The sequence below is a fragment of the Acidaminococcus sp. CAG:542 genome (assembly GCF_000437815.1).
Taxonomy (GTDB): Bacteria; Bacillota; Negativicutes; order Acidaminococcales; family Acidaminococcaceae; genus Acidaminococcus.
Window position 1 is genome coordinate 102,347 of sequence record NZ_FR902088.1, and the last position, 47,529, is coordinate 149,875.

Below are 47,529 nucleotides of genomic sequence, written 5' to 3' on the forward strand. Positions count from 1 at the left end.
ATGGCGGCAGGTGCGAGCCATCAGGGGAACCTGGAGGAAACTGGTCCCGGAGGAGACAGGCTGAAGCAGGGCAGTAGGCCTGGACGGTGTTCCCCGTTACCGGAAGCGCGTATGACTGTACGTGGCAAAGTGTCCCGGACCAGCAATGGACCGGGGAAACAGGGTGGTACCGCGGATTTTTCCGTCCCTTTGGAGGGACGGATTTTTTTATTTCTGCGGCCACCGTCAAATCGACTTTCCCCACCAGGGTTCCGATACCAGAACCCATTGAAAAGGATCAGGGCCACGATACCAGGGCCCAGTTGAAAAGGAAACAGCGTTGAAGGAGGACCTCTTATGGAAATGACCGGCGCAGAAGCCATCCTTGCATGTCTCAAAGCAGAACAGGTCCCGGTGGTTTTCGGCTACCCGGGAGGGGCCGTACTGGGCCTGTATGATGCCATTTACAAAACCAACTTTCCCCATATCCTCACCGGCCACGAACAGGGGGCCATCCACGCGGCGGACGGGTACGCCCGGGCCACCGGAAAGGTGGGGGTGTGCATTGCCACCAGCGGCCCCGGGGTCTGCAATATGGTGACGGGGATTGCCACCGCCAACATGGATTCCATTCCCCTGGTGATCATCAGCGGTCAGGTGGCCACCTCCCTGATCGGTCAGGACGCCTTCCAGGAGGCGGACACCGCAGGGATCACCACTCCCATCACCAAATACAACTATCTGGTCCGGAAGGTGGAGAACCTGCCCCAGGTGCTGAAAGAAGCCTTTTACATTGCCCGGACCGGCCGGCCGGGACCGGTGCTCATCGACATCGTCACCGACGTGTTCGATGCCAGACTGGATTTCCAGTATCCCCAGGAGGTCCATCTCCTGGGCTACCAGGGGAGTCTCCATCCCCGGCAGTCCGATGTCCGGCGGGCGGCGGAAGCCCTCTGCCGGGCCCACCGTCCGGTGATCATGGCCGGAGGCGGGGTGATCCTGTCTGGCACCGGAGGAGTGCTTACGGAACTGGCCCGAAAAACCGGGATCCCGGTGGTCACCACCCTGATGGGGAAAGGGGCCGTGCCCGATTCCCTCCCCCAGAACCTGGGGATGCTGGGGATGCACGGCAGCTACGCCGCCAATATGGCAGTATCCGGCTGTGACCTGCTGCTGGCTTTCGGGGTCCGGTTCGACGAACGGTCCACCGCCAAGGCCAGCCTGTTTGCCCCGGCGGCCCGGATCGTCCATTTCAATGTGGAACCGGGGGAAATCAACAAGATCATCCCGGTCCAGGTGGCGGTGCCCGGCGATCTCCAGGAATCCCTGCCCCTTTTTGCCAGTCTGGTGGAACCTCTGGCAGAAGCCGTTAAAGAGCAGACGGCTCCCTGGCGGGAACAGGGAGAAGAAATGAAACGGGAGGTCCCCTGCAGCGCCCATGGGTGCACCGGGGGGATTTCTCCGGAAACCGCCCTGAAACAGGCGGCGGCCCGGGCTCCCCAGGACACCCTTGTGGTCACCGACGTGGGCCAGCACCAGATGTGGGCGGCCCAGTTCTTCCCTACGGAACAGCCCCGGCATTTCCTTACGTCCGGAGGGCTGGGCACCATGGGGTTCGGCCTTCCTGCCGCCCTGGGAGCCAAAGTGGGGGAACCGGACAAAACCGTCCTCCTGATTACCGGGGACGGGAGCATTTTGATGAACTGTCAGGAATTCACCACCCTGCCCACCTACGGCATCCAGGTGAAGATCATCGTCCTGCGGAACGGCCAGCTGGGCATGGTGCGCCAGCTCCAGGGCCTGTTCCGGGGAGGCCGGTATTCCCAGACCAAACTGATCCGGAAGCCCTCCATGGCCAAAATCGCGGAAGCCATGGGGATCCCTTCCCGGAGCATTTCCCGGCCGGAAGAGCTGGCAGCAGGTCTGGAGTTCCTGTTTGGGTCGGAGGGATCCGCCCTGCTGGAAATCACCATTCCCGAGGATGAACGGGTCTATCCCATGGTCCCGGGCAGCAAAGGGCTGGATCAGATGATCCTGGGCCCGGAAGAGAAATAAGGAGGAAAACCCATGAAATGGCAGCATATCGCCCTTCTGGTCAACAACCGGCCGGGAGTCCTGTCCCATGTGGCCGGACTCATCGCCCGCCGGAACATCAATATCGAATGCCTGAACGTAGGCTACACGGAAATCCCGGAAATCAGCCGGATCAACCTGGTGGTGGGAGTGGAAAGCCGGTTCCAGCTGGACCAGGCCATCCACCAGCTGAGCCATCTCATCGATGTAATCAAGGTGGTGAACCTGGATGATGCCCCCCTGGTGAGCTATGAACTGACCCTGATCAAGGTCAGCGCCCCTACCCCCCAGATCCGGGAAGAACTGACCAACATTGCCGGGCTGTTCCATGCCAAGATCGTGGATGTGTATCCGGATTCCCTGATTTTCCGGCTTACGGGACGACAGGATCATATTGAGGCCTTAAAGCAGATGCTCCGGAGCTACACCGTCCTGGAAATCGCCACCACCGGACAGATTGCCCTGGGACGGGGGCCCCAGACGGTGAAGGACAGCCTGCTGGCCGCACCCCGGCCGGAAGAAACGGAACCGGCTGAAAGGAAAGGAGAACAGCCATGAGCCAGAACCAGACCGCGGATTTCCGCCTGTTTGCCCGTTTGTCCGTCCTCCGGAACCTCCGCCGGGATCCGGTGATCCACAGCCTGGCCAAAGCCCAGGCCCATCCGGAACGGGAGAAACACCTGGCCAGGGCCCGGGAAGCTGTCCTGGCCGCCGCTGAAGAGCTGGGCCTTGCCGGGAACCTGTGGCAGGGATACTTTTTCCATCTCCTGGCAGAAGGGGACAACCTGGCCGCCCAGGTGGCGGAAAACCAGGGCACCGCCGGCAGCGGCCTTCTGGCGGCTCTCACCCGGGATCTGGAGGCCCTCCGTCCCTTTTTGGACCTGTCCGGGCAGGCGGTGTTCCAGGACGGGTTCTATGACCATTATGAACCCAGCCGGCCGGCCCGGGAGAACCTGGAAAGCCAGCTGGCCCGGCAATTGAAAGAAACCCCTGAAGCAGCCGGACAGGCCCGGCTGCTGCTCCACCATTACCAGCGGTACGGCCGGGGAAAAATGGCCCGGTATGAAGCCTTCTGCCTGGATGCCAAAGGACGGTTCCAGGGGATTGCAGACTTTCCCCATTACGCCTGGGACGATATCCTGGGTTATGAGGACCAGAAGGAGAAGCTCCTGGCCAATACCCGGCAGTTCATGGCCGGCCGGGGCTGCAACAATGTGCTTTCCACCGGCAGCCGGGGAACCGGGAAGTCCACCTCCATCAAGGCCCTGATCCCCCTGTTCAGTGCCCAGGGCCTGCGTCTGGTCCAGATCAAGCGGGATCAGCTCCAGCTCCTGGCGGAAGCCATGGAACGGGCCGGGAAGATCCGCAGCCACCGGTTCCTGTTCTTCTTCGACGACCTGTCCTTTGATGAGAACGAAAAGGAATACAAGTACCTGAAATCCGCCATTGACGGAGGGGCCGCTCCCCAGCCGGACAATGTGATGCTGTGCGCCACCAGCAACCGGCGGCACCTGCTGAAGGAAACCTGGACGGACCGGAGCGACGACCTGGAGGCGGAAGTGTACCGGGAAGACGCCACCAATGAATCCATTTCCCTGTCCGACCGGTTCGGGCTGATCCTCCATTTCGGGGCTCCCACCCAGCAGGAATACCTGGCCATCATCGACCATGAACTCCGGAAAGAAGGCATCCAGCTGTCTCCGGAAGAACTCCGGGTGGAAGGGGTCCGGTGGGAAATGGAACACTCCGGCCGGAACGGAAGGATCGCCAAACAGTTCGTCCAGTGGTATCTGGGGAATCATTGAGAGGGTTGCTGCGTCTGCAGCAGCCCCTTTTTCATGTCCGATAACCGCCGGTTTTTTCTTTTTTTCTGGTACAATATAGGCAGAACAGGAGGGGAAACCATGAAAAAGACGGTGTTGTATATGGATAAGGTGGAAAGTCCCTTGGGGACCATCCTCTTGAGCAGCCATGGAGAAAAGCTGAACGGGCTGTGGTTCCAGGGGGAGAAGTATGAAGAAATCCGGATGAAAAACGAAGACGGTGTGGAAGAACGGCCGGATCTCCCTGTATTCCAGGAAACCCGGCGTTGGCTGGACCTGTATTTCCAGGGGAAAGATCCAGGCTTCACGCCTCCCCTTGAACTGTCCGGCAGTGATTTCCGGCAGCAGGTAGGGCGGATCATGCTGACCATTCCTTACGGAAAGACCATGACCTATGGCGCCATTGCCCGGGAAATGGCCCGGAGGGAGGGAAAGGAGCGGATGTCGGCACAGGCCGTGGGAGGAGCGGTGGGCCACAATCCCATCAGCTTGATCATTCCCTGCCATCGGGTGGTGGGGACCAGCGGAAGCCTGACCGGATACGGCGGCGGTATGCCCCGGAAAGTGTGGCTGCTGGAACATGAAGGAATCGATCTGAAAGCCTCCGGTTTCACCATACCGAAAAAAGGGACTGCCCTGTAACAGGGACAGTCCTTTTTGCTTCCAGGAGATTCAGTTTCTTCCCCACACGGTCCAGCGTCCTCCTTCTCCCAGTTTTTCCCAGTTTCCCGGGACGGTCTGGAGGAAGTCCTTCTGGCTGCTCTGGTCTACTAGGACGATGATTCTTCCCGTATCTGGCAGGTCTTCCAGGGCTTCGAAGGGCATCATGTTCTTGGCGTTCCAGCTGATCCCTTCCGGCCGCATCTGCTGCAGCCGCTGCCGGGTTACCAGCCGGGGAGCGGGGATCTTGCTGTAATAGGTGAAGGAAACCGGATACCGGCCCCCGTACACGTACACCGGCACCCCGGGCACATGATGGGCAGAAACCAGCTGGGCCACATCCCAGGCGGAAGCCTGGCGGCACAGGGGAGCAGCCAGCACAAAAGACAGCACCGTGAACAGCAGGCCCATGGTCACGGCTGCCCGTTTCACCCAGTACTGGAGATCCAGCCGGCTGGCGGCACAGGCCAGGCCTATGGCCAGCGGGGGCAGACAGGGGAAGGTGTAGGTGGGATATTTGGTGGCCATGCATTCAAAGAAGAACCAGGTGACCAGCACCCACAGGAACAGGAATCGCTGCCGGTCGTCCAGGCTCTTCCAGAAGGTCCGGGTTTTGATCCGTTCCTTCAGGGTCTTCCCGTATTTCTTCCACAGCCAGGGCAGGCTCAGGCTCCAGGGGAAGCAGCCAATGAGGAAAATCAGGAAGTAATACCACCAGGTGTTGTTCCGGGGATGTTCGGACACCGTGGCCCGGAGCACATTGTGGACCCCGATGAACCCGTCCAGGAAGGCGGAACCGTGGAGAAGTGTCATGGGGACGTACCAAAGGGCGGCAATGGCCAGAGCCAGCAGGATTCCCCGGAACAGCTTCATGTGGGCCAGGGTCTTGAAATCCCGGTTCCCGGCCAGGTAGGCCAGGATGATCAGGCCGGGGAGCACCAGACCCAGAGGCCCTTTGGTCAGGATGGCCAGACCGGCCAGGGCATAGGCTCCGTAATACAGACGGGGCCGTTTTTCTGTCTTGGCCAGGTAGAACAGCATCAGGGCTCCGTCCAGCGTGACGAACAGGGTCATATCGGTGATCACCGCTTTGGCCAGGTAGAAATATTCCGCGCTGGTGGCCATAATGAGACCGCTGAGGAATCCCACATTCCGGCTGTACAGCTTCTGGGCGAACCAGTAGGTCTGGAGCACCCCGATGGTGCCGAAAACCGCCGGGAAGAACCGGGCGGCAAAGGAAGTCTCTCCAAACAGTTGGAAGGCCGCCAGCAGTTCTCCGTAGAACATCCAGGGTTTGTCATACCAGTAGTTTCCGTAGATCCGGGGGGAAAGCCAGTCCCCGGAAGCCAGCATCTCCTTGGCGGTAAGGGCATAGTTGGATTCCACCGGATCGGTGATCAACAGCTGTCCGTTGCCGGCAAAGAACAGCACCAGGCTCAGCAGCAGAAGCAGAAAAGCAGGCCAGTGCCGATGATAAAAGCCCAGCAGCGGATTGTCGTCATGTTCCCAATATTCCATATCCGGATCCTCCCATATCTTGATGGTTCCAGTATAGAAGGGAATCTTAAAGGAAAATTAAACACAATCGAAGGATTGATTAAAGAAAAGGGGGCTGTTGCAAGGGCAACAGCCCTCTTTTCAGGTCTCGGGTCTCGAGCCGTGAGTCTCGGGTCGTTGGATAGAACCTGTCCTTCGGCCAGGTTCTTCTTATTGTGTATAACCGTAGGGGGCGCAGGCTCGGCGCCCCGTCAAAAGTCAGTTGGAGATGGGGGGAACAAGGGGGTCCCAACGGTCACTGACCGTTGACCGCTGACAAAAAGAAAAGGTGCTGCACGTTCTGTGCAGCACCTTTTCTTTTTACGCATCCCGGTTTTCCAGGTAATTCAGCACATTGTCTTCGCTGCGCCGGAGATGTTTTTCCATGGCATTTTTTGCGGCAACCGGGTTGTGGTTTTGGATGTTTTCCAGGATCTGGATATGCTCTTCCGTGGAGAGCCGGTAGTGCTGCTGTTCTTCCGGAATGGCATGGCCGGTGCTGGGACCGTTCCACAGTTCCATGAGATAACTGGTCAGCTTCTGGTTGTCGGCAGCTTCCCAGATGGCCATATGGATGGTCTGGTTCAGTTCCTCATAGCTTTTGCTGTCAATGGGGCCTTTAGTGTCGGCCAGGGCTCTGAGCTTTGCCATCAGCTCTTCTCCATTTTTCAGACCGTTCTGTGCGGCCTTGTAGGCAGCGGTGGATTCCAGGAGGATGCGCATTTCAAAAGTATCCTGGATGAATTTCCTATCGATTTTATTGACGATGGCACCTTTGCTCATGCGCAGGGTGATCAGGCCTTCGGCCGCCAGAGTCTGAAAGGCCTCCCGGACAGGGGTCCGGCTGATGCCCAGCTTTTCTGCAATGGCAGTCAGGCTCAGCTCCTGACCGGATTTGTATTCCCCGCTGTAGATGGCACGTTTGAGTATGGAAGTGACCCGCACCCGGGTGGGGACCATTTTCAGGGTTTGCATGATTATCACGATCTCCTATGGATGAATAGATACCTTTATTGTAAGGAGTTTTTGACGGGAATTCAATATCTTTTATGTTGTATATGGAAAATTGAATATCATATACGATATTCAATTTGTAGCCAAATATCAGAAAACTCTTTTGAAGGATTGTTTTTCCAGGAGAAATATGGTAAAAATATCTCATACGAAATATCGTATACGATATACGATATTCTACTATGCAGACGAGAGGATTATGAGGGAGGAATACAACTATGCATGCCATCGAGAAAATTTTTGCGAAAAATGCCGGAAAGGCAAGCGTGGAAACTGGCGAAATCGTCATGGCCAAAGTGGATTTTGCAGAAATCAACGATCTGTATCTCCAGACGGTCTATTCTTTTTATGAAATGGGCGGAGAAAAGGTCTGGGACAATACCCGCTGCGCTTTTGTCTTTGACCATTATGCACCCTGCCCCACCATTAAAAGTGCACAGAACCATAAGGAAATGCGGGAATTCGCTCAAAAGAACAACCTGAAATACCATTTTGACACCAACTGCGGTGTCTGCCATCAGGTTATGCCGGAAGCCGGGGTCATTTATCCGGGGATGATCGTGGTGGCAACGGACAGCCATACCACCACCCATGGAGCCTTCGGTGCGGTGGGTACCGGCTGCGGAGCCACGGACATGGCTACCATCCTGATGACCGGGGAACTGTGGTTCCGGATCCCTGAAATCATCGAAGTCCGTCTGGAAGGGGAAGCCCCCAAGGGAGTGTTCCCCAAGGATGTGATCCTGGCCGTACTGGGGAAAATCCGGGCAGACGGAGCGGTTTACAAAGCCATCGATTTTACCGGAAGCTATGTGGAAAATCTGAATGTGGCCGGGCGGATGACCATCTGCAACATGGCCGTGGAAATGGGAGCCAAAACCGCTTACATGCAGCCCAACCAGGATGTGCTGGACTATGTGAAAGCCCGGGCTGTCCGTCCTTTTGAAGTCCAGTACACGGATCCCGGGTACCAATACTCTGAAAGCTACACCTTCGACGTTTCCCAACTGGAACCGGAACTGTCCTGTCCCAGCAGTGTGGAAAATGTCCATACCCTTTCCAGTGTAGTGGCTGAAGGCCCGGTAAAACTGAACCAGGGATACATCGGTTCCTGCACCGGAGGCCGGGAAGAAGATATTGCCATCGCTGCCAAAATCCTGAAGGGGAGACACATTCCGGAATATACCCGGCTGGTGGTAATCCCGGCTTCGGCGGAAGTGATGCAGAAATGCCTGGAAAAAGGGTATATCCAGGATCTGATCCAGGCAGGTGCCACCATTTCCACTCCGGGATGCGGCGCTTGTCTGGGGGCCCATGAAGGGGTGCTGACAGCTGGGGAAGTCTGCATTACCAGCACCAACCGGAACTTCCCGGGACGTATGGGTTCCAAGGATGCGCTGATGTATCTGGCCAGCCCTGCAACGGTAGCCGCCAGCATGATCACCGGGTACATTACCGACCCGCGGAAATATCTGTAAGAGGAGGAACAGGCAATGGAAACCAAAGTAACTGGAAAAATCATTGTGGTGGGAGACAATATTGATACGGATCAGATCTATCCGGGGCGCTATCTGGATATTGTGGATCCCAAGGAAATCGGCAGTCACTGTCTGTGCGGCGTGGATGAATCCATTGCTGCCAATTTCCCCCAGGGAGGGATGGTGGTGGCCGGAAGGAATTTCGGCTGTGGCTCTTCCCGGGAACATGCTCCCATTGCCCTGCTGAATATGGGAGCAAAAGCCGTCCTGGCTGATTCCTTTGCCCGGATCTTTTTCCGGAATGCCATCAATCTGGGGCTGCTGCCCATTATCTGCAAAGGGATCCGGGAAAAGGTGAAGGATGGGATGACCCTGACCCTGGATCTGGAAAAATATCAGGTGACGGTCCAGGAAACCGGCGAAACCTATCCCTGTGAAAAGCTGGGAGACCAGGCTCTGAAAATCCTGGAAGCCGGGGGCATCAAACCTTTGATGCGGCAACGGTTCGCTAAAATCAAGGCAGAAGCGGGAGACAAGTAAATGACACAGGAACAGATCCTTCTTCTGGGGGCATTGGTCCTGATCGGAATGAGCTTTGTCTGGAAAGTGCGGGATTTCCACAAAAAAACACGGAAATCAGAGAAAGGGGAAAGAAAAAAATGCCAATTGAACTGGTCTTTGTCATAGGGATTGCCGTCCTGCTGTTTTTGTGCCTGAAAGTCAAGGCCAATGCATTCATCGCCCTGCTGGCCACGGCCCTGATCATGGGGATCCTGTCCGGATTGGGCGGACCGGGTACGGTGAAAGCCATTACCGGCGGGTTTGCGGGTACGGTAAAAAGCATCGGGATCGTGATTATTTTTGGGATCCTGTTGGGCAACTATCTGGATGCCGCCAAAGGGACCAACCGGATGGCCATTGATGCCGTCCGCCTGGTAGGGCAGAAACGGGCCAGCCTGGCCATGGCCCTTACCGGCTATTTGGTCTCCATCCCGGTATTTTCCGATGCTGCCTGTGTAATCCTGGCCCCCCTGGTCAAGGCCATCCACAGAAAAACCGGGATCCCGCTGGCAGTGCTGGCTGTCAGCCTTTCCGGGGGCCTGCTGGCCACCCATGTGTATGTGCCGCCCACGCCCGGCCCTCTGGCAGCTGCCGGGCTGCTGGGCATCGATATCGGCCAGGCCATTATGTGGGGTGCCTTTGCGGCCGTGTTCATGACGGCTGCAGGGTGGCTCTTTGCGGAAACCTATCTGCGGACACGGCCGGCTGGTTATTATCAGTTCCAGCCCGATGCCCTGAAGGAAGAACAGGAAGTGTTCGATGACAATACGGACGATCTTCCCGGGACTCTGGCCAGCTTGGTTCCCCTGGTCATTCCTCTGCTGCTGATCGTGGGGAATACTACGGCTTCCATGCTGCTGCCCAAGAAACATCCGCTGCTGGCGGTAACCTCCTTTGTGGGGGATGCCAACATCGCTCTGGCCATTGGGGCCGTCCTTGCCATCATTACCCTGGGCAAACGGATCGGGGGAGAAAATGTCCTGAAAATCATGGATACCACCCTGAAAGATGCAGGGCCCATTGTGTTCATCACTTCCGCCGGCGGTGCCCTGGGTGCTGTGCTGAAAGCATCGGGAGCCGGTGCCAGCCTGGCACAGATGGTCATCGACACCGGGCTGCCGTTCATCCTGATTCCCTTTGTGATCTCCGGACTGCTGAAGGTGGTCCAGGGAAGCGGCACTGTGGCAGTGACCACTGCAGCCACTTTGTGTGCGCCCATTGCCAGCAGCCTGGGGCTCAACCCCATCCTGATCTTCCTGGCATCCGGTGCCGGTGCCCGGGTATGCTGCCATGTGAACGATTCCTTCTTCTGGGTGTATACCAACTGCATGGGATTTGATATGAAAACCGGCCTGAAGACTCTGTCCCTGGGCAATGTGTTCATGAGCCTGGGGGGCCTGCTGGCCACGTATGTTGCCAGCCTGTGGCTGTAAACAATGAAAAAACGGGGCTGTGAAAAAATGAAAAATCATTTTTTCACAACCCCGTTTTCACGCATCTTCCCAGACTTTTTCCGCAATGGACCGGATCAGACGGAGCTTGGCCCACTGTTCTTTTTCCGTCAGCAGGTTCCCTTCTTCGGTGGAGGAGAAACCGCACTGGGGACTCAGGCACAGCTGGTCCAGGGGTACGTATTTTTCCGCTTCCCGGATCCGGGCGATGATGTCTTCTTCCTTTTCCAGTTCCGGGGTCTTGGAGGTCACCAGGCCCAGGACCACCTGCTGGTCTTTGATGAACCGGAGAGGTTCGAAGCCTCCGGCCCGGTCGCTGTCGTATTCCAGGAAGAATCCGTCCACATGGCAGCGGCCGAAGAGGGTTTCCGCCACCGGTTCGTAGCCGCCGCTGGAGAACCAGGTGGAACGGAAGTTCCCCCGGCAGATGTGCATGGTGATGGTCATGTCCTCCGGTTTGGCTTCCAGGGCCCGGTTGATCATATCCACATAGTGGTTGGCCAGTTCATCCAGGTCAAAGCCCCGTTCTGCATAGGCTTTCCGCTTGTCTGCGTCGCAGAATTCTCCCCAGCTGGTGTCATCCAGCTGCAGGTACCGGCAGCCGGCAGCGTAGAAGGACCGGATGGCCTGCTGGTAGGCCAGGGCAATGTCCGTGAACAGCCGGTTCTGGTCCTGGTATTGGGGAATGGGTTCATAGTGTTTTTCCCGGACGCAGCAGATCAGATGCAGCATGCTGGGAGAGGGGATGGTCATTTTGGCCAGGGTGTCCCCGGCCGCTTCCTTCAGAAACCGAAAATGGTCCAGGAAGGGGTGGCTGCCGAAGCTGATGGGACCGGTGATCTTGGCGGTCCGGGCTTTGGGCTGGGCCCCTTTGAAATGGACGGACCAGTTTTCTGCGGAAATCTCCGTAACTCCTTCCAGTTCCGTCAGGAAATCCAGGTGCCAGTACCGGCGGCGGAATTCCCCGTCGGTAACGGCCCGGAGTCCCACTTCTTTTTCCTTGGCCACCAGGTCCCGGATGGCTTCGTCTTCCGCAGCCTTCAGGTCAGCGGCAGTGATGGTCCCGGCGGCCAGAGCCTCCCGTTTTTCCTTCAAAGCAGCCGGCCGCAGAAAGCTCCCTACAATATCATACCGAAAAGGCGGTTTGTTCTTTACAGTCATGAATATATCCTCCCACATCATTCACATTTTGTTCATGGGAAAAGTATAGCATACGCATAGGGATTTGGATAATACAGAAAAACAACCAGCTGCCATAGGTTTTAGGAATAACAAAAAAGGCCTGCTGCGCCGGCAGCAGGCCTTTTCTTTAAATCATGATCTCCCTCTTCGCCAGATTCTCGTCGAAGAAGCCTTTTTTCTTTTCTGCTTTGGGAGCGGGAGCCGGGGCGGCGCTGGTGCGGATGTTCTCCACAAACAGCAGCAGCCGGTTGGTCACGTTCACGTCGCTGACCCCGCTGTCGAAGTCCAGGCTCAGCAGGTTCATGTGGGGATAAAGGGATTTGATCTTCTTTTCGATCCCCTTGGAGATGATGTGGTTGGCGATGCAGCCGAAAGGCTGGAGGCTGATCACATTCTCGATGCCGTGCTTGGCGAAGTTCACCACTTCCGCCGGCAGCAGCCACCCTTCCCCGAACTGGGCGGCCATGTTGATGATGTTCTTCCCGTCGTTGGCCAGTTCGAAAATGTCCTCGATGGGAGTGAAGTATCGGAATTCTTCCCCGATCTCGTTGAACTTCTTCACCTGCTTGTTCACCCACATGTACAGCACATCGGCGATCACATTGGGCATATGGTGCCGTTCCAGGCCGAATTTCCGGTTGGTGATCCGGTTCACGAAGGCCTGCATGAAGAAGGGTGTCAGGAGAGGCGGCATCACTTCGATGGAATGCTCCATGAGCCAGCCAGTGATGTTCTTATGGGCGAAGGCGTTGAACTTCAGGTAAATCTCCCCTACGATCCCCACCTGGGGCAGCCGCACATCCGGTTTGGCCAGGTCGTTGAATTCCGCTGCCGCTTCCTTCAGCAGCTTCAGAAGGCCGCTGGAGCTGTTGGCTTCGATTTCCTTCTTGGCCAGATCCAGGTACTTGTCCTTCAGTTCTTCTGCCTTGCCCTTTACGGTTTCCCGGACTACGGAGGCATTGAAGAACTTGGCCAGGCAGTCGGAGAACAATACGGTGGAAACGGTGATCTTGGCAATCTTCAGCCAGTTCAGTTCAAACCCCGGCTGGTCGTTCTGGATGTTCTTGCTGGTGGCCAGGGACAGCACCGGGGTGTCCTTGAACCCGGCGGCAATCAGAGCGTGCTTGATGAGCCCGAAATAGTTGGAGGCTCGGCACAGGCCGCCGGTCTGGGTAATGGCCACAGCCGTGTGGGAGGGGTCGTATTTCCCGGACTGGAGCGCCCGGATAAAGTCCCCCACCACCAGGGTGGCCGGGTAGCACACTTCGTTGTTGGCGAATTTCAGCCCCAGATCCGCACTTTGGACAGTGCTTTCCGGCAGGGTTTCCACATGGAAGCCTGCATTCTTCATCACCGAAGGGATCAGCGGGGAGATGAAGGGAGTGAAATAGGGAGCCAGGATGGTGTAGTCCCGCATGCTCTTTTCGAAGCGGGGAGGCTGTTCGAAGGGGGTGGAAGTGAATTTGGCATCCCGGTTGTACCGGATGCTTTCCACCACGGACCGGACCCGCAGTTTCAGGGAGCCGATATTGGACACATCGTCGATCTTCAGCAGGGTCAGGGCCTTCCCGTGACGCTGGAGGATGCCCCGGACTTCGTCCTGGAGGAAGGCATCCGGGCCGCAGCCGAAGGAGGTCATTTCCATAAAGTGGACGCTGTTGTCCTGACGGGCCACCCAGTCGGCAGCCTTGGAAATCCGGTTGATATAGGCCCACTGGCGGACCAGATAGGAATCATCGATGGTGATGGTGCTGTCATCCCGGACCAGGTCCTCGTTGATCACATTGATGCCCATGGCTGCAATGGATTCGCTGAGTTTGTGCTGGATCAGGGGGTCCGTATGGTAGGGACGTCCTGCCAGCAGGATGGTCAGCTGTTTATTGTCCCGGCTTTTCCGGAGAATTTCCTCATTCTTTGCCTTGATGGCCCGGCCGTATTCTTCCTGGGCCTTCAGGGCCGCCTTCAGGGCCTTGTCCGCGGTGAACCGGTCAAAGCCGATGTAGCTCAGGTATTTCCGGATCTGCTTCTTCAGCAGGGATTCATCCTGGAAGTTGATGGGCGGGGAATCAATGGGGATCTCCGTGTTCACCACGCTTTTGATCACGTCGGAATAGCCGGAGACCACCGGGCAGTTGTAGCTGTTCAGCTGCCGTTTGTCATCCTGCCGTTCGTAGATCACATAGGGCATGAAGATCCGGTTCACCCGCTTCCGGATCAGGTTGTTGATGTGGCCGTGGACCAGTTTGGCCGGGAAGCAGATGTTGTCGCTCATCACATCGTGGATCCCGCCTTCGTAGTTCTTGAAGGTGGAGGGATCGGACAGCTGGACCTTCAGGCCGCAGGTGGTGAACAGGGCATGCCAGAAGGGATAATCCTCGTAGATGTTCAGGCACCGGGGGATCCCGATGACCCGCTGGGCATCCTCGTTTACCGGACGGTCGAAGAGCAGCTTGTATTTGTAGTCGTAGATGTTTTCTCCGGGCTTGTGGTCTTCCCCGTTGTTGGTGAAGAATTTCTCACATTTGTTCCCGGAATAATAGATGCTGCCGTTGCTGAAGTTGTACTTCTTGATCAGGCAGTTGTTTTCGCAGCCGTGGCACTGGAGCTGGCTGTCAGTGTAGTTGGCCACATGGATCATGTCGTCCAGGGTGGCTTCCCCTTCCGCCCGGCTCCGGGCAAACAGGGCACAGCCGTAGGCTCCCATGATTTCCGGGATGTTGCTCCGGTGGACAGTGGTGCCGGTCAGCAGTTCGAAGGCCCGGACCACCGCATCATTCTTCATGGTGCCTCCCTGGAGGACGATGTCGTTCCCCAGGTCATGGGTGTTCTGGAGCTTCAGCACCTTGTACAGGCAGTTTTTGATCACGGAATAGGCCAGACCGGCGGAAATGTCCCCGATGGTGACCCCTTCCCGGAGGCTCTGTTTTACCTTGGAGTTCATGAACACCGTGCACCGGGTACCCAGGTCGCAGGGTTCCTTGGCTTCACAGGCCAGTTTGGCAAAGTCGCTGACGGAATAGTTCAGCCCCTTGGCGAAGGTTTCCAGGAAGGTGCCGCAGCCGGAGGAGCAGGATTCGTTCAGTTCCATCCGGTTCAGGACCCCGTGGTCCACGAAAATGGCCTTCATGTCCTGGCCCCCGATGTCCAGGATAAAGGAAACGTCCTGGTGGATTTTCCGGGCAGCCAGATAATGGGCGATGGTCTCGATGATGCCGGTCTTCAGGTCGAAGGCGGCTTTGATCAGGTCTTCCCCGTAGCCGGTGGAACAGCTGCCCAGGATCCGGGGGTTGGCTCCCACCTTCAGGCATTCTGCATAGAACGCTTCGAAGGCTTCCTGGACGGCGCCGATGGGATTCCCGTTGTTGGGCCCGTAATGGGTGTACAGGATCCGGTCTTCCGGGTCCGTAACCACCAGTTTGGTGGTGGTGGAGCCGGAGTCGATGCCCACATAGACTGCGTCAGTTTCCGGGGTGAGAGGGGTCAGCTGGATGGCGTCCGCTTCCTTGGCCTTTTTCCAGGCGGCATAGTCTTCCGGGGATTTGAAAATGGGAGGCAGCACATCATCGGACCGGACCTTTACCTTGGGGGCGCTTTCCAGTTTCTCCACCAGCTGGTCAAAGGTGATGGAAGGAGCGTCCGCCGCACTGAGGGCAGTGCCGTAGGCCGGGATCAGGTTGGCGTTGTCCGGCACCACGAAATTCACATAGGGAATCTGGAGACAGTCCATGAGAGCCTTCCGCAGAGCGGGCATAAAGGTCAAAGGACCGCCGCAGAGCAGGATCTTGGGCTCGATGGTGCAGCCGTGGCTCAGGGTGGAAATTACCTGGACCGCCACTGCATGGAAAATGGAAATGGCAATGTCTTCCCGGCTCACGTTCTTGGCCAGCAGGTTCTGGATATCCGTTTTGGCAAAAACTCCGCAGCGGGAAGCAATGTAGTGGACGTGCTGGGCCTTTTCCGCCAGCCCGTTCAGCTGTTCGATGGGAATCCCCAACAGCACAGCCATCTGATCCAGGAAGGCCCCGGTGCCGCCGGCACAGTTCCCGTTCATCCGCAGATCACAGCTGCCATCTTTTTTAATATACACGATTTTGGCGTCTTCGCCGCCGATGTCGATCAGGGTGGCCACGTCCGGATATTTGGCTTTGACGAATTTGGTGGCGGCGATGACTTCCTGTTCAAAAGGAATGTTGAATTTTTCCGCCACCCCCATGCCCACGGAACCAGTGATCTTCAGCTTCAGGCTGGCGGCTCCGATCTGGGAACGCAAAGTCTGCAGTTCTTCCCGCAAAACGCCAGCCACATTGGCCTGGTGCCGCTTGTAGCGGGAAAACACCACATGGGAATGATTGTCCAGCACGACGATTTTGCACGTGGTGGACCCGATGTCTAAACCTACACGATACGTACTCATAATGCACCTCATCTTAAAGTGTATTTAATTATAGCACAAATCCCGGAGAACTCCAGTGGTTAATCCAACATAGGGTATGTGGCAGCAGGTCCTGAATGAAACCCTTATCGCAGTGCAGAGTGAAGGGGGCAGAGGATTCCCTCCAAGCCCGGTGTTGGGGGCATAAGGCACTGAAAGGATAATTGTGATACAATGACAGAAAACAAAGAAAGGGAAGGAATCCATCATGGGAATTTCAGTAAGGAAACTTCTCCCAGTCTGCCTGGCCGCCTGGTTGCCGGCGGCTGCCGCCTGGGGATGTACCCTGTTCGGAGCTCAGGGGAGCCGGGTCTTGGGAGGGGGAAGTCTGCTTGTAAAGAATCGGGACTGGCGGCCGGAATATCAGGAAATGCGGCTGGTCCAGGGACCTTTATACCGGTATTATGGAATCTATGGGGGAGCGGAAAACCATATGGCTCTCAAAGGCGGGGTTAATGAAGCCGGCCTGGCGGTGTTCTCAGCATCTGCCAGCAGCATCCCGCGAAAGGAACGGCTGGCCATGGGGCCTTGGGGAAAGGGGGCGCTGAAAGAACTTCTGGGCAGCTGTGCCACAGTAGAAGAGGCGCTGGCCAGGGGTACGGATTTGGGAGGTCCCAAATTCCTGCTGCTGGCAGATGCTTCTGAACTGGCCTGGGTGGAAGTGGGGGATCATGACCAGGTGGCTGTGCGCCGGGTCAGCAACGGTACCCTTTCCCATACCAATTTTTATCTGAGCCCGGAGTTCCAGCGTCTGAATCTGAAAGAGGGCGTTTCGGCTCGGCACCGGTACCGCCGGATCGAAGAACTGCTGGCAAGCCAGCAGACCCCGTATGTGTTGGAAGATTTGATCCGCTTCAGCCAAGACAAGGCGGAAGGACCGGACAACAGCATCTGGCGGCTGGGCAGCCGGCCGGACGGACCTCAGACCCTTGCTGCTTTTGGGGTGTGGCTGCATCCGGGAGCCCGGCCGCATGTGTTTGTCAAGATCCGCTACAGCCCCGGAGACCAGGGAAGGGAGGATGAGTATCAGCTGGATGGAGAACATTTATTTCCCTGATCCATGGGAGAAATGCCCACAACCTGCCAAAATATGATAAAATAATACAATTACAGTGCAAATCCCAGGAGCCCGGCGGACCCGTCGGGGTTCCTGCAGAAACCGATAAAGGAAGGGCAGTATGGAACAGCAAGGACAAACTTCCGGCAACAGCAAGACGAAAAAATTTTTGAAGGGTACTTTGATTCTCACCATTTCCAGCATCGTGGTGAAGGTGATCGGGGCCCTGAACTGGGTGATCCTCTCCCGGGTCATGGGGGGCGAAGGCATTGGTCTGTACCAGATGGGCTTCCCCATTTATCTCATGGCCATCACCGTTTCTTCCGCCGGGATCCCGGTGGCCATTTCCATCATCACCGCGGAAAAAGTGGCCAAGGAGGACTATACCGGGGCCCAGCGGGTGTTCCGGGTATCCCTGCGGATGCTGTTCTGCACCGGGCTGTTCTTCTCCCTGTGCCTGCTGGTGATGGCCAGATGGCTGGTGTCTTCCGGGATCATCCCGGATCCCCGGGCCTACTATTCCATCATCGCCCTGGCACCGGCGGTGTTCTTCGTCACCTTCCTTTCCAGCTTCCGGGGGTACTTCCAGGGCTGGCAGATCATGACTCCCACCGCCTGTTCGGAAATCACCGAGCAGCTGGTCCGGGTGGTCACCATGATCGCCTTTTCCTATCTGCTGATGCCCTACGGTCTCACCTATGCGGCAGCCGGGGCCAGCATGGGGGCTGGGGCCGGGGCCCTGTGCGGCCTCCTGCTCCTCCAGGTGTTCTACCTCCGGCTGAAGCACAAATTCTTCCCCAAAGGGGAACAGAAGGTGCCGGAAGCGGAACAGGAACCGGCCGGGAAAATCATCCGCCGGCTCATCGCCCTGGCCCTGCCCGTATCCATGTCCAGCCTGATGCTGCCCATTGTGTCCAACCTGGACATGATGATCGTGCCCCGGCGGCTCATGGTGGGAGGCTGGTCCATGTCCGAAGCCACCACTCTGTTCGGGTATCTCACCGGCATGGCGGTGCCTCTCATCAACATGTCCACCATCCTGACGGCGGCTCTGTCCATCAGTCTGGTGCCTGCCATCAGTGAATCCCGGGTGCTGGAAGACAGGGAAGGGATCCGGGAAAAAGTGGCGGCGGCCTTCTCCGTGGCGGCGGTAATCACCATTCCCTGCAGCATCGGCCTTCATGTACTGGGAGGACGGGTGGCGGCCCTGATTTATAACGCCCCCAAGGCCGGGCCCTCCATTGAGACCATGAGCTGGGCCATTTTCCTCCTGGGGCTCCATCAGGTGAGCACCGGGATCCTCCAGGGGTTGGGGAAGACCAAGATCCCGGTGATCAATATGATCATTGCGGCGGCTTCCAAAGTGCTCCTGAACTGGAACCTGACCCCCACCCTGGGAATCGTGGGGTCCTCCTGGGCCACTGTGGCGGATATCGGGATCGCCGCCATCCTGAACCTTTTCTTCATTAAAAAGTACACCGGCTTCTCCCTGGAACTGAAGCAGCTGGGAAAAACCGCCCTGGCTGCCCTGGTCATGGGAGCGGCGGTGAAAGGCTTCCTGGCCCTGGTGCCCAACTGGGGTGCCTGGAGCATCTTGGGCGGCATGGCCGTAGCCATTCCCGTCTACGGCCTCCTGCTCCTGGTGCTGAAGACCATGCCCGAAGAAGAAATGAACCAGATCCCCTTCCTGGGAAGGAGAATGGTGATGGTGGGGAAGAAATTGAAGTTGTTATAAAAAAAGCTGTGAAGAAATGAGGATTCATTTCTTCACAGCTCCTTTTTTATCCCACCGGCCTTGCAAAATTCAGCGGATTCACCGGGCTTCCGTTCTGGCGCACTTCGAAATGCACGTGAGGGCCGGTGCTGTAGCCGCTGCTGCCGGCGTAGCCGATGATGTCTCCCCGGCGTACGGTCTGGCCCGGCTGGACGGCGATGGCGCTCATGTGGCCGTAGCAGGTGGTGAGCCCGTTGCCGTGATTGATGCTGACGAACCGGCCGTAGCCCCCGTTCCACTGGGCATCTTCCACCGTTCCGGCAGCGGATGCCTTGATGGGGGTGCCGTAATCCACGGCGATGTCCACCCCGGGATGGTAATCACTGCCGTTCCCGAAAGGATCTGCCCGGAGCCCGAAGAAGGAACTGATTTCTCCGCCGCTCACCGGCCAGCCGTAGGTGCCGTCCCCGGTATCCGACAGGGCCAGCAGCATGTTGGTGAGGTTTTCCTTCTTGTAGGCCAGCTTTTTCCAGTTGATTTCATCCTGGACTTCCAGTACGGAAAGCTGGTCAGCGGTGGTGGAGCCTCCCTGGCCCCCTTTGTCCAGTTCCTTGGACTTTTTGTCCACGGCATCTTCTCCGATTTTTACTCCGTCCTTGGCCAGCTTCTGACGGACGGCGTTTTCCACCTGGACCACCTGGGCCAGTTCCCGCTGGAGCTTTTCGTTGTCATCCATAAGCTTGGCCAGCCGTTCCGTATAGACCCCATAGTCCGCCCGGTAGTTGGCCAGTTCCGTCTGTTCGTCCCAGGCCTTGAACAGCAGCCCGGCACACACCGCCAGCCCCATCAGGCTGGCCAGGAAGGCACCGCAGAAGCCCACCAGCAGCTTGGGCCCTGCATGGAATTCCTGGATTTGCCCGTCTGCATCTTTCCACTGGAAAGAAAAACCGGCTCCCACCAGGTGCCCGGAAGGGAGGATCCCCTTGATTCCTTTCAATTTATCCGTCAGTTCCTTTTTCTCCATACCTGCTCCTTACAAAAAGGACGTGCCGGCGGCACGTCCTGTACAACTCTTCGATTGTTCTGCACATCTTGACTACCGGGTCAATATTTTATCGCGAAAATCCGGTGCCTTCAACCGTTTCCCCAAAAAATTTACAAATTGTTAAATCTCCGCCAACTGCTTCTTTTCCCACTCCAGCTTCCGGGTTTCCCGCTGGATGGCTTCCTGGAGGATCAGGGCGTGGCCGTATTCTTTTTCCCGGTCTTCCTGGGTGGGGAACAGCAGCTGCCAGCGGAGCCGGAGGTGGGCCAGCCGTTCTTCGTGGCGTTGGATGTCTTCCAGGAACAGCTGACGGAGCTGGGGATCTTTCCGGCTGCGGATCAGGTACAGTTTCATGGTGAATTCGTCCCGGGTGGGCATGATGCTGCCCAAAGGCTGGGCCAGCCAGTCCCGAAGCCGCTGGCGGCCGGAAGGGGCCAGGCGGTAGTATTTTTTCTGGAGCTTGGTGCCCACGGTGCCGGTATAGCTGGTGATCTGTCCACTTTCTTCCAGCTTCCGGAGTTCCGGATAGACCTGGCTGTGCCGGGCGCTCCAGAAGTCTCCCACTTCCTGGGCAAAGATCTTCCTGATGTCGTAGCCGGTGAGATCCTGCTTGGCCAAAAGGCCCAGCAGAACATACTGGAGGGTGTTTTCTTTCGTCATGGGAGGGCTCCTTTCTTCCGTTGTATTATATCATAGAAAAAAGGACATCCAGGCATATTGACAGCCTGTCTGCCAACATGCTACACTCGTGACAACCAAAATATGTAAATATTTACATGTTTTCCTTCAGCAGGAGGAAGACAGTCTGAGAGCGAGCAAGGGAGGCAGTTTTATGAAAATGAAAGGAAAAATGAGCCGGCTGGTGCTGTCCAGTCTGCTGCTGCTGGGCATGACGGGATTTTCCGGGGCAGAAGGGGCAGAGCATTATGCCAGCAAGACCCTGGAGGTGACTCCGGTGAAAACGGAAGTGAAGCAGATTTCCGGTGTGGTCTATGAACAGGTGCCCACCCGGGGCTATCCCAATGTGCCCATGGCCATGGATCTGCTCCAGCCCCAGAAAAAAGAGAAAATGCCCGCCATCGTCTTTGTAACCGGTGGGGGCTTCATCAACGCCAACCGGGACAACGGGGTCCAGCTGCGGAACTACCTGGCGGAAAAAGGCTATGTGGTAGCCAGCATTACCTACCGGGTGGCGCCCACCGCCCGGTTCCCGGAACCTCTGGAAGATGTGAAGGCATCCATCCGGTATCTTCGGGCCCATGCGGACAAATGGAACATCGACAAAAACCGGATCGGCATCGTGGGAGGCAGCGCCGGGGGTTATCTCTCCGCTTTTGCAGGGACCACCAGCGGCACCAGGACCTTTGACAAAGGAGAAAATCTCCAGGAATCCAGCCAGGTGAACTGTGCCGTGGATCTCTACGGGCTCTCCGACCTGAGTCGGGTGGGCATGGACTACAGCCCGGAAAACCAGAAGCTCCATCAGTCCGCCGGAGCCACGGAAGCCCTGTGGATCAATGGCAGCCCGGTGTTCGGCGGAAAAGACGGCGGGGTCAGCGCCGATCCCAAAGCCACGGAAGCAGCCAACCCCATTGCCTATATCGGGAAAAACAGCGCCCCCATGCTGCTGATGCACGGGACGGCGGACAAAGTGGTGTCCCCGGGCCAGACGGACCTGCTGTACCAGGCCCTGAAAGCCAAGGGAGTTCCGGCAGAACGGTATGAGATTCCGGGAGCCGCCCATGGAGGCGTGTACTGGGTTCAGGACAATGTGCTCCAGGTGATTGGAGATTTCTTTGACAAGTATCTGAAATAAAAGGAGAGAAACCATGGAAGATCAGAAAATCATGCCGGTGGTGTTTTCCGGCCATGGCAGCCCCATGATTGCCCTGGCACACAATGCAATCACGGAAGGGATGGACCGGATCGGCCGGGCCGTGGAAAAGCAGTTCGGCAAACCCAAGGCCATCCTCATGGTGTCCGCCCACTGGTACACCCACGGGACCTTCGTCCAGAGCGCCCCGGAACCCCGGCAGATCTATGATATGTACGGCTTCCCCAAGGAATTGTATGAAGTGAAGTATCCTGCCAAAGGGGATCGGGAACTGACCGGGAAGGTGCAGGAACTGCTGGGTTCCGCCGTGGCCGTCAATGACGACTGGGGCATCGATCACGGGGCCTGGACGGTGCTGGTGCATATGTTCCCCAAGGCGGATATTCCCGTGGTCCAGCTGTCCGTGGACGGGGATATTTCCCATGAGGAAGAATTTCAGCTGGGCCGGAAGCTGGCAGATCTCCGGAAACAGGGATATCTGATCCTGGGCAGCGGCAACGTGGTCCACAACCTCCGGGAAGTGGAATGGGACAACAAGGGCGGTTCTGCCGCCACTCTCCGGTTCAATGACTATATTACCGAAGCGGTGCTCCAGGGAGACACGGACAAGGTGATCGGGTTCGGATCCCATCCGGATGCGGCGTATGCCGTACCCACTCCGGACCACTACCTGCCCCTTCTGGTGTGCCTGGGAGCCGCCGGAAGCGACCGGGCCCAGGTGTTCAACAAAGTTTGCAACCTGGGATCCATGGCTATGACCGGGTATGCCTGGGGGATGGAGAAATAAAGAGAATACAGGGCTGCTGCAGGAACTGTTGCATATGCAACAGTTCCTTTTTAATTAATAAAAATTCTTAAAAATACTTGCGCTTCTGGAAGCTATATCGTATAATATGGCTAACTGTAAACGGCATAAATACAATTGAAAAAATAAAGGAGGAACAAAGATGGCTTATCAGACGATTTACCCCTATACCAATGAAGTGCTCCAGTCCTATGAAAATCTGTCCGATGCTGGGGTGGAAAAAGCCCTGGAACGGGCCTATGGACAATATCAGGCCTGGCAGCAAGACAATGATGTGGAAGGCCGGAAAGCTGTCCTGCGTCAGGTAGCCGCACTGCTCCGGAGGGATTTGGACCGGTATGCGGAAACCATGACCAAAGACATGGGCAAACTGTTTGTGGAAGCCCAGGGAGAAGTGGCCCTCTGCGCCGCCATTGCCGAATATTATGCGGACCAGGCGGATGGATTCCTGGCTCGGGAACCGGTGGAAACCCCTGCCGGCAAAGCCTATATCCTGAAACAGGCCCGAGGTGTGATCATGGCGGTGGAACCCTGGAATTTTCCCTTCTATCAGGTGATGCGGGTGTTTGCTCCCAACTTCATCATAGGGAATCCGCTGCTGCTGAAACATGCCTCCAACTGTCCTGGCTCTGCCCTGGCCTTTGAAGCCCTGGTCCGGGAAGCGGGGGCTCCGGAAGGAGCTTTCCAGAATCTGTTTGCCAGCTATGATCAGGTTTCCCGGATCATCGAGGATCCCCGGGTGGCCGGAGCCTGCCTGACAGGATCGGAACGGGGAGGTTCCTCTGTAGCAGAACATGCCGGAAAGGCCCTGAAGCCTTCCTCCCTGGAATTGGGGGGCAACGATGCCTTCATTGTCCTGGATGATGCGGATATGGACGAAGTGAAGTCCCAGCTGTTTGCCGCCCGTTTGTACAATGCAGGGCAGGTCTGTGTTTCTTCCAAACGGTTTATCGTGACGGAAAAGAACTATCACCGGTTCCTCCAGGATCTGACGGAAGTCTTTGCTTCCGCCCAATGGGGGGATCCCATGGATCCGGCTACCACGCTGGCACCTCTGTCCTCCGCCACGGCCAAGCGGGATGTGCTGGCCGCCATTGACCAGGCTGTCCAGGCCGGTGCCCGGGTGGTGTACGGGAACCAGCCTATCGAGAGCCCCGGTTATTTCGTGATGCCCACCATCCTGACCGATGTGACGAAAGACAATCCCCTCTACAACAAAGAAGTCTTCGGCCCGGTAGGTGTGGTATACAAAGTCCGGAACGAAGAGGAAGCCATTGCCTTGGCCAATGATTCCAGTTATGGACTGGGGAACACGGTGTTCAGCAGTGATATGGACCATGCAGGCCGGGTGGCGGCCCGGATCGAAACCGGTATGAGCTTCATCAATCATGGCTGGACCTCTCTGCCGGAACTGCCCTTCGGAGGCGTAAAGAATTCCGGTTACGGCCACGAACTGTCCCGGAGCGGATTCGATACCTTCGTGAATCAGCACCTGGTGTTCATTCCTCAGGCTGTATGGGAACGGCACGGGAAGTAAAAATTAAAAGGGGGTGTGATTTTTTCACACCCCCTTTTTTTACGCCCAATCCCCGTCCACGAACACGGGCACCCGGGTGCCGTCTTTCCGGATCCCGGTGATGGAAAGATCCGGGCTGCCCACCATGAAGTCCACGTGGATCATGGAATCGTTGAGGCCGGCTTTTTTCTGCTCTTCTTCGCTCATGTCCGCTCCCTTTTCCACACAGGTGGGGTAGGCATCTCCCAGGGCCAGGTGGCAGGAGGCGTTTTCGTCCAGGAGGGTTTCGTAGAAAACCCTGTCCATAAGGGAAATGGGGGAGTGGTAGGGGATGAGAGCCACTTCCCCCAGCCGGCAGGCTCCTTCGTCCATTTTCAGCAGGTCTTTCAGGATTTCTTCTCCTTTTTCTGCAGTGGCTTCCACCACTTTTCCGTTTTTAAAGGACAGCCGGAAATTTTCAATGAGATTGCCGCTGTACACCAGAGGCCGGGTGCTGCACACCACCCCGTCCACCCGGTCCGCCTGGGGAGCGGAATAGACTTCTTCCGTGGGGATGTTGGCGTTGAACAAAAAGCCCCGGCCGGTAGTTTCGGCTCCGCCCTGCCAGATGTGACGGTCTGGCAGGCCTACGGTGAGATGGGTGCCCAGGCTGTTTCTATATTCCAGGGCAGTGAACTGCTGGGCGGTCAGCCATTCCCGCCGCTGTTTCAGCTCTGCCAGATGCTTGTCCCAGTCCGCCAGCGGGTCTTCTCCCAGGCACCGGGCCGCATCCAGCAGCTGGATCCACAGCCGGTCCCTTCCTTCCTGTTCCGGCAGATCCGGATACAGCAGGCGGGCCCAAACGGTACTGGGGACGGCGGCCACCAGCCAGTTGGTCTTGGAAGCCATCATCCCGTCGGAATACTCCTTTACCGCCTGGTGGAACGCCTTCTGCCAGGCCATGATCTTGTTCCGGTCGATGCCCTTCATGGCATAGGGGTCTGCGGAGATTAGGCTCAGGAAGGCCGCTCCCTTCCGGTAGTAGTACAGGTTGAATTCGCTGCGCCAGCCCGGGACGGATTCAAACTTGTCCTGGGTTTCATATTCGTACCGGAGCCGGGTGGTGCCGTTGCAGTACCAGTTGAACACCACCTGGGAAGCACCGGCCCGGTAGGCCTCTTCCGTCAGCAGAGTGGAGAAGGAACTGGCCTCCACCGGGGCGTTGATCACCAGGATCTGGTCCTTCTGGAGGCAGATCCCTTTTTTCACCAGCACCCGGGCATACAAAGGCAGCTGCCGGGTCAGGGTTTCCTGTATATCCATGGAAAATCTCTCCTTTACTGTGTCAGTATGAATCTATTATAGCGGAAAAACAGGAATAGAGCCATGATTCCCTAAGGGAATGGAAAATAGCTCTTTTTATTCATTTTTCAGAATGATTTATCTTCCTTATAATGGAATCAGCAACGGATTCGGAATAATCTGAAAGAAAAGGACGCACGGAGCCTTTTCTGATCCAAAGGGGGAGTATCATGTCCATGTCATTTGTTGCACTGGTGTTTCTGTTCGGGGCCATTGCCCTGGGGTTCGTGAAAAAATCCAATGTGGGGCTGATCAGCCTGGGGGCTGTGCTGGTCCTGGGGAAACTGGGGAACCTGCCAGTGAAAAAACTCTACGGAGGATTTCCCGGTAAGTTGTTCCTGACCCTGCTGGGGACCATGTTCTTCTTTGCCCTGCTCCAGGAAAACGGGACCCTGGACAAGGCATCCAAGAAGCTGACCCGGCTCTGCGGCACCAAAGTGTTCCTAGTGCCCATTGTGATCTATCTGGTGAGCTTCATCCTGTCCGCCATCGGGCCTGGGGCCATCAGCGTCCAGACGGTGATGGTGCTGTTTGCAGTGCCCCTGGCCTTCCATCTGGATGCCAGTCCCATCCTGATGGGGTCCATGGCCATCCTGGGAGCGGTGGGAGGAACCGCCTCTCCCATTGCCCTCACCGGGATCATTGTGGGGGATCTGCTTGGCCAGATGAAGATCCCCATGCCGGGGATGGCTATCTTTGCCGGAGTCACTGCCGCCAATGCCCTGTGCGCCCTGGTGACCTATCTGGTGTTCAAAGGGTGGAAGCTCCGGGGGCAGCCGGTCCAGCGTGACCCGGAACCCATTGTCTTTGACGGACAGCAGAAACTGAGCCTGGGTCTGATCGTAGCCCTGTTCGTTTCCGTGGTGGGCTTTTCCCAGGATGTGGGGTTGGTATGCTTCCTGCTGGCCCTGGTCCTGCTGTTTACCGGGAAAGTGGATGAAAAGAAAGCGGTGAAAAGCCTGCCCTGGAACACCCTGATCCTGATCTGCGGCATCAGTGTTCTGATGAATGCCGTGAAGCTCCTAGGAGGCATCAATCTGCTGGCCAAGGGACTGGCTTCTTTCATGAGTCCGGCTACCGCCCCGGCTCTCATGGGGCTTACGGGAGGCATCATGTCCTGGTTCTCCAGCGCCAACGGGGTGGTGTTTCCTACCCTGATCCCCACCGTGCCCCAAGTGGCGGCCAATGTAGGAGGCGCCTCCCTGATCCAGATGGTGGCAGCCATTGTGTGTTCGGCTACGGTGGCGGGAATCAGTCCCATGTCCACCGGGGGCTCCCTGGTGATGGCCAGCTGCGCCCAGGAAAAAAGCGGGAAAGAAAATGATTCGTCTTTATTTGCCAAACTGTTCGGGGTGTCTGCCATGTGTGTGGCCATTATTTTCCTGTTCACCCTGGCCGGTGGTTTGTCCTTTTTACAATGATGGAGGAGGCATAGTATGTTTGCATATATCGGATCCAGAACTACCAAAGAAAGAAAAGCCCTGGGAGAAGGAATCACCGTGTACCGCCGGGAGAAGGCAGTCTGGGAAAAGATCCAGACCCTGTCCTGCGGCCCCAATCCGTCCTACCTGTGCCTGAATGAAAAACAGGACCGGCTTTATGCGGTCCATGGAGATTACAGTGAAGTCACTGCCTTCCAGGTGGGAAAAGAAGGGCACCTGACGGAGCTGAATTCTGTTTCTACCTATGGTACCAACCCGGTCCACCTGGTGGTAAGCCCCAACGGCCAAAGTCTGTATGTGGCCAACCTGGAAACGGGCAGCCTCACCCAACTGGCCTTGGAACAGGACGGGAGCCTGGGCCAGGTCCGGCAGGTGCTGTTCGTTTCCGGTGAGCCCGGCCATGGGTACATTTCCCATCCCCACCAGGTATGTCTCCATCCGGACGGAAAGTGGCTGCTGGTACCCTGCCAGGGCCGGGACCACGGGGTGGGAAAGGTGGAAGTCTATGCCATCGATCCTCAGGACAACCATCTGAAGGAAGCTTTTGTGTGGACGGCCCGGAAAGGAGCGGAACCCCGGCATGTGGCCATCCATCCCAACGGGAAATGGGTGTATCTGGTGAACGAAAAGGACAGCACTGCCATTTTCTTCCATTTCGATGAAACAACCGGGACCCTGGAACCCCGGCAGATGGTCACCACCCTGCCCGATGACTATTTCGGGCCTGGCTGGGCCAGCGGCATCGTTATGGGCACGGAAGGGAAGGCCGTGTATGTGTCCAACCGGACCCATGATTCGGTGACGGTGCTTGCCATCGATCCGGAAACAGGCCGGCTGTCCTTCCGGCAGAACCTGCCCACGGAAGGGAAACAGCCCCGGTTTCTGGACCTGGAACCGGGAGAAAAACGCCTGGTGGCTGCCAACGAACTGACCCACACCCTTACGGTTTTCCAGATCCAGGAAGACGGGACCCTGGAACGGGAAGAAAAACAGATCAACGCCGGGTCGCCGGTATGTGTAGTGTGGAAAGAATAGGAAAGGGGGCTGTTGCTCATGCAACAGCCCCTTTCAATCTCTCCAGAAAGATCTTCACCTGGGGCAGCTGGGCGTATTCTTCCCGGTACAGGGCGAAGGTGGAACGGGTGAAGGGGGTACCGTCCTGGAAGGTGAGGGGCTGGCACACCAGGTCTTCCCGGTCCTTCAGGCAGATTTTCGGCAGTACGGACCACCCGATGCCGTTGGTGATCATGGAAAGACAGGTGGAAATGTCGTTGACCTGGATGGAGGAGGCGGCTTCCGTAATGTGCTGTTCCAGTTTCCATCGCTGGATCCGGGACATGAAAGGCTTGTCGGACTGCCGGTGGATGTAGGGGAGCCGGGACAGGGCCATGCCCTCATTGGCCCGGCTGGTTACCGCATAGACCCGTTCCCGGGACAGCAGCAGGCTTTCTCCCGCCCAGGGAAAATTCCCCCGGAGCACCGCCATGGACAGCCGGTTTTCCTGGAGCTTGGTGAACAGGTCCAGGCTTTGGCCAGTGGTCACGTCGATGCGGACTTCCGGATAGTCGGTCATGTACTGCTTCAGGAGGGGGGGCAGGGTGTACCGGGCATAGTTTACGGAAACACCGAATTTCAGATGGCCGGCGATTCGGCCCTGGGCATACTGGGACAGGGTCTTCAGACGCTGGAGGGATTCCTGGAGCCGTCCCATTTCTTCCCCGATGGCATCGGCAGAAGGCGCCGGGATCAGTCCCTTGACGGAACGGAGGAAAAGAGGGGCCCCCAGTTCCTCTTCCAGTTTGTGGAGCCGCTTGGTAATGGCACTCTGGGTCATGTACAGGGCTTGGGCGGTTTTGGTCACGTTCCGGGTTTCCATAAGGCTCTGGAAAATCTGGATATCCCGTTCATCCATCTAAAAGACTCCCTTCTATATTCCAAATAGGAATGATATTTAAGCATATTCTATCATTTTTCATAATGGAAAGAAAGGGCTATACTGGAGACAACAAGAACAGAGAATGGCTCACAGGTCAGAAGGAGGAAATACCATGAATCAGAAACAGCGGAAGTTCCCTTGCGTATACATGCGGGGCGGCACCAGCAAGGCGGTCTTTTTCCACAAGGAGGATCTGCCGGCGGATGAAAAACAGTGGCCGGAAATCTTCCTGAAGGTGATGGGGACCCCGGATGTGAAGCAGATCGACGGTATGGGAGGCACGGTAAGCTCCACTTCCAAAGTGGCGGTGATCAGCAGGTCCGCCCGTCCCGGCATCGATGTGGACTACCACTTCTACCAGGTGGATATTGTGATCCCCCGGGTGGATGATTCCGCCAACTGCGGGAACATTTCCTCCGCGGTGGGGCCCTACGCCATTGATGAAGGGCTGGTGGAACCGGTGGAAGGGATCACCAGAGTCCGGGTCTACAATGTGAATACAAACAAGGTCATTGAAGAACACGTCCGGGTCCAGGACGGGAAAGCCTGTGTCAACGGGGATGCCCAAATCCAGGGGGTGCCGGGCACCGGGTCCCGGATCGACATGTATTTCGAAGATCCCGCCGGAGCCAAGACCGGGAAACTGTTCCCCACCGGACAGAAAAAGGAAACCATCGACGTGCCCGGATACGGACCGGCGGAAGTGACCATGATCGACTGCTCCAACCCGGTGGTCTTCATCAAGGCCAAAGACCTGGGCATCACCGGAACGGAACTGACGGAACTGAACCAGAACCGGGACGTGATGGAACACATCGAGCGGATCCGGGGCATCACCGCTCAGAAATTCGGGTTTGTGGATGACTTCATGAAGGCCCGGACGGAATCCACTTCCGCTCCCAAGGTGGCCATTGTCAGTCCGGCCCAGGATTACAAAAACATGGACGGAAATGTGGTAAAGGCCGGTGACATGGACCTGTGCGTCCGGGCTATTTCCGTGGGAGCCCTCCACAAGGCCTATCCCATGACCGTGGCTGTGGCCACCGGGGCGGCTGCCAAGATCCCCGGGACCATTGTCAGTGACATCCTGGGAGAGCATAACAGCGACTGTGTCCGGCTGGGCCACTCCAGCGGGGTCACCGATGTGCTGATGAAGATGGACGGAGAAAAAGTGCTCCAGGGCGGCGTGGTCCGTACAGCCCGCCGGATCATGGATGGATTTGTATATATCCGCTGAGGGAAAAAAGGAGAAGAATCATGATTCAGTGTGTAAATGAAGCCTATTATGCCCTGGACGGGGGCAAAACCTTTGTACCGGCCAAGGACCATCCGGAATGGGACCCGGAAGCCGGCCGGAAGAACACCATTGCGTACCAGATCATCGCCCGCCACAACACCAGCGGAGATCCGGCCAACCTGCAGCTGAAGTTCGACGCCATCGGGGTCTATGACAATACCTATGTGGGCATCATGCAGACCGCCTGCGCTTCCGGACTGAAAAAGTTTCCAGTTCCAACGGTGTTCACCAACTGTCACAACTGTCTGTGCGCCGTAGGGGGTACCATCAACTCCGACGTGCACAAATATGCGGAAACCATCTGCAAAAAATACGGGGGCATCTTCGTACCGCCCCATGAAGCGGTGATCCATTCCTACATGCGGGAAATGATCGTCAAAGGCGGCAGCATGGCCATCGTTTCCGACTCCCACACCCGGTACGGCAGCCAGGGCTGCCTGGCCATCGGGGAAGGGGGCCCGGAAGTGGCCAAAGCCATGCTGGACAAGACCTATGAACTGAAATATCCCCAGGTGGTGGGGGTGTATCTTACCGGGTCTCCCAAAGCCTGGGTGGGGCCCATGGATGTGGCCCTGACTCTCATCGGTGCCGTGTTCAAGAACGGCTTTGTGAAGAATAAAATCCTGGAATTCGTGGGCCCCGGGGTCCATTCCCTGTCCATGGATTTCCGGAACGGCATCGATACCATGACCACGGAATCCGCCTGCCTCACTTCCATCTGGGAAACCGATGATACGGTCCGGGAAGATTACCGGATCCATGACCGGGAAGGGGATTACAAGCATCTGGCTCCCAAAGACAAGGCCCTTTACGACAGCTTCATCCACATCGACCTGGATACGGTGGAGCCCATGATCGCCCTGCCCTACCATCCTTCCAACGCCTTTCCCCTGAAGGATGTGATTGCCAACCCGGAAAAATACATGAAATATGTGGAAGACAATGCCAGGACCGTCTTTGAAAACAACCCGGACATCCATCCGGATATGATGAGCAAGATCCAGAAGAACGGCCGGATCCTGGTGGATCAGGCAGCCATTGCCGGCTGTGCCGCCGGCTCCTTTGAAAACATTGCCTATGTGGACCAGGTGGCCAAAGCGGAAAACCGGGGCCTGGGCATGTTCCCTCTGAATATCTACCCGGCTTCCCAGCCGGTGCTCACGGAACTGAACCGGGACGGGATCACCAATGACCTGATGACCGAAGGAGTCCGGATCAAGACGGCTTTCTGCGGCCCCTGCTTCGGCGCCAGCGACTGTCCGGAAAACAATGCCTTCGTCCTGCGCCATTCCACCCGGAACTACCCTAACCGGGAAGGGTCCAAGCCCAACATGGGCCAGGTGGCTTCTGCCGCCCTTATGGACTCCAAGTCCATTGCTGCCACGGCCTTCAACGGCGGGTACCTGACTTCTGCGGAGGAAATCGGGGATGTGTTCAAACCGGAAGAACTGCCGGCCTTCACCTTCAACAAAAAGATTTACGACAATGTGGTGTACAACGGTTTCGGCAAAGCCCAGCCGGAGACGGAAATCGTCTACGGGCCCTTCATCAAGGACTGGCCGGCCATGGAACATCTCACCGACAACCTGCTGCTTCAGGTGGCTTCGGTGATCCGGGACGAAGTGACCACCACTGATGAACTGATCCCTTCCGGGGAAACCGCTTCCTACCGGTCCAACCCCTTTAAGATCTCTGAATTCACCCTGCTGCGGAAGGATCCGAAATACGTAGGCCGGGCCAAGGCTGCCCAGGCTTATGAAAAGGCCCGTCTGGCCGGAGACCGGAAGACGGCGGAAGGATTCTATGCACCGCTGAAACAGGTGGGCATTGACGTGGACAAAGACCTGGATACCCTGATGAAAACCACCGGCATCGGTTCCGTGCTCTATGCCAAACGGCCCGGAGACGGTTCCGCCCGTGAATATGCCGCTTCCTGCCAGAAGGTGCTGGGGGGACTGGCCAACATCTGCATCGAATATGCTACCAAACGGTACCGGAGCAACTGCGTGAACTGGGGGATGCTGCCTTTCACCCATCCGGACCAGGAAATCAACCTGAAAGTGGGAGAATTCCTCTGGCTGCCCAACATCCGTCAGGTGGTGGCGGAAAACAGGGGAGGCATCGATGCCACGGTGATCGGCACCGACGGCAGCACCCGGACCCTCCACCTGGATCTGAAAATCCTCAACGATACGGAACGGAAGACCCTGCTGGCCGGTTCCATGATCAATCTGTTCAAAGAAAGCTGAGGCAGGACAATGGAAAACAAGGTGCTGGCAGCACCTCTGGGGAGGCTGGCCCAATTTGCGGCCGGCCTTTCCTGGGATACGCTGCCGGAAACAGTCCAAAAAGCAGCGGTCTGCCGGGCCCTGGATCTGATCAGCGCCGCCATGGGAGCAGTGGGGGACCTCCTGGTGGAACAGATGAAACAGGCTCTCCAGACGCTGGATCCCCAGAACCGGACCCAGGGAGTGACCCTGTGGGGACAGCCTCTGGAACAAAAATGGTCCGTGACCGATGGCGCCATGCTCAATGCCATGCTGGCCCATACCCTGGAACTGGATGATGTGCATCCGGCGTCCAAAACCCATATTTCCGCCAGTATGATCCCGGCGGCCTGGTGCCTGGGACAGCAGCTGGGCAGCACGGGAAAAGAGTTCCTGACGGCCCTGGTGGCCGGATATGAAGTGGCCCACCGGGTGGGCATGGCCCTGGATGTGGCGGCCCACCGGAAACGGGGCTGGCATGCCACGGCCACCTGCGGCACTTTCGGGGCGGCCGCCGCCTGCAGCCGTCTTTTAGGTCTCAACGGAGAAGGCACCGCCAGTGCCCTGGGTCTGGCCGGGTCCCAGACCACCGGGGTGTGGGCCTTCCTGGGAGACGGGACCAATTCTAAAGTGCTGAATCCCGGTCAGGCGGCCATGACTGGCATCCGGTGCACTTTTCTGGCCCGGTACGGTATGTGGGGCCCCATCCATATCCTGGAAGGGGAAGACGGAGGTCTGTTCCAGGCCATGAGCGACGGGGGCCATGTGGAAAAACTCACGGAGGGGTTGGGGACCCGCTGGGAGATCCTCAATATGGATATGAAGCCCTACCCTTGCTGCCGCAGTGCCCACGCCGGCATCGACGGAGCTCTGTCTCTGCGGAAGGCCATCTTGGGAGAAGGGATGCTGCTCTTTGAGGATGCTGCGGAACAGATTCTGGGACAGGTGGAAAGTGTGGAGGCAGGAACCTATAAGATCGGCTACCAGCAGTGTGCCGTCAGCGAAGGGTGCCTCCATCCCCGGACGCCCCTGGACGCCAAGTTTTCCCTGCCTTACGGTCTGGCCTGCAGCCTGCTGTACGGCAAAGTGGATCAAAGCATGTTTGCCCCGGACAAAGTGAAGGATCCGACCATCCGGGCCCTGATCCAGCGGATCACCGTCCGGGAGGATCCGGAACTGACCGCAGCCTATCCCGGCCACTGGAGCTGCCGGGTGAAGATCCGTCTGAAGGACGGACGGGAGCTGGAACAGTTCATCGAAGACCCCACCGGGTCCTACCGGAAACCCCTGCCCCAGGAAGCCCTGCTGAACAAGGCGGAAGGCCTGCTGGAACATGTTTATCCCCACCAGGGACGGCGGGTGGCCATCAAACTGCTCCATCTGGGAGAAATGGAACGGCTGCCGGAGATATAAAAAAGCGTGTCAACGGTCAACTGCCGAAGGAGGCCAGCTTCGCTGGCTTTGATTATAAGGAGGAATACAGCATGGAACATATGGACGAAATGGGATATGAAGAACAGGTCCGGGAAGAAACCATCCGGAAGGCCATGGAGAGATTCGGGGCTCTGATCCGGGAGGATTTCAAGCGGATCGACGGTATGAAACAGGCCCCTGGCCGGAAGGACTTCAAGAAGCTGGATCACATCACCGTAGGGATCCTGCCCGGGGACGGGATCGGGCCGTACATCATGGAACAGGCCCTGCGGGTGGCAAAATACCTGCTGCAGGAAGAAGTGGCTTCCGGGAAGGTGGAATTCCGGACCATCCCCGGCATGACCATCGAGGAACGGGCCCAAAAGAACGAAAGCCTGCCGGCGGAAGTGCTGGAAGCCTGCAAGGCCTGCGATGTGCTGGTGAAGGGACCCTTTGTGACCCCCCGGGCGGGGGATCCCTGGCCCAACCTGGTCAGCGCCAACAGCCTGCTCCGCCGGGCCCTCCAGCTGTATGCGGCGGTGCGGCCGGTACGGATTCCGGAAAAGGGCATCGACTGGACCTTCTTCCGGGAAAACATCGAAGGGGAATACATCTGGGGGAACAAGGGCATCCAGGTGAATGAGGATCTGGCAGTTGACTTCAAGGTACTGACCCGTCCGGGCGCGGAACGGATCTGCCGGGCCGCCTTCGAATTCGCCAGGAACAACGGGAAGACCAACGTGACCGTGGTCACCAAGGCCAACATCGTGAAACTGGTGGACGGGAACTTCCTGAAGACCGCCCATGCCCTGGAAAAAGAGTACCCCGGGATCACCGTCCGGGAAGAACTGGTGGACGCCATGGCCGCCAAGATCACGGATCCGGAATTCACCAAAGGAATGGAGGTGTTCCTGCTGCCCAACCTGTACGGGGATATTGTGACGGATGTGGCGGCAGAATACCAGGGAGGCCTGGGCACCGCCAGCAGTTCCAACATCGGGGACCAGTATGCCCTGTTCGAAGCCATCCACGGGGTGGGGAACTTCCTGGTCCAGCACCACCGGGCCCAATATGCAGACCCCTGCAGCCTGATCCGGGCCATGGGAGAAATGATCAGCCACATCGGGTATGCGGACAAGAAGGAAAAGCTGGTGAAGGCCCTGGACATCTGCACCCGGACAGAACGGAAAGTGGTGATCACTACCGACAAAGACGGAGCCACGGCAGAAGAGTTCACGGATTATCTGCTGGAGACGTTGAAGCGTGAAGCGTGAAGAGTGAAGAGTGAAGAGTGAAGAGTGAAGAAAACGGGAAGCGAACTGACTTGTAAGTCAGCTGCTTCCCGTTTTCTTGCTATATTATTGTTTCATATGAAACGAATCTTCAAAGAACGGAACAAAGTCAGGAAAAACTCTTAAATTTCCACAAAGTTTATGTTACAAAAATAGATACAGTATAGTATAATGGGTCTATAGTATACCAGCAGGAATTTCTCTGTTTTTGTTGAAATACTATATTGTTACCGCAATTTTATTTTTCATTGAAATCCGGAAGGCACAGCCTTCCCTGTGCAAAGGTGGTGATACCATGTCCATGCTGGAAGACATCAAAAATGCCGAACAGAAGGCGGATGACCTGAAGAAACAGGCCACCCTGGAAGCCCGGAACACCGTACGGGATGCCCAGGCAGAAGCCCACAAGGAGGCGGACGCCCTGATCGCGGAAGCCCGGAAACAGGCCGCCGCAGCCATTGCCCAGGCGGAAGCCCAGGCCAAACAGGAAGCAGACGCTCTGGTGGAGAAAAACCGGAAACGGGATGAGGCCCAGGCGGCGGAAGCCCGGAAAAATCTGGATGGGGCAGTCCAGTATATTATGAAGAAGGTCGTGATCGAATGTTAGTACCCATGCAAAAACTGACCCTCTATGCTCTGAAAGCCGATCGCGATGCCCTGCTCCTGGCCCTCCAGAAGGACGGGAGTGTGATGCTGGAACCGGAAGCGGGAACCAAGGCCCTGCCCGGATCAGAAAAAGTCAGCGCCCAGCTGGATAAAACCGGCCAGGTGCTCCAGTTCCTGGTCCAGAACGGTGCCAAGAATCCTCTGTTTCCCCAAAAAGAAGCCATTTCCTATGGAAATTTCCTGAAAGAGACCCAGGAAGGCCGGCAGCTGACGGAGAAACTGGATACTACGGCCAGCAAGATCGCTTCCCTGGAAAGTGAAGCGGCCGCCCTCCGGACTCAGGCAGAAAGCCTGGATCCCTGGCTGAAACTGGATATTCCCCTGGAGCAGCTGAGCTTTACGGAAACCACCCGCTGCCATGTGGGTTTCCTGCCGGAAAAGGAACTGCCGGAATTCCAGAAGGCCATCAGCAGCCTCCTGGCGGATGTGAGCTTCTATGACTTGACCCAGGACGGCCAGGCCATGGTGATCCTGGCTTATGAAGACGCTGACAATGAGGTGAAGCATCTCCTGAAGGAACATGATTTCAGCGAGGCGGTGCTGCCCAAGCGCAGCGGCCTGGCAGCGGATGTCCGGAAGGAACTGCTCCAGGAAGCGGAAGAAAAGGAAAGTCGGATCACCCGGCTGAAAGAGGAAACCCGGCAAAGCATCCCTCAGAAACAGCAGGTGGAACTGTACTACGACCAGCTGAACGCCGCCCATGACCGTCTCCAGAACGGCGGGGTGGAAACCGTCAGTGCCTTCAAGGTACAGGGCTGGGTCCGGAAGGACCGGGTCCAGCGGGTGGAAAAAGTGGTCCAGGGCGTCACCGATGCTTACCAGCTGACCTTTGCCGACCCGGCAGAAGGGGAGATCCCTCCCACGGTGCTGGAAAACGGGAAGCTGGTAGAACCCTACGAAAGCGTAGTGGAATTGTACTCTCTGCCCAAAGCCGGGTCCATCGATCCGGACCTGATCATGGCTCCTTTCCATTTCATCTTTTTCGGGATGATGCTTTCGGACGCAGGCTACGGGCTGGTGCTCACGGTGATGCTGTATTTCGCTCTGAAGAAGTTCCGGCCTACGGGCTTTGCCCGGCAGCTGGCCATGGTGATTTTCTTCGGCAGCATTTCCACCATCCTGTGGGGGGCCATGTTCGGAGGCTGGTTCGGGCTGGAGTGGAAACCTCTGCTCTTTGTCCCCATGAAGGAACCCCTGAAGATGCTGGCCCTGTGCTTCGGCCTGGGGGCCATCCATCTGGTGGCCGGCATGCTGGTGAAGGTCTACATGCTCTTCCGGGAGGGAGACATTGTGGGAGCGGTCTGTGACCAGATCAGCTGGCTGATCATGTTCCTGAGCTTTTTCCTGATGGCTCTGGTTCCGGGGCCTGTGGGCAAATACCTGGCCTGGCTGGGTGCCGGGATCATCATCCTTTTTGGAGGCCGGGAGAAAAAAGGCATCGTCAGCCGGCTCCTGGGAGGGCTGCTGACTCTGTACAACATCAGCGGCTATCTCAGCGATCTGTTGAGCTATTCCCGGATCTTTGCCCTGGGACTGGCCACCGGGGTCATCGCCATGGTCATCAACACGGTGGCCCAGATGCTCTGGAGTGCAGGACCGGTGGGCATTGTGGCCGCCATCCTGGTGCTTCTGGCCGGTCACTATTTCAACATCATCATCAACGTGCTGGGTGCCTTCGTGCACAGCAGCCGTCTGCAGTACATCGAGTTCTTCGGCAAGTTTTATGAAGCCGGCGGCCGGGCGTTCCTGCCTTTGGCACTCCGGACCAAGTATACGGATATTACGAAATAAGGGAGGATTTCATTATGATTACTTTAGGAACAGCGCTGGCATTTGGTGGAGCAGCAACGGCTGCAGCTCTGGCAGGGGTTGGCAGTGCCATTGGTGTAGGGATTGCCGGGCAGGCCGCTTCCGGCGTGGTCAGCGAAGATCCGGACAAATTCGGTAACGTGCTGGTGCTCCAGGCTCTGCCTGGTACCCAGGGCATTTATGGCCTGCTGATCGCCTTTATCATCATCCTGAACCTGGGAGTCATCGACGGGAACGTAAAGGACCTGACCACCTTCCAGGGCCTGGCCTATCTGTTCGCCGCTATGCCCATGGGCATCGGGGGCCTGCTGTCCGCCATTTACCAGGGGAAAGTGGCTGCCTCCGGCATCTACCTGACCGCCAAACGGCCGGAAGAAACCGGTAAAGGCATTATCCTGACGGCTATGGTGGAAACCTACGCCGTGCTGAGTCTGCTGATTTCCTTCATCATGGTGAACGGGATCAAATTATAAGAAAGGGTGACCCGTCGTGTCTGGCGATAAAATCATTCAGAAAATAGAAGAAGAAGCGAAGCGGGACGCGGCAGCCATCGGAGCAGCAGCCCAGGAAAAGGCCCGGAAGGAAAAGGAACAGATCCTGGCCAAAGCCCAGGAACAGGTCCGGGAAATCCAGGCCAAATCCCAGGTGGATGCCAAAGAGGCTGCAGGCCGTCTGCAGCTGATTGCCGAACTGCAGAGCCAGAAAGAGAACCTGGCCAGCAAGCGGAAAGTGCTCCAGGAGGCCTTTGACCGGGCCCGGGAGCAGCTGGAAGCCCTGCCCCAGGAACAATGGGAGAAACTGATCGGGCGGATCATCCTGGAAGCGGATCTTACCGGCCGGGAAACCCTGGTGGTGCCTGCCAAGGACCGCTCCCGGTATGAAAAGGGATTCCTGGACCGGCTGAACAAAGAGCTGAAGGCCCAGGGCCGGAACGGGTCCCTGACCCTTTCGGACAAAGAGGCGGAGTTCACCGACGGTGTGCTCATCGAAGGGGAGACCTGTGATTATGACGGCTCCTTCGCCACCCTGCTGGAAGACGTACGGACCGGGGAGGAATACCGCGTGGCAGAGCTCCTGTTTGGCGCGGAGGTGAAGTAATATGCCCCAGCCCAGTTATGAATATGCCCTGGGCCGGATCAGCGCCCTGTCCACCCATCTGCTCACCGCCGCCCAGCTGCGGCGGATCGCGGAAGCGGACAGTACGAAGACAGCCATGAAGCTGCTGCTGGAAACCGGCTATGGGGAAAACGTGGCCACGGAACAGGAAGTGGTCCGGGGAGAAATCGACCTGATCATCCGGGCCCAGATGCAGCTGACCCGGAAACGGATCAAGGAACTGACCCCGGATCCGGAGCTTACCGGCCTGTTCCTGCTGCCGGTGGATACCCACAACCTGAAATGCCTGCTGAAGGCACGGCTGCTGGGGATCCAGGCCGATGACATCCTTCGGGAGGGAGGCAATTTCGACCTGAACCTGCTGAAGGACATGGTCCATACCAAGTATTATGAAGACCTGCCGCCCATTTACTGCCAGGTGCTCAACGAAATCGAAGGGGACCTGGCCCGGGAAGCGGATCCGTTCCGGCTCAGCGCGCTCCTGGACGGAGCCCTGTTCCGCCAGGCCAAAGAGGTGCTGGACCGGAAAAAGGAGCGGGGCTTCATCCGGAACTACTTCTCCCTGTGGGCGGATTACCAGAACACCATCAGCCTGATCCGGGCCCAGAACCTCCACTGGGAGCTGTCCCAGCTGCGTCTGGTCCTGGTGGACTGTGGGGATATCCCCAAAACGGTGTTCGAGGAAAGCCTGGATGTGCCTCCGGAACAGCTGGGAGCCCGGCTGAACCAGGGGAGCCATGGAGCCGAACTGGTCCAGGCCATCAACGAATTTGCACAGACCAATGAGCTGGGGGTCATTCCCCGCCGGATGGAAGAGGGCCTGAGCCTGATCCTCCGCCGGGCCAGATGGGACACCCATACCCTGGGACCCATCGTAGGGTATCTGGAAGCCCGGGAAACCGAGGCGGAAGCCCTGCGGATGATCTTCGGAGCCATCCAGGGCGGTTTTGAACCCCAGCTGCCCAGCGTCTATGCCTGATCACAGGAAGCATGGGAGGCAGCAAGATGGATAAAAAGAAAATTGCAGTGATCGGCGATCCCAGCTCTGTGATGATCTTCAAGGCCGTAGGGTTCGATGTATTCTACGAGGAAGAACAGGAACAGATAGAGCGCAGGATCCACCGTCTGGCCGATGAGGGCTATGCCGTGATCTACATTACGGAAACCGCAGCCCAGAAGGCCCAGACCGTGATCGCAGAATATGCTACCGCTACCTTTCCCGCTATCATCCCCATCCCGGCAGGAAACAAATCCCTGGGACTGGGCATGAAGCGTGTCCGGGAAAATGTGGAAAAAGCAGTAGGCGCCGATATTCTATTCAAGGAAGGGTAGGGAACAATCGTGAGTGGAAAGATCGTGAAAGTATCCGGCCCGCTGATTGTCGCCGAAGGCATGAAGGACGTGCAGCTCCATGATATGGTCCGCGTCAGTGACAAGCGCCTGATCGGTGAAGTCATCGAGCTTCGTGATGATAAGGCTTCTATCCAGGTATACGAAGAAACGGCCGGCCTGGGGCCTGGGGAACCGGTGGAATCCACCGGCTCTCCCATGAGCGTGGAACTGGCTCCCGGGCTGATCGAAAGTATCTTCGACGGAATCCAGCGCCCGCTGGAAAAAATCTATGAACTGGCCGGGGACCGGATCAGCCGTGGGGTGGAAGTCCCCAAACTGGACCGGGAAAAGAAATGGCAGTTCGTGCCGGTGGCCAAACCCGGGGACCAGGTGTCCGGCGGCGATGTGATCGGTACCGTCCAGGAAACACCCGCCGTGCTCCACAAAATCATGGTGCCTCCCGGCCAAAGCGGCACGGTGGAATGGGTCTATGAAGGGGAAGCCACCATCCTGGACCCGGTGTACAAACTGAAGGACAGCAAGGGGAATGTGAAGGAGTATCCCATGCTTCAGCAGTGGCCGGTCCGGGTGGCCCGTCCCTACAAGACCAAGCTGCCTCCGGAAGAACCCATGGTTACCGGCCAGCGGGTCATCGATACCCTGTTCCCCATTGCCAAGGGCGGTGTGGCGGCTGTGCCCGGTCCTTTCGGCAGCGGCAAGACCGTAATCCAGCACCAGCTGGCCAAGTGGGCGGATGCGGACATCATCGTGTACGTGGGCTGCGGAGAACGTGGGAATGAAATGACCGACGTGCTGAACGAATTTCCGGCCCTGAACGACCCCCGCACCGGCCTGCCTCTGATGAAGCGGACCGTGCTGATCGCCAACACCTCCGACATGCCGGTGGCCGCCCGGGAAGCGTCCATCTATACCGGCATCACCATTGCGGAATATTACCGGGACATGGGGTACAAAGTGGCCATTATGGCTGACTCCACCTCCCGCTGGGCAGAAGCCCTCCGGGAAATGTCCTCCCGTCTGGAAGAAATGCCCGGTGAAGAAGGGTACCCGGCGTACCTGTCTTCCCGTCTGGCCGAATACTACGAACGGGCCGGGGAAGTGGAATGTCTGGGGAAGGACGACCGGGTAGGCGCCGTTTCCGCCATCGGGGCCGTGTCCCCTCCCGGCGGGGATATTTCCGAACCGGTTTCCCAGGCCACCCTGCGGATCGTGAAGGTGTTCTGGTGCCTGTCTTCGGCCCTGGCCTATGCCCGGCATTTCCCGGCCATCGACTGGCTCCAGAGCTATTCCCTGTATTCCGACCGGCTCCGGGCCTACTATGATGCCAAAGTGGCTCCCGACTGGTCCAAACTGGTGGGGACCGCCATGGAAATCCTCCAGGAAGAATCCAACCTGAACGAAATCGTCCGTCTGGTAGGGATCGATGCCCTGGGCTTCAAGGACCGGATCACCATGGAATGTGCCCGGTCCATCCGGGAAGACTTCCTGCACCAGAACTCTTTCCACGAAGTGGATACCTACACTTCCCTGGAAAAACAGTACGATATGCTGAAGCTGATCATCACCTGGTATGAAAAGGCCCTGGATGCCATGACCAAGCATGTGAAGCTGGACAAGCTGATCGACATGCCCATCCGGGAACAGATTGGCCGTGCCAAGTACATTCCGGAAAAAGAACGGAAGGAAAAGTTCGGCCAGCTGAACCGGGAACTGGAGCAGGCTTTTGCAGAACTGACGGAAGAGGGTGAAGAAAATGCGTAAGGATTACAAAACCATCCGTGAAGTGGTGGGCCCTCTGATGCTGGTGGACCAGGTAAAAGGCGCAACCTATGACGAACTGGTGGAAATCCACCAGCAGAACGGGGAAGTCCGGAACGGGAAGGTGCTTACCGTGGACGGGGACAAAGCCCTGGTCCAGCTGTTCGAGGACTCCCAGGGGCTGCAGCCGGCTACCGCCAAAGCCCGGTTCCTGGGCCACGGGATCCAGCTGGGGGTATCCCCTGCCATGCTGGGCCGTGTGTTCGACGGCATGGGCAACCCCATTGACGGAGGCCCGGCCATCATTCCGGAAGAATACAAGGACATCAACGGGGAGCCTATGAACCCGGCAGCCCGGGAATATCCTTCGGAATTCATCCAGACCGGGATCAGTGCCATCGACGGCCTGAACACCCTGGTCCGGGGCCAGAAGCTGCCGGTGTTCTCCGGCTCCGGTTTGCCCCATGCCCAGCTGGCTGCCCAGATCGCCCGGCAGGCCAGAGTCCGGGGAACCGATGAAAAATTCGCCGTGGTGTTCGCCGCCGTAGGGATCACCTTCGAAGAAGCCAACTTCTTCATGCAGGACTTCAACCGGACCGGGGCTCTGAGCCGTGCGGTGATGTTCATCAACCTGGCCAACGACCCGGCGGTAGAACGGATCGCCACCCCTCGTATGGCCATTACCGCAGCGGAATATCTGGCCTTTGAGCTGGATATGCACGTGCTGGTCATCATCACCGATATCACCAACTATGCCGATGCCCTCCGGGAAGTGTCCGCTGCCCGGAAGGAAGTCCCCGGACGCCGGGGCTACCCTGGGTATCTGTATACGGACCTGGCCACCATGTACGAACGGGCCGGCCGGATCCGGGGCAAGAAGGGGTCCATTACCATGATCCCCATCCTGTCCATGCCGGAAGACGACAAGACCCATCCCATCCCCGACCTGACCGGGTACATCACCGAAGGCCAGATCATCCTGTCCCGGGAACTGTACCGAAAGGGGCTGACCCCTCCCATCGACGTGCTGCCTTCCCTGTCCCGTTTGAAGGATAAAGGGGTGGGCAAGGGCAAGACCCGGGAAGACCATGCGGATACCATGAACCAGCTGTTCGCCGCTTATTCCCGGGGGAAACAGGCCAAGGAACTGGCCACCATCCTGGGGGATTCGGCCCTTAGCAAGGTGGACAAGCTGTATGCCCAATTCGCCGATGCCTTTGAAAAGGAATACGTGTCCCAGGGGTACCGGACCAACCGGTCCATCGAAGAGACCCTGGATCTGGGCTGGAAGCTGCTGGGGATCCTGCCCCGCAGCGAGCTGAAACGGATCCGGGATGAATACCTGGACAAGTACTACAAACCGGCGGACGGCACCAAGGGGGAATAACCCATGGCTACCAACGTAAACCCTACCCGGATGGAGCTGACCCGGCTGAAACGCCGGCTGGCCACCGCCGTCCGGGGGCATAAACTGCTGAAAGACAAACGGGACGAAATGGTCCGGCAGTTCATGATCTACATCCGCCGGAACCACGAACTGCGGCTGAAAATGGAAAAAGCCCTCCAGAACGTGTCCCACCATTTCGTGGTGGCCCGGGCCCATATGGGATTCCTGACCATGAACGAAGCCCTGCTGTACCCGGCACGGAGCGCCGAGTTCGAAGTGGGAAGCAAGAACGTGATGAGCGTGGATGTGCCCACCCTGACCTATACCGGGGCCACGGCGGATGATGCGGCCCAGGTGCCTTATTCCTTCGCCTTCACCACCGGGGAACTGGATACGGCGGTGACGGAACTGACCACCTGCCTGCCGGATCTTCTGGAACTGGCGGAAGTGGAAAAGACCTGCAACATGCTGGCGGATGAAATCGAAAAGACCCGCCGGCGGGTCAACGCCCTGGAATATGTCATGATCCCGGAAATGCAGGAAAGCATCAAGTACATCACCATGAAGCTCAGCGAAAACGAAAGAGCCAGCACCGTACGCCTGATGAAAGCCAAGGAAATCATGGCGAAACAGGCGTGAAAAACAGAGTGCTGCAGGTTGTCTGCAGCACTCTGTTTTTTTATGCTACAATATCCGTGACTATAGATCCTGCTGAAAAGCAGCACTGAAAGGAGCACGGTTCTTTGCTGACCACTTTTAATTTCCGGGTACAGCCGGGGGCGGGTCCCCTTTACCGGCAGCTGGCCGCTTATTTCTGCCGGGAAATCCGGCTCCACCACCTGGGATCCCAGGACTTTCTCCCTTCCATCCGGAAGCTGACCCGGGACCTGAAACTGAGCCGGACCACCGTGGAGGGAGCCTATCAGATCCTCATCGACCAGGGAGTGGTGGAAAACCTGCCCAACCGGGGGTACCGGGTGGCTGCCTACCGGCCCCGGGAAGAGGGAGAGGAGCCGAAAACCCCGCCGGATCCGGCCCGGCCGGCTGTCCTTTACAATTTTTCCAACAATTACATCGATACCTCCACCTTCGATACGGTGCTCTGGCGCCGGTGCCTGAACCAGGTGCTCCGGAATCCCGCCTCCATTGCCGGATACGGGGATCCCCAGGGAGAACCGGAACTGCGGAAGGTGCTGGCCCGGTACAGCTACGCTTCCCGGGGGGTGGTGTGCCGGCCGGAACAGATCCTGGTGGGAGCCGGTCTCCAGACCCTGCTGCTGGTGCTGCTGCCCCTGCTGCCGCTGGAACGGAAGGTGGCGGGACTGGAAGCCCCCGGGTTCCCCCAGGCGGAACAGATCTTCCATCTCATGGGCTGGGAAACCTGTGCCTACGATCCGGCAGACCCCAAAGGGGACTGGCCCGGCCTTTTGATGATCTCTCCCGCCAATCCCTACAAGGGACGGGCCCTGACGGAAAAAGAACGGAACAACCTGATCGTGGCCACCCAGCTGGAGCGGGTGTACCTGCTGGAAGACGACTACAATGGGGAATTCCGCTACCTCCACCGGCCCACCCCTGCCCTCCACAGCTTCGGGAACCGGGAACAGATCATCTATCTGGGGTCCTTTTCCCGGACCATGCTGCCTTCCCTGCGGATCAGTTTTTTGGTGCTGCCGGAAAAACTGCTGCCTGCCTACCGGGCCATTGCCGGCCGGTACAACCAGACCTCGTCCACTGTGGAACAGCTGGCCCTGGCGGCCTATATTGAAGAAGGGCACCTGACCCGGCACATCCGGAAGCTCCGGACCCTGTATCGGACCAAGAGCCGGCTGCTCCAGGAAGCTCTGACTGCCGTGTTCGGGGACCAGGTACGGCTGCTGGGCTACGGCTCCGGGCTCCATCTCCACATTGCCCTGGATCGGCCGGGGACAGCAGAAGAACTGGCCGCCCGGGCCCTGGAAAAAGGCGTCCGGGTGATCCCCGTCCGGGGTACGGAACCGGGCCGGCCTCCGGAATTCCTCCTGTCCTTTGCCGGCATCGGAGAGGAAAAGATCCGGGCAGGAGTGGAGGCCCTCCGGGAAGCCTTGGAGGAGTAAGGGAAAAGACAATTGTCTTCTTTCCTCTGGGTAGGGTATAATAAAAAGGATACAGAAAAATCATGAAAGCCCAAACATTGGGGGAGGTGGATGTATGAAAAATACCTGGGAAATTGCCCTTCTGGCCGTGATGCTGGGGATGGGCGGGCCGGCGGCCGGGGAAGCGGCCCAGTATTTTGCTCCCCGTTACAGCCTCAGCGCCAACGGCCAGCTGCAGCCCCCTTTGACGGTGGAATTCCAGAAAGGGATTCCTCTGAAGATCAGCGCTAGCCTTACCGGCCCTGCCAGCGGAGAAAAAGTGCTGGTGCTGGGCTGGCAGGTGGGAGACGGAGTAGGCCTGTCCACCCTCCAGAAAGGGGTGGAATACGCCCTGTACAAACTGGATTTCCGTCCGGGAAAACAGGATATCCTGGTGCTCAGCTACGGCCGCCGGGGCACCGGCAAGACCCATCTGAATGAAGTGGCCGTCATCGGGGAGGATTCCCTGGGGGTGATCCGGCAGCTGCCGGTGAACGGCTTTGTGCCCACCGATGTGTTCAACAGTCCTCTCCAGATCCGCCAGCAGGAAGCGGTGCTGTTCCTGGAACAGGCTCCCCATGTGCTGGCCCTCCGGGCGGACGGAGAAAACGGCTATGTGGCCGAAGTGGAATAAAAAGGAGTGATTGGAATGGAATTGGCTTCCCTGTATGATACCTGCCGGACCTACCGGCGTTTTGAACAGAAACCGGTGGATCCGGCCCTGCTGCGGACCCTGGCGGATGTGGCCCGGAAACGGAGCTGCGGCCGGAACGGCCAGAGCCTCCGGTTCACGGTGGTGGCAAGCCCCGCCAACGTGAAGGCCATGCAGCCGCTGCTCCGGTGGGCAGCGGCCCTGCCCAAAGAAATCGGCACCCCCAGGGAAGGGGAACAGCCGGTGGCCTTTGTGGTAGTGTCCCGGCCCAAGGAGGCCAACCCCACCATCACCAGCATCGACGTGGGCATCGCCCTGGATGCCATGGCCATCACCGCCTGGACCCAGGGGGTGGGCAGCGCCATCCTGGCAGCGGTGGACCGGGCGAAGATCGCCGCTCTGCTGGAGATCCCGGAAGACCGGGAAGTGGTCACCGTGCTGGCCCTGGGCTATCCTGCCCACAAAAGCACCCTGGTGCCCGGAGAAGAAGGGAAACTGGCCTACTATGTGGATGAGGCCCGGGATTATTATGTGCCCAAACTGCCCCTGGAAAAAGTGGCGGATTTCAAATAAACGGATGAGGAAACAAGGAGAAAGCTATGCTGTATGACATTGCCATTGTAGGGGGCGGCCCTGCAGGCTGCAGTGCGGCGGTGACCGCCGCCAACCGGTCCCTGTCCGCCCTGCTGCTGGATACCGGGGATTTCGGCCTGGCCCTGCGGAAAAGCGCCCTGGTGAAAAACTACCTGGGGATGCCGGACCGGTCGGGAGCGGAACTGATGGACGCCTTTACCGCCCACATGAAGGCCGCCGGGACCACGGTGGTCCCCCACAAGGTGCTGAGCATCCTGCCCCGGGAAAAGCACTTCTATCTGGCCACCCCGGGAGAAGTGTACGAGGCCCGGAGCATCCTGCTGTGCCCGGGAGCCTCCCACGGAAAGCCCCTGGAGGGAGAAACGGCCCTTGTGGGGAAGGGGGTCACCTACTGTGCCACCTGCGACGGGTACCTGTACCGGGGAAAGACCATCGGGGTGGTGACCAATCTGCCCTCTGCCTGGGAAGAAGTGGAATTCCTGGCGGGGGTGGCTGGGGAAGTGAAGCTGTGGGCGGACTTCCCCCTGCCGGAAAAACGGCCTGCCAATGTGCAGATCATGGAAGGCAAACCCCGGAAGGTGCTGGGAGAGGAACGGGTGGAAGCCCTGGAAACCACTGCCGGCACGGAAAAACTGGAGGGGCTGTTCCTGCTCCGGGAAACGGATCCTCTGGACCGGCTCCTGCCGGGACTCCGGCTGGATGGTCCCTTCATCCGGGTGGATGACAACCTGGCCACCAGTGTGGAGGGAGTTTTTGCCGCCGGAGATGCGGTGGGCTATCCCTGGCAGATCAACAAAGCGGCGGGAGAAGGCCAGAAGGCTCTGCTGTCTGCGGCTTCCTGGCTCCGGGAGAACCCGGTATGACCGGTGGCAGGATCCGGCATTTCCTGCTGGTCCTGACGGTTCTGGCATTTTTGGGCTGCCTGGCCGGCG

At 57.8% G+C, this 47,529-nt stretch carries 39 protein-coding genes; 31 read left to right on the forward strand and 8 right to left on the reverse strand.

Annotated elements, in window-relative coordinates; genetic code table 11:
• Window positions 1-336: 336 nt before the first annotated feature.
• The 4 genes from ilvB to QVO43_RS07745 all read left to right on the forward strand — a co-directional run bounded on the left by ilvB (window position 337) and on the right by QVO43_RS07745 (window position 4,517).
• Window positions 337-2,034: a biosynthetic-type acetolactate synthase large subunit gene (gene ilvB, locus QVO43_RS07730; protein ID WP_022487957.1), complete on the forward strand. Its 1,698-nt coding sequence runs from the start codon at window positions 337-339 to the stop codon at window positions 2,032-2,034.
• A gap of 12 nt (window positions 2,035-2,046) precedes the next feature.
• Complete coding sequence (ilvN, locus tag QVO43_RS07735; RefSeq protein WP_022487958.1) at window positions 2,047-2,610, forward strand: acetolactate synthase small subunit; 564 nt, start codon at window positions 2,047-2,049, stop codon at window positions 2,608-2,610.
• The gene (locus tag QVO43_RS07740; protein ID WP_022487959.1) at window positions 2,607-3,857 is read left to right on the forward strand and encodes an ATP-binding protein; all 1,251 of its coding nucleotides are present in this window, start codon (window positions 2,607-2,609) and stop codon (window positions 3,855-3,857) included. Before ilvN ends, QVO43_RS07740 begins: the two co-directional genes overlap by 4 nt.
• A 99-nt stretch (window positions 3,858-3,956) precedes the next feature.
• The gene (locus tag QVO43_RS07745; RefSeq protein WP_022487960.1) at window positions 3,957-4,517 is read left to right on the forward strand and encodes a methylated-DNA--[protein]-cysteine S-methyltransferase; all 561 of its coding nucleotides are present in this window, start codon (window positions 3,957-3,959) and stop codon (window positions 4,515-4,517) included.
• A gap of 30 nt (window positions 4,518-4,547) precedes the next feature.
• Here QVO43_RS07745 and QVO43_RS07750 read toward each other — a convergent pair whose 3' ends face one another.
• Window positions 4,548-6,053 carry an ArnT family glycosyltransferase gene (locus QVO43_RS07750; protein ID WP_022487961.1) on the reverse strand — a complete coding sequence of 502 codons (1,506 nt, stop codon included), beginning with the start codon at window positions 6,051-6,053 and terminating at the stop codon, window positions 4,548-4,550.
• A 339-nt stretch (window positions 6,054-6,392) separates the two neighbouring features.
• The gene (locus QVO43_RS07755; RefSeq protein ID WP_022487962.1) at window positions 6,393-7,046 is read right to left on the reverse strand and encodes a GntR family transcriptional regulator; all 654 of its coding nucleotides are present in this window, start codon (window positions 7,044-7,046) and stop codon (window positions 6,393-6,395) included.
• 257 nt (window positions 7,047-7,303) lie between these two features.
• Here QVO43_RS07755 and QVO43_RS07760 point away from each other — a divergent pair, with 257 nt between their 5' ends.
• The 3 genes from QVO43_RS07760 (at window position 7,304) to QVO43_RS07770 (ending at window position 10,557) form a co-directional block, all read left to right on the forward strand.
• On the forward strand, window positions 7,304-8,563 hold the full coding sequence (locus QVO43_RS07760; RefSeq protein WP_022487963.1) for a 3-isopropylmalate dehydratase large subunit: 1,260 nt from the start codon (window positions 7,304-7,306) through the stop codon (window positions 8,561-8,563).
• 15 nt (window positions 8,564-8,578) lie between these two features.
• On the forward strand, window positions 8,579-9,103 hold the full coding sequence (locus QVO43_RS07765; RefSeq protein ID WP_022487964.1) for a LeuD/DmdB family oxidoreductase small subunit: 525 nt from the start codon (window positions 8,579-8,581) through the stop codon (window positions 9,101-9,103).
• 119 nt (window positions 9,104-9,222) lie between these two features.
• Window positions 9,223-10,557 (forward strand): GntP family permease, encoded by a 1,335-nt coding sequence (locus QVO43_RS07770; RefSeq protein WP_022487965.1) that lies wholly within the window; start codon window positions 9,223-9,225, stop codon window positions 10,555-10,557.
• Window positions 10,558-10,614: 57 nt separating this feature from the next.
• Here the strand turns inward: QVO43_RS07770 and QVO43_RS07775 are convergent, their stop codons facing one another.
• Window positions 10,615-11,736 carry a 5-methyltetrahydropteroyltriglutamate--homocysteine S-methyltransferase gene (locus tag QVO43_RS07775; RefSeq protein WP_022487966.1) on the reverse strand — a complete coding sequence of 374 codons (1,122 nt, stop codon included), beginning with the start codon at window positions 11,734-11,736 and terminating at the stop codon, window positions 10,615-10,617.
• 148 nt (window positions 11,737-11,884) lie between these two features.
• Window positions 11,885-16,171: an acyl-CoA dehydratase activase-related protein gene (locus tag QVO43_RS07780; RefSeq protein ID WP_022487967.1), complete on the reverse strand. Its 4,287-nt coding sequence runs from the start codon at window positions 16,169-16,171 to the stop codon at window positions 11,885-11,887.
• A 331-nt stretch (window positions 16,172-16,502) separates the two neighbouring features.
• Between QVO43_RS07780 and QVO43_RS07785 the strand changes: the two genes are divergently transcribed.
• Together QVO43_RS07785 and QVO43_RS07790 are read left to right on the forward strand one after the other, a co-directional pair.
• Entirely contained in the window at window positions 16,503-17,246 is a 744-nt protein-coding gene (locus tag QVO43_RS07785; protein ID WP_288174760.1) for a carcinine hydrolase/isopenicillin-N N-acyltransferase family protein, read from the forward strand.
• A 121-nt stretch (window positions 17,247-17,367) separates the two neighbouring features.
• The gene (locus tag QVO43_RS07790; protein WP_022487969.1) at window positions 17,368-18,981 is read left to right on the forward strand and encodes a putative polysaccharide biosynthesis protein; all 1,614 of its coding nucleotides are present in this window, start codon (window positions 17,368-17,370) and stop codon (window positions 18,979-18,981) included.
• A gap of 46 nt (window positions 18,982-19,027) precedes the next feature.
• On the opposite strand, the gene QVO43_RS07795 is transcribed toward QVO43_RS07790, so the two are convergent.
• Both QVO43_RS07795 and QVO43_RS07800 read right to left on the reverse strand, forming a co-directional pair.
• The gene (locus QVO43_RS07795; protein WP_022487970.1) at window positions 19,028-19,984 is read right to left on the reverse strand and encodes a M23 family metallopeptidase; all 957 of its coding nucleotides are present in this window, start codon (window positions 19,982-19,984) and stop codon (window positions 19,028-19,030) included.
• Between the two features lie 141 nt (window positions 19,985-20,125).
• Entirely contained in the window at window positions 20,126-20,665 is a 540-nt protein-coding gene (locus QVO43_RS07800; RefSeq protein ID WP_022487971.1) for a PadR family transcriptional regulator, read from the reverse strand.
• 172 nt (window positions 20,666-20,837) lie between these two features.
• Here QVO43_RS07800 and QVO43_RS07805 point away from each other — a divergent pair, with 172 nt between their 5' ends.
• The 3 genes from QVO43_RS07805 to QVO43_RS07815 all read left to right on the forward strand — a co-directional run bounded on the left by QVO43_RS07805 (window position 20,838) and on the right by QVO43_RS07815 (window position 24,181).
• Window positions 20,838-21,821, forward strand: coding sequence for an alpha/beta hydrolase (locus QVO43_RS07805; RefSeq protein ID WP_022487972.1), 984 nt, complete (start codon window positions 20,838-20,840; stop codon window positions 21,819-21,821).
• Between the two features lie 13 nt (window positions 21,822-21,834).
• Window positions 21,835-22,626: a 4,5-DOPA dioxygenase extradiol gene (gene ygiD / locus QVO43_RS07810; protein ID WP_022487973.1), complete on the forward strand. Its 792-nt coding sequence runs from the start codon at window positions 21,835-21,837 to the stop codon at window positions 22,624-22,626.
• Window positions 22,627-22,786: 160 nt separating this feature from the next.
• A complete protein-coding gene (locus QVO43_RS07815) occupies window positions 22,787-24,181 on the forward strand; it encodes an NAD-dependent succinate-semialdehyde dehydrogenase (protein WP_022487974.1) in 1,395 nt (464 codons plus the stop codon).
• A gap of 39 nt (window positions 24,182-24,220) precedes the next feature.
• Here QVO43_RS07815 and QVO43_RS07820 read toward each other — a convergent pair whose 3' ends face one another.
• Window positions 24,221-25,462 (reverse strand): aminopeptidase, encoded by a 1,242-nt coding sequence (locus tag QVO43_RS07820; RefSeq protein ID WP_022487975.1) that lies wholly within the window; start codon window positions 25,460-25,462, stop codon window positions 24,221-24,223.
• A gap of 215 nt (window positions 25,463-25,677) precedes the next feature.
• Between QVO43_RS07820 and QVO43_RS07825 the strand changes: the two genes are divergently transcribed.
• Together QVO43_RS07825 and QVO43_RS07830 are read left to right on the forward strand one after the other, a co-directional pair.
• Window positions 25,678-26,922, forward strand: a complete 1,245-nt coding sequence (locus QVO43_RS07825; RefSeq protein WP_288174762.1) for an SLC13 family permease — start codon at window positions 25,678-25,680, stop codon at window positions 26,920-26,922.
• Between the two features lie 15 nt (window positions 26,923-26,937).
• Window positions 26,938-27,978 carry a lactonase family protein gene (locus QVO43_RS07830; RefSeq protein ID WP_022487977.1) on the forward strand — a complete coding sequence of 347 codons (1,041 nt, stop codon included), beginning with the start codon at window positions 26,938-26,940 and terminating at the stop codon, window positions 27,976-27,978.
• A gap of 16 nt (window positions 27,979-27,994) precedes the next feature.
• On the opposite strand, the gene QVO43_RS07835 is transcribed toward QVO43_RS07830, so the two are convergent.
• Window positions 27,995-28,855 carry a LysR family transcriptional regulator gene (locus tag QVO43_RS07835; RefSeq protein ID WP_022487978.1) on the reverse strand — a complete coding sequence of 287 codons (861 nt, stop codon included), beginning with the start codon at window positions 28,853-28,855 and terminating at the stop codon, window positions 27,995-27,997.
• A 136-nt stretch (window positions 28,856-28,991) separates the two neighbouring features.
• Between QVO43_RS07835 and QVO43_RS07840 the strand changes: the two genes are divergently transcribed.
• From QVO43_RS07840 to QVO43_RS07920, 17 genes are all read left to right on the forward strand, one after another.
• Entirely contained in the window at window positions 28,992-30,116 is a 1,125-nt protein-coding gene (locus tag QVO43_RS07840) for a 2-methylaconitate cis-trans isomerase PrpF family protein (protein WP_022487979.1), read from the forward strand.
• A gap of 20 nt (window positions 30,117-30,136) precedes the next feature.
• A complete protein-coding gene (locus QVO43_RS07845; protein ID WP_022487980.1) occupies window positions 30,137-32,425 on the forward strand; it encodes a hydratase in 2,289 nt (762 codons plus the stop codon).
• A 9-nt stretch (window positions 32,426-32,434) separates the two neighbouring features.
• A complete protein-coding gene (locus QVO43_RS07850) occupies window positions 32,435-33,856 on the forward strand; it encodes an MmgE/PrpD family protein (protein ID WP_022487981.1) in 1,422 nt (473 codons plus the stop codon).
• An 80-nt stretch (window positions 33,857-33,936) separates the two neighbouring features.
• Window positions 33,937-35,130: an isocitrate/isopropylmalate family dehydrogenase gene (locus tag QVO43_RS07855; RefSeq protein ID WP_441293927.1), complete on the forward strand. Its 1,194-nt coding sequence runs from the start codon at window positions 33,937-33,939 to the stop codon at window positions 35,128-35,130.
• Window positions 35,131-35,443: 313 nt separating this feature from the next.
• Window positions 35,444-35,755 (forward strand): hypothetical protein, encoded by a 312-nt coding sequence (locus QVO43_RS07860; RefSeq protein ID WP_288174763.1) that lies wholly within the window; start codon window positions 35,444-35,446, stop codon window positions 35,753-35,755.
• Window positions 35,749-37,605 (forward strand): V-type ATP synthase subunit I, encoded by a 1,857-nt coding sequence (locus tag QVO43_RS07865; RefSeq protein ID WP_022487984.1) that lies wholly within the window; start codon window positions 35,749-35,751, stop codon window positions 37,603-37,605. The genes QVO43_RS07860 and QVO43_RS07865 overlap by 7 nt, the downstream gene beginning before the upstream one ends.
• A gap of 14 nt (window positions 37,606-37,619) precedes the next feature.
• A complete protein-coding gene (locus QVO43_RS07870; protein WP_022487985.1) occupies window positions 37,620-38,096 on the forward strand; it encodes a V-type ATP synthase subunit K in 477 nt (158 codons plus the stop codon).
• Window positions 38,097-38,112: 16 nt separating this feature from the next.
• A complete protein-coding gene (locus tag QVO43_RS07875; protein WP_022487986.1) occupies window positions 38,113-38,721 on the forward strand; it encodes a V-type ATP synthase subunit E in 609 nt (202 codons plus the stop codon).
• Window position 38,722: 1 nt separating this feature from the next.
• Complete coding sequence (locus QVO43_RS07880) at window positions 38,723-39,718, forward strand: V-type ATPase subunit (RefSeq protein ID WP_022487987.1); 996 nt, start codon at window positions 38,723-38,725, stop codon at window positions 39,716-39,718.
• A 26-nt stretch (window positions 39,719-39,744) separates the two neighbouring features.
• A complete protein-coding gene (locus tag QVO43_RS07885; RefSeq protein WP_022487988.1) occupies window positions 39,745-40,071 on the forward strand; it encodes a V-type ATP synthase subunit F in 327 nt (108 codons plus the stop codon).
• A gap of 6 nt (window positions 40,072-40,077) precedes the next feature.
• The gene (locus QVO43_RS07890; protein ID WP_369678686.1) at window positions 40,078-41,853 is read left to right on the forward strand and encodes a V-type ATP synthase subunit A; all 1,776 of its coding nucleotides are present in this window, start codon (window positions 40,078-40,080) and stop codon (window positions 41,851-41,853) included.
• Window positions 41,846-43,237, forward strand: a complete 1,392-nt coding sequence (locus QVO43_RS07895; protein WP_022487990.1) for a V-type ATP synthase subunit B — start codon at window positions 41,846-41,848, stop codon at window positions 43,235-43,237. Before QVO43_RS07890 ends, QVO43_RS07895 begins: the two co-directional genes overlap by 8 nt.
• A 3-nt stretch (window positions 43,238-43,240) precedes the next feature.
• Window positions 43,241-43,876 (forward strand): V-type ATP synthase subunit D, encoded by a 636-nt coding sequence (locus QVO43_RS07900; protein WP_012937587.1) that lies wholly within the window; start codon window positions 43,241-43,243, stop codon window positions 43,874-43,876.
• A gap of 104 nt (window positions 43,877-43,980) precedes the next feature.
• Complete coding sequence (gene pdxR / locus QVO43_RS07905) at window positions 43,981-45,333, forward strand: MocR-like pyridoxine biosynthesis transcription factor PdxR (RefSeq protein ID WP_022487991.1); 1,353 nt, start codon at window positions 43,981-43,983, stop codon at window positions 45,331-45,333.
• A 94-nt stretch (window positions 45,334-45,427) separates the two neighbouring features.
• On the forward strand, window positions 45,428-45,985 hold the full coding sequence (locus QVO43_RS07910) for a hypothetical protein (RefSeq protein ID WP_022487992.1): 558 nt from the start codon (window positions 45,428-45,430) through the stop codon (window positions 45,983-45,985).
• 15 nt (window positions 45,986-46,000) lie between these two features.
• Window positions 46,001-46,576 carry a nitroreductase family protein gene (locus tag QVO43_RS07915; RefSeq protein WP_022487993.1) on the forward strand — a complete coding sequence of 192 codons (576 nt, stop codon included), beginning with the start codon at window positions 46,001-46,003 and terminating at the stop codon, window positions 46,574-46,576.
• 26 nt (window positions 46,577-46,602) lie between these two features.
• Entirely contained in the window at window positions 46,603-47,460 is an 858-nt protein-coding gene (locus QVO43_RS07920) for an NAD(P)/FAD-dependent oxidoreductase (RefSeq protein WP_022487994.1), read from the forward strand.
• The last annotated feature ends 69 nt before the right edge of the window (window positions 47,461-47,529 follow it).

Excerpts from the sequence above, each read along its gene's own strand:
- ilvB (WP_022487957.1), top strand. The coding sequence starts at position 337 with ATGGAAATGACCGGCGCAGAAGCCATCCTTGCATGTCTCAAAGCAGAA.
- ilvN (WP_022487958.1), top strand. The coding sequence starts at position 2,047 with ATGAAATGGCAGCATATCGCCCTTCTGGTCAACAACCGGCCGGGAGTC.
- QVO43_RS07740 (WP_022487959.1), top strand. The coding sequence starts at position 2,607 with ATGAGCCAGAACCAGACCGCGGATTTCCGCCTGTTTGCCCGTTTGTCC.
- QVO43_RS07745 (WP_022487960.1), top strand. The coding sequence starts at position 3,957 with ATGAAAAAGACGGTGTTGTATATGGATAAGGTGGAAAGTCCCTTGGGG.
- QVO43_RS07750 (WP_022487961.1), bottom strand. The coding sequence starts at position 6,053 with ATGGAATATTGGGAACATGACGACAATCCGCTGCTGGGCTTTTATCAT.
- QVO43_RS07755 (WP_022487962.1), bottom strand. The coding sequence starts at position 7,046 with ATGCAAACCCTGAAAATGGTCCCCACCCGGGTGCGGGTCACTTCCATA.
- QVO43_RS07760 (WP_022487963.1), top strand. The coding sequence starts at position 7,304 with ATGCATGCCATCGAGAAAATTTTTGCGAAAAATGCCGGAAAGGCAAGC.
- QVO43_RS07765 (WP_022487964.1), top strand. The coding sequence starts at position 8,579 with ATGGAAACCAAAGTAACTGGAAAAATCATTGTGGTGGGAGACAATATT.
- QVO43_RS07770 (WP_022487965.1), top strand. The coding sequence starts at position 9,223 with ATGCCAATTGAACTGGTCTTTGTCATAGGGATTGCCGTCCTGCTGTTT.
- QVO43_RS07775 (WP_022487966.1), bottom strand. The coding sequence starts at position 11,736 with ATGACTGTAAAGAACAAACCGCCTTTTCGGTATGATATTGTAGGGAGC.
- QVO43_RS07780 (WP_022487967.1), bottom strand. The coding sequence starts at position 16,171 with ATGAGTACGTATCGTGTAGGTTTAGACATCGGGTCCACCACGTGCAAA.
- QVO43_RS07790 (WP_022487969.1), top strand. The coding sequence starts at position 17,368 with ATGGAACAGCAAGGACAAACTTCCGGCAACAGCAAGACGAAAAAATTT.
- QVO43_RS07795 (WP_022487970.1), bottom strand. The coding sequence starts at position 19,984 with ATGGAGAAAAAGGAACTGACGGATAAATTGAAAGGAATCAAGGGGATC.
- QVO43_RS07800 (WP_022487971.1), bottom strand. The coding sequence starts at position 20,665 with ATGACGAAAGAAAACACCCTCCAGTATGTTCTGCTGGGCCTTTTGGCC.
- QVO43_RS07805 (WP_022487972.1), top strand. The coding sequence starts at position 20,838 with ATGAAAATGAAAGGAAAAATGAGCCGGCTGGTGCTGTCCAGTCTGCTG.
- ygiD (WP_022487973.1), top strand. The coding sequence starts at position 21,835 with ATGGAAGATCAGAAAATCATGCCGGTGGTGTTTTCCGGCCATGGCAGC.
- QVO43_RS07815 (WP_022487974.1), top strand. The coding sequence starts at position 22,787 with ATGGCTTATCAGACGATTTACCCCTATACCAATGAAGTGCTCCAGTCC.
- QVO43_RS07820 (WP_022487975.1), bottom strand. The coding sequence starts at position 25,462 with ATGGATATACAGGAAACCCTGACCCGGCAGCTGCCTTTGTATGCCCGG.
- QVO43_RS07825 (WP_288174762.1), top strand. The coding sequence starts at position 25,678 with ATGTCATTTGTTGCACTGGTGTTTCTGTTCGGGGCCATTGCCCTGGGG.
- QVO43_RS07830 (WP_022487977.1), top strand. The coding sequence starts at position 26,938 with ATGTTTGCATATATCGGATCCAGAACTACCAAAGAAAGAAAAGCCCTG.
- QVO43_RS07835 (WP_022487978.1), bottom strand. The coding sequence starts at position 28,855 with ATGGATGAACGGGATATCCAGATTTTCCAGAGCCTTATGGAAACCCGG.
- QVO43_RS07840 (WP_022487979.1), top strand. The coding sequence starts at position 28,992 with ATGAATCAGAAACAGCGGAAGTTCCCTTGCGTATACATGCGGGGCGGC.
- QVO43_RS07845 (WP_022487980.1), top strand. The coding sequence starts at position 30,137 with ATGATTCAGTGTGTAAATGAAGCCTATTATGCCCTGGACGGGGGCAAA.
- QVO43_RS07850 (WP_022487981.1), top strand. The coding sequence starts at position 32,435 with ATGGAAAACAAGGTGCTGGCAGCACCTCTGGGGAGGCTGGCCCAATTT.
- QVO43_RS07855 (WP_441293927.1), top strand. The coding sequence starts at position 33,937 with ATGGACGAAATGGGATATGAAGAACAGGTCCGGGAAGAAACCATCCGG.
- QVO43_RS07860 (WP_288174763.1), top strand. The coding sequence starts at position 35,444 with ATGTCCATGCTGGAAGACATCAAAAATGCCGAACAGAAGGCGGATGAC.
- QVO43_RS07865 (WP_022487984.1), top strand. The coding sequence starts at position 35,749 with ATGTTAGTACCCATGCAAAAACTGACCCTCTATGCTCTGAAAGCCGAT.
- QVO43_RS07870 (WP_022487985.1), top strand. The coding sequence starts at position 37,620 with ATGATTACTTTAGGAACAGCGCTGGCATTTGGTGGAGCAGCAACGGCT.
- QVO43_RS07880 (WP_022487987.1), top strand. The coding sequence starts at position 38,723 with ATGCCCCAGCCCAGTTATGAATATGCCCTGGGCCGGATCAGCGCCCTG.
- QVO43_RS07885 (WP_022487988.1), top strand. The coding sequence starts at position 39,745 with ATGGATAAAAAGAAAATTGCAGTGATCGGCGATCCCAGCTCTGTGATG.
- QVO43_RS07895 (WP_022487990.1), top strand. The coding sequence starts at position 41,846 with ATGCGTAAGGATTACAAAACCATCCGTGAAGTGGTGGGCCCTCTGATG.
- QVO43_RS07900 (WP_012937587.1), top strand. The coding sequence starts at position 43,241 with ATGGCTACCAACGTAAACCCTACCCGGATGGAGCTGACCCGGCTGAAA.
- QVO43_RS07910 (WP_022487992.1), top strand. The coding sequence starts at position 45,428 with ATGAAAAATACCTGGGAAATTGCCCTTCTGGCCGTGATGCTGGGGATG.
- QVO43_RS07915 (WP_022487993.1), top strand. The coding sequence starts at position 46,001 with ATGGAATTGGCTTCCCTGTATGATACCTGCCGGACCTACCGGCGTTTT.
- QVO43_RS07920 (WP_022487994.1), top strand. The coding sequence starts at position 46,603 with ATGCTGTATGACATTGCCATTGTAGGGGGCGGCCCTGCAGGCTGCAGT.